Annotated in this window: 51 protein-coding genes and 1 pseudogene (2 of these 52 cut by a window edge); 50 read left to right on the top strand and 2 right to left on the bottom strand. The window is 26.7% G+C overall.

What is annotated here, in order from left to right; translation table 4 throughout:
• From AAHM99_RS03630 to AAHM99_RS03495, 29 genes and pseudogenes are all read left to right on the top strand, one after another.
• On the top strand, window positions 1-932 hold the 3' portion of the coding sequence (locus AAHM99_RS03630; RefSeq protein ID WP_342275360.1) for an amino acid permease. 655 nt of this gene lie to the left of the window's left edge; only the last 932 of its 1587 coding nucleotides appear in the window; its start codon lies beyond the left edge, outside the window; the stop codon is at window positions 930-932.
• On the top strand, window positions 895-2472 hold the full coding sequence (locus AAHM99_RS03625) for an APC family permease (protein ID WP_342275359.1): 1578 nt from the start codon (window positions 895-897) through the stop codon (window positions 2470-2472). The genes AAHM99_RS03630 and AAHM99_RS03625 overlap by 38 nt, the downstream gene beginning before the upstream one ends.
• Before the next feature lie 43 nt (window positions 2473-2515).
• Window positions 2516-3211, top strand: coding sequence for a 16S rRNA (guanine(527)-N(7))-methyltransferase RsmG (gene rsmG, locus AAHM99_RS03620; protein ID WP_342275358.1), 696 nt, complete (start codon window positions 2516-2518; stop codon window positions 3209-3211).
• A gap of 40 nt (window positions 3212-3251) precedes the next feature.
• On the top strand, window positions 3252-4025 hold the full coding sequence (locus AAHM99_RS03615) for a ParA family protein (protein WP_339030015.1): 774 nt from the start codon (window positions 3252-3254) through the stop codon (window positions 4023-4025).
• Window positions 4012-4884, top strand: a complete 873-nt coding sequence (locus AAHM99_RS03610; RefSeq protein WP_342275357.1) for a ParB/RepB/Spo0J family partition protein — start codon at window positions 4012-4014, stop codon at window positions 4882-4884. The genes AAHM99_RS03615 and AAHM99_RS03610 overlap by 14 nt, the downstream gene beginning before the upstream one ends.
• Window positions 4874-5059, top strand: coding sequence for a DUF951 family protein (locus AAHM99_RS03605; RefSeq protein WP_342275356.1), 186 nt, complete (start codon window positions 4874-4876; stop codon window positions 5057-5059). Before AAHM99_RS03610 ends, AAHM99_RS03605 begins: the two co-directional genes overlap by 11 nt.
• A gap of 1 nt (window position 5060) precedes the next feature.
• A complete protein-coding gene (gene ychF, locus AAHM99_RS03600; RefSeq protein ID WP_342275355.1) occupies window positions 5061-6158 on the top strand; it encodes a redox-regulated ATPase YchF in 1098 nt (365 codons plus the stop codon).
• Window positions 6159-6232: 74 nt separating this feature from the next.
• The gene (ispF, locus tag AAHM99_RS03595) at window positions 6233-6721 is read left to right on the top strand and encodes a 2-C-methyl-D-erythritol 2,4-cyclodiphosphate synthase (RefSeq protein ID WP_342275354.1); all 489 of its coding nucleotides are present in this window, start codon (window positions 6233-6235) and stop codon (window positions 6719-6721) included.
• Window positions 6708-8135 (top strand): glutamate--tRNA ligase, encoded by a 1428-nt coding sequence (gltX, locus tag AAHM99_RS03590; RefSeq protein ID WP_342275353.1) that lies wholly within the window; start codon window positions 6708-6710, stop codon window positions 8133-8135. The genes ispF and gltX overlap by 14 nt, the downstream gene beginning before the upstream one ends.
• A 10-nt stretch (window positions 8136-8145) precedes the next feature.
• A complete protein-coding gene (locus tag AAHM99_RS03585) occupies window positions 8146-9336 on the top strand; it encodes an HD domain-containing protein (RefSeq protein WP_342275352.1) in 1191 nt (396 codons plus the stop codon).
• A 20-nt stretch (window positions 9337-9356) separates the two neighbouring features.
• Window positions 9357-9818 (top strand): DNA-directed RNA polymerase subunit delta, encoded by a 462-nt coding sequence (gene rpoE, locus AAHM99_RS03580; RefSeq protein WP_342275351.1) that lies wholly within the window; start codon window positions 9357-9359, stop codon window positions 9816-9818.
• Window positions 9819-9876: 58 nt separating this feature from the next.
• Window positions 9877-11472 (top strand): CTP synthase, encoded by a 1596-nt coding sequence (locus AAHM99_RS03575; RefSeq protein ID WP_342275350.1) that lies wholly within the window; start codon window positions 9877-9879, stop codon window positions 11470-11472.
• Between the two features lie 45 nt (window positions 11473-11517).
• Window positions 11518-11964, top strand: a pseudogene (locus AAHM99_RS05665) (ECF transporter S component family protein); the annotation flags it as partial.
• A 156-nt stretch (window positions 11965-12120) separates the two neighbouring features.
• Window positions 12121-13014, top strand: a complete 894-nt coding sequence (gene fba, locus AAHM99_RS05660; RefSeq protein ID WP_425288804.1) for a class II fructose-1,6-bisphosphate aldolase — start codon at window positions 12121-12123, stop codon at window positions 13012-13014.
• Between the two features lie 31 nt (window positions 13015-13045).
• Entirely contained in the window at window positions 13046-13219 is a 174-nt protein-coding gene (locus AAHM99_RS03565) for a helix-turn-helix domain-containing protein (protein ID WP_339030034.1), read from the top strand.
• 42 nt (window positions 13220-13261) lie between these two features.
• Window positions 13262-14098, top strand: a complete 837-nt coding sequence (locus AAHM99_RS03560) for an SPE_1075/MLC_0560 family membrane protein (protein ID WP_342275348.1) — start codon at window positions 13262-13264, stop codon at window positions 14096-14098.
• 203 nt (window positions 14099-14301) lie between these two features.
• A complete protein-coding gene (gene rpmE / locus AAHM99_RS03555; RefSeq protein WP_422397901.1) occupies window positions 14302-14592 on the top strand; it encodes a 50S ribosomal protein L31 in 291 nt (96 codons plus the stop codon).
• 90 nt (window positions 14593-14682) lie between these two features.
• Window positions 14683-16533, top strand: a complete 1851-nt coding sequence (locus AAHM99_RS03550) for a hypothetical protein (protein WP_342275347.1) — start codon at window positions 14683-14685, stop codon at window positions 16531-16533.
• A gap of 8 nt (window positions 16534-16541) precedes the next feature.
• Entirely contained in the window at window positions 16542-17486 is a 945-nt protein-coding gene (locus tag AAHM99_RS03545; protein ID WP_342275346.1) for a DHH family phosphoesterase, read from the top strand.
• Window positions 17487-17491: 5 nt separating this feature from the next.
• Window positions 17492-18094: a thymidine kinase gene (locus AAHM99_RS03540; RefSeq protein ID WP_342275345.1), complete on the top strand. Its 603-nt coding sequence runs from the start codon at window positions 17492-17494 to the stop codon at window positions 18092-18094.
• 9 nt (window positions 18095-18103) lie between these two features.
• Window positions 18104-19189: a peptide chain release factor 1 gene (gene prfA / locus AAHM99_RS03535; protein ID WP_342275344.1), complete on the top strand. Its 1086-nt coding sequence runs from the start codon at window positions 18104-18106 to the stop codon at window positions 19187-19189.
• A 2-nt stretch (window positions 19190-19191) separates the two neighbouring features.
• Window positions 19192-20031, top strand: a complete 840-nt coding sequence (gene prmC, locus AAHM99_RS03530) for a peptide chain release factor N(5)-glutamine methyltransferase (protein WP_342275343.1) — start codon at window positions 19192-19194, stop codon at window positions 20029-20031.
• Entirely contained in the window at window positions 20021-21337 is a 1317-nt protein-coding gene (locus AAHM99_RS03525; RefSeq protein WP_342275342.1) for a hypothetical protein, read from the top strand. The genes prmC and AAHM99_RS03525 overlap by 11 nt, the downstream gene beginning before the upstream one ends.
• A 265-nt stretch (window positions 21338-21602) precedes the next feature.
• Entirely contained in the window at window positions 21603-23285 is a 1683-nt protein-coding gene (locus AAHM99_RS03520; protein WP_342275341.1) for a hypothetical protein, read from the top strand.
• A 12-nt stretch (window positions 23286-23297) separates the two neighbouring features.
• Window positions 23298-25682 carry a hypothetical protein gene (locus AAHM99_RS03515; RefSeq protein ID WP_342275340.1) on the top strand — a complete coding sequence of 795 codons (2385 nt, stop codon included), beginning with the start codon at window positions 23298-23300 and terminating at the stop codon, window positions 25680-25682.
• A gap of 39 nt (window positions 25683-25721) precedes the next feature.
• Entirely contained in the window at window positions 25722-26405 is a 684-nt protein-coding gene (locus tag AAHM99_RS03510; RefSeq protein ID WP_342275339.1) for a hypothetical protein, read from the top strand.
• A 69-nt stretch (window positions 26406-26474) separates the two neighbouring features.
• The gene (locus AAHM99_RS03505; protein WP_339030050.1) at window positions 26475-27083 is read left to right on the top strand and encodes a LemA family protein; all 609 of its coding nucleotides are present in this window, start codon (window positions 26475-26477) and stop codon (window positions 27081-27083) included.
• Window positions 27084-27089: 6 nt separating this feature from the next.
• On the top strand, window positions 27090-28115 hold the full coding sequence (locus AAHM99_RS03500) for a hypothetical protein (protein ID WP_342275338.1): 1026 nt from the start codon (window positions 27090-27092) through the stop codon (window positions 28113-28115).
• A 130-nt stretch (window positions 28116-28245) separates the two neighbouring features.
• Window positions 28246-28440, top strand: a complete 195-nt coding sequence (locus tag AAHM99_RS03495) for a hypothetical protein (protein WP_339030054.1) — start codon at window positions 28246-28248, stop codon at window positions 28438-28440.
• Window positions 28441-28471: 31 nt separating this feature from the next.
• On the opposite strand, the gene AAHM99_RS03490 is transcribed toward AAHM99_RS03495, so the two are convergent.
• Entirely contained in the window at window positions 28472-29584 is a 1113-nt protein-coding gene (locus AAHM99_RS03490) for a hypothetical protein (RefSeq protein ID WP_342275337.1), read from the bottom strand.
• Window positions 29585-29660: 76 nt separating this feature from the next.
• Here AAHM99_RS03490 and AAHM99_RS03485 point away from each other — a divergent pair, with 76 nt between their 5' ends.
• The 8 genes from AAHM99_RS03485 (at window position 29661) to pepF (ending at window position 38788) form a co-directional block, all read left to right on the top strand.
• Window positions 29661-30416: a hypothetical protein gene (locus AAHM99_RS03485; protein WP_342275336.1), complete on the top strand. Its 756-nt coding sequence runs from the start codon at window positions 29661-29663 to the stop codon at window positions 30414-30416.
• Window positions 30417-30530: 114 nt separating this feature from the next.
• Window positions 30531-30950, top strand: coding sequence for a 30S ribosomal protein S12 (gene rpsL, locus AAHM99_RS03480; RefSeq protein ID WP_020836733.1), 420 nt, complete (start codon window positions 30531-30533; stop codon window positions 30948-30950).
• Window positions 30951-30999: 49 nt separating this feature from the next.
• The gene (gene rpsG / locus AAHM99_RS03475; protein ID WP_053946608.1) at window positions 31000-31467 is read left to right on the top strand and encodes a 30S ribosomal protein S7; all 468 of its coding nucleotides are present in this window, start codon (window positions 31000-31002) and stop codon (window positions 31465-31467) included.
• 22 nt (window positions 31468-31489) lie between these two features.
• The gene (fusA, locus tag AAHM99_RS03470; RefSeq protein ID WP_342275335.1) at window positions 31490-33559 is read left to right on the top strand and encodes an elongation factor G; all 2070 of its coding nucleotides are present in this window, start codon (window positions 31490-31492) and stop codon (window positions 33557-33559) included.
• Window positions 33560-33674: 115 nt separating this feature from the next.
• Entirely contained in the window at window positions 33675-34862 is a 1188-nt protein-coding gene (gene tuf / locus AAHM99_RS03465; protein ID WP_342258788.1) for an elongation factor Tu, read from the top strand.
• Window positions 34863-34933: 71 nt separating this feature from the next.
• Window positions 34934-35521: a GIY-YIG nuclease family protein gene (locus tag AAHM99_RS03460; protein ID WP_342275334.1), complete on the top strand. Its 588-nt coding sequence runs from the start codon at window positions 34934-34936 to the stop codon at window positions 35519-35521.
• 46 nt (window positions 35522-35567) lie between these two features.
• The gene (locus tag AAHM99_RS03455; protein ID WP_342275333.1) at window positions 35568-36905 is read left to right on the top strand and encodes a M17 family metallopeptidase; all 1338 of its coding nucleotides are present in this window, start codon (window positions 35568-35570) and stop codon (window positions 36903-36905) included.
• 104 nt (window positions 36906-37009) lie between these two features.
• Window positions 37010-38788, top strand: a complete 1779-nt coding sequence (gene pepF, locus AAHM99_RS03450; protein WP_342275332.1) for an oligoendopeptidase F — start codon at window positions 37010-37012, stop codon at window positions 38786-38788.
• Between the two features lie 21 nt (window positions 38789-38809).
• Here the strand turns inward: pepF and AAHM99_RS03445 are convergent, their stop codons facing one another.
• The gene (locus tag AAHM99_RS03445) at window positions 38810-39682 is read right to left on the bottom strand and encodes an HAD-IIB family hydrolase (RefSeq protein WP_342275331.1); all 873 of its coding nucleotides are present in this window, start codon (window positions 39680-39682) and stop codon (window positions 38810-38812) included.
• 168 nt (window positions 39683-39850) lie between these two features.
• On the opposite strand from AAHM99_RS03445, the gene lplA reads away from it, so the two are divergent.
• From lplA to AAHM99_RS03380, 13 genes are all read left to right on the top strand, one after another.
• Window positions 39851-40846: a lipoate--protein ligase gene (gene lplA, locus AAHM99_RS03440; protein WP_342275330.1), complete on the top strand. Its 996-nt coding sequence runs from the start codon at window positions 39851-39853 to the stop codon at window positions 40844-40846.
• Window positions 40847-40855: 9 nt separating this feature from the next.
• Window positions 40856-41968: a pyruvate dehydrogenase (acetyl-transferring) E1 component subunit alpha gene (gene pdhA / locus AAHM99_RS03435; RefSeq protein ID WP_342275329.1), complete on the top strand. Its 1113-nt coding sequence runs from the start codon at window positions 40856-40858 to the stop codon at window positions 41966-41968.
• On the top strand, window positions 41968-42957 hold the full coding sequence (locus AAHM99_RS03430; RefSeq protein WP_339030078.1) for an alpha-ketoacid dehydrogenase subunit beta: 990 nt from the start codon (window positions 41968-41970) through the stop codon (window positions 42955-42957). The genes pdhA and AAHM99_RS03430 overlap by 1 nt, the downstream gene beginning before the upstream one ends.
• A gap of 23 nt (window positions 42958-42980) precedes the next feature.
• The gene (locus AAHM99_RS03425; RefSeq protein ID WP_342275328.1) at window positions 42981-44315 is read left to right on the top strand and encodes a dihydrolipoamide acetyltransferase family protein; all 1335 of its coding nucleotides are present in this window, start codon (window positions 42981-42983) and stop codon (window positions 44313-44315) included.
• Between the two features lie 13 nt (window positions 44316-44328).
• The gene (lpdA, locus tag AAHM99_RS03420) at window positions 44329-46215 is read left to right on the top strand and encodes a dihydrolipoyl dehydrogenase (RefSeq protein WP_342275327.1); all 1887 of its coding nucleotides are present in this window, start codon (window positions 44329-44331) and stop codon (window positions 46213-46215) included.
• A gap of 124 nt (window positions 46216-46339) precedes the next feature.
• On the top strand, window positions 46340-47881 hold the full coding sequence (gene guaA / locus AAHM99_RS03415; RefSeq protein ID WP_342275326.1) for a glutamine-hydrolyzing GMP synthase: 1542 nt from the start codon (window positions 46340-46342) through the stop codon (window positions 47879-47881).
• Between the two features lie 12 nt (window positions 47882-47893).
• On the top strand, window positions 47894-49363 hold the full coding sequence (gene guaB, locus AAHM99_RS03410; protein ID WP_342275325.1) for an IMP dehydrogenase: 1470 nt from the start codon (window positions 47894-47896) through the stop codon (window positions 49361-49363).
• Between the two features lie 15 nt (window positions 49364-49378).
• Window positions 49379-49684 carry a hypothetical protein gene (locus tag AAHM99_RS03405; RefSeq protein ID WP_342275324.1) on the top strand — a complete coding sequence of 102 codons (306 nt, stop codon included), beginning with the start codon at window positions 49379-49381 and terminating at the stop codon, window positions 49682-49684.
• A gap of 53 nt (window positions 49685-49737) precedes the next feature.
• Window positions 49738-52413, top strand: coding sequence for an alanine--tRNA ligase (alaS, locus tag AAHM99_RS03400; protein WP_342275323.1), 2676 nt, complete (start codon window positions 49738-49740; stop codon window positions 52411-52413).
• Between the two features lie 123 nt (window positions 52414-52536).
• Window positions 52537-53859: a DDE-type integrase/transposase/recombinase gene (locus tag AAHM99_RS03395; protein ID WP_342275141.1), complete on the top strand. Its 1323-nt coding sequence runs from the start codon at window positions 52537-52539 to the stop codon at window positions 53857-53859.
• Between the two features lie 383 nt (window positions 53860-54242).
• Window positions 54243-54707 carry a hypothetical protein gene (locus tag AAHM99_RS03390; protein WP_342275322.1) on the top strand — a complete coding sequence of 155 codons (465 nt, stop codon included), beginning with the start codon at window positions 54243-54245 and terminating at the stop codon, window positions 54705-54707.
• Between the two features lie 260 nt (window positions 54708-54967).
• On the top strand, window positions 54968-57244 hold the full coding sequence (locus AAHM99_RS03385; protein ID WP_342275321.1) for a lipoprotein: 2277 nt from the start codon (window positions 54968-54970) through the stop codon (window positions 57242-57244).
• 6 nt (window positions 57245-57250) lie between these two features.
• On the top strand, window positions 57251-57671 hold the 5' end (the start) of the coding sequence (locus tag AAHM99_RS03380; RefSeq protein WP_342275320.1) for an FtsX-like permease family protein. 3842 nt of this gene lie beyond the right edge of the window; the window shows 421 of its 4263 coding nt (coding positions 1-421); its start codon is at window positions 57251-57253; the stop codon falls past the right edge of the window.

Below are 57671 nucleotides of genomic sequence, written 5' to 3'. Positions count from 1 at the left end.
AAATTAATAATATATTTTTGACCATGGTTCCAATTATGTTTGCTTTTGATGGCTTTCTAGACTCAGCTGCAATACAAAAGGATTGTGAACATAAAGAAGTCGTAGCTCCAGCTATGATGACTGGAATTGTTGCGGTTTCTATATTTTATATAATAATTAGTGTTGCAATTTTTATGGGAGCTTCTGATGGGAATATATTAAATATTTTTAAAAGAGAGGGTATAGATCCAAGAATTCATTTTACTTTTAATTTAATAATTACTTTAACTTTATTGACAATGGTAAATGCATATAGTGTTATTTATCCAATAGTTATAAGAGCTTCAATTGAAGAGAAATTTGTTTATTCCAAAAAAAATGGAGTAGAATTGTCTAAAATAAAATCAAGTTGAATCTCAATATTAATTGTTTTTATATTTTTTATTGCCTTTGTTGGTTCAAGTTTATTACTACCAAAAAGTATAACTGGAGATGACTCTTACTTATATACAGCATATTTATCTTCTGACTCAACAATAATAATTGTTTACTTATTTCACATTCCTTTGTTAGTGCAAATGCTTATAAATAGAAAAACCAAAAAAATTGAAGTTAGAAAAGTCAGAGGGGCCTATTGTGCGGCAATATTTTCTTCTTCAATGTTAATTTTGACTTTGGGTTACATTTATTATTTAAATATTATAAAATCATTAATAGATGGACAGCTGGTATCTCCAATAATGTGATTTGTATTTATAATAATATTAGTAGTTTTTTGGATTATTAATGAAATGATTATTTCAAAAAATAATATTGAAATAAATGATTTTCATTTTAGAATAAATCCAAAAAATTGATTTAACTATGATAAGCAAAAATGTTTAGATATTTTTAATGCTAGAAAGGTTTTAAAAAATGATAAAGGTAAACAAAGTAAACAAGGCAAAAAATAAGTCATTTGAATTTTTAACTATATTTTCAATGGTTTTTGGAATTGTAGTTGGTAGTGGAATCTATTTAAAAAACAAGGTAGAGGCTGGTGGAGTATTACATGAAGCTGGAAGGAACCCTTGATTAGCACTAACTGTTTGATTATTTATAGGAGTTTTATGCTCACTTATAATGTTAACTTTCATTGAAGCAGCATCTGCAACAAAAAATGATGGCCATTCTACAGCTCAAAGTTGAGCAAATAAATTTATTAATAGAAGAACGGCTTCTTTATTTTCTATTTTATATATTTGTATGTATCTTCCGATTTTAGCTGGTTTGGGAGCGCTATTTACAGTTAAAACGGTCTTTAGTGGAATTAACTCATTTTATTTTATTGTAAATGAAGAAAGTCTAATTTTAAAAATTGGAAAAGTACAATGGATGTCGTTGGAGTTATTTTTCTCAACATTAGTATTAATTGGTTTTTCATTAATGAATATTTTTACCCATAAACCAAGTAAACTTATTCAGAGTATTTTTACTATTGTTAAGTTTTTACCTTTAATAACTATTGTAATTGGTGGGTTTACACTCTTTGCAATTAACTCAGATGGCAATAATTCATTTAATCCTCCATCAGACTTTGAATCGTGACAAGTAAATACTTTTTTTGGAACAATGATCCCAATACTATTTGCATTTGATGGATTTATTTATGCAGCAACTTTACAAAAGGATTGTGAACATAAAGAAGTTGTAGCTCCAGCAATGCTTTCTGCAATTATTGCAGTGACATTGTTTTATATAATAATTACTATTTCAATTTTTTTTGGAGCAAATGATGGAGATGTATTTAAGTTATTTGATAATATGTTTAGTAAATCTCCTTGAGTATCTTTATTATTCAAAATTGTAATTGCTTGTACAATTTTGACAACTGTAAATGGTTATACAACTTTAATCCCTAAAACAGTTCAATCTGGTGTTCAAGAAAAATTTATTTATTCAAAAAATGGGAAAGATAATATTAGCTATGTAAAATCTGGTTTTATTGGAATGGCAATAACAATGTCAATTTATGTATTATTTATTACAATATCAATTTTAATTGACTGAAATAGTGCAGAAATTAATTACTTCTTAGTTGCAGACTATTCCTCAAATAGTACAGTAATGTTTGGTTTTGTAGTCTATTTAATATTAATGATTTTTGTATTACATAATAGAAAAACCAAAAAAGTAGAGACTTTAAAAATCAAGGGTGGTTTTGTAATTGGAATAATAACATCAACAATATTATCTATTATAATGGCATATGCATATTATGACTTTTTAATTGGCAAGTTTATGTCAAATGATTTAAAGACAATGATTGATCCTATTTTATTAATATTTTTTGCTATGATACTCGCGATAGCTTGAATAATTAATGAAAGTTTAATTTCAAAAAATAATATTGATGTTAATGATTTTGTTTTAAGAATTAAACCTAAAAATTGATTTAATTATAATAAAGAGTTAGAAATTGAAAAATTTAAAAGTAAAAGTAATGTAAAATAAAAAAGAAATTAATCTTTTTTATTTTTTTTAGAGGAGTGATTAAATGGATTGAAATAGATTTGAAGAATTAAATATTGAGCTAACTGATTATCAAAAAAATTTATTATTAAACTATAAAAATATTTTGCAAAAAGAGAATGAAATTCATAATCTTACTGCAATTGTTGAAGATCAAGAAATATTGGATAAGCATTTTTTTGATAGCTTATTATTTACAAAAGTTTTTAATCCAGATAATTTAGAAATACTTGACATAGGAACAGGTGCTGGCTTTCCAGGAATTGTAATAAAAATATTCTATCCAAATACAAAAGTATTTCTTTTAGAATCAAACTCTAAAAAAATAAATTTTTTAAAGAAAGTAATTTTAGAATTGGATTTAAAAAATATTTCAACTATAAATGCTAGAGCAGAAGAGTACACAATAGAAAATAAAGAAAAATTTGATGTAATTATTTCAAGAGCAATGGCACCGCTTAATATTTTGTTAGAAGTGGGTGTACAGGGTTTAAAAATAAATGGAACTTTTATATGCTTAAAGTCTAAAAATGTAAATGTAGAATTAAATGATTTGAATAATCAAGAAAAAAAATTAGGATTAAATTTATTTTTAAAACAAGAATTAAAAGATGAAGTTTTAGGAGAAAGAAATAATTTGTTCTATTCAAAATATAAAGAAACACCCTTAGAATATCCAAGACAATATAGTCAAATTAGAAAAAGACCTTTGGGAAAATAATAAATATTTAATATATAATAATGATTATGAGAGGTATTTTATGGCAAAAGTAATTTCAGTTTCGAATCAAAAGGGTGGTGTTGGTAAAACTACAACCTCAGTAAACTTAGCATGTGGCCTTGCTCTGGCAAATAAAAGGGTACTACTTATAGATATGGACCCTCAGTTCAATGCAACAACAGGAGTGGGCTTTGAAATAGATAGTAATACCTTAAGTATGTATCATGTCTTTGTGGGAGAAAAAACTCTTGGTGAAGTAGTTATCAAAAATATTAAAAAAAATATAGACTTGGCACCAAGTTCAATTGATGTGGCAGCAGTTGACCTTATTCTTTTAGAACAAAAAAATAATAATCAAAATGTTTTAAGAGAAGAAATTAATAAAATTGGGCATAATTATGATTTTGTTATTATTGATTGCCCACCAAGTTTAGGATTAATTAATAGAAATGGACTTGCAATTTCTGATACAGTATTAATTCCCATACAAGCAGAGCATTATGCAATGCACGGAGTGGCGCAATTATTAAGAACTATTAAAAAAGTAAAAGAGACATTAAATCCAAATCTTACTATTGAAGGTGTATTAGTAACAATGTTTGATTCAAGAACAAAACTAGCACACGATGTTTTAGAAGAAATAATGAAAACGTTTGGACCAAAGGTTTACAAATCAGTTATTCCTAGAAATGTTAGAATATCTGAATCTTCAATGGAAGGTAAATCAATATATGAATATGATAAAAATGGAGCTGGCTCAATTGCTTATATTGAGTTTGTAAAAGAGGTGTTAAAAGAAAATGGCCAAAGCTAAAGGAAAATATAATTTTAAAGGATTAGATGATATTTTTGGAGAATCAGTTTCAGATATTATTGGTGTTATTGAAAACGATAAAAACAAAGTTGAAGATAATAAGACAATGATAGATATAAAAGTTCTTGTGGCAAATCCATATCAACCAAGAAAGAACTTTGAAAAAGAGGAATTAAACGAACTGGCAAGTTCAATTAAAACACATGGGATAATTCAACCAATTATAATTAATAGTAAGAATCAAATTATTGCAGGTGAAAGAAGAACTAGAGCTGCTAAGTTGGCAGGACTTAAGAAAATTCCTGCAATAGTTTTAGAACTAAGTGAAAGTCAAATGGAAGAGTTTGCGATAATTGAAAATATTCAAAGAGTTGATTTATTGGATATTGAAGAAGCAGTTGCATACAAAAAGCTTTCAGATAATTTAAAACTAAAACAAGAAGATATTGCAACAAGAGTTGGTAAATCAAGATCACATATAGCAAATATTATGAGACTTTTAAATCTGCCTGAAAAAGTACAAGATGCTATGTTACAAAAGAAAGTATCAATGGGTCAGGCAAAACCTTTATTAGCAATTGTTAATAATGAAAAATTATTAGATTCTATATTTAAACAAATTTTAGAAAAAGATTTAACTTCAAGAGAAGTAGAAAATTTAATTAAAAAAAGTAATTTAGCAAAAAATGAAAAAAAACAAGATTCTAAAAATAACTCAATAGTTCATATGGAAAATAAGATGATGAGAAAACTTGGAACAAAAGTAAGTATTGAAAATGGTAAGTTAACTATTAGATATTCAGACGAATCTGATTTAAATAGAGTTTTAGAGATTTTAGGATTAACTAATGAAGATTAATTTAGGAGATAAAGTATTTTTAAAAAAACCTCATCCAAGTAAAACCATATTTTGAATTGTTTTAAGGATTGGTACTATTTATAAATTGCAATCTAATATAGATGAAAAAATAATATTAGAATTTCAAAAAGATGATCTTTTAAAAAAAATTAAAAAAGTAGAAAGTGGAGAATAATATGGGATTACAAGTAGGGATAGTTGGTTTACCAAATGTTGGGAAATCCACTTTATTTAATGCAATTACAAATTCAAAAGTTGAAGCAGCAAATTATCCATTTGCAACAATTGAACCAAATGTTGGGGTAGTAGAAGTACCAGATTGAAGATTAGATAAATTAGCTGATATATTCAAATCAAAAAAAACTATTTATACAACAATTGAATTTGTTGATATTGCTGGTTTAATTGCAGGAGCAAGCAAAGGTGAAGGATTAGGTAATGCCTTTTTAGCAAACATTAGAGAAACAGATGCTATCTGTGAAGTTATTAGATGCTTTGATTCAAAGGAAATAACTCATGTTGAGGGAAGCGTTGATCCGATAAGAGATATTGAAATAATAGAGCTAGAATTAATTTTATCTGATGAAGCAACTGTTAAAAAAAGACTTGCAAAAGTTGAACCAAAATTTAAGTCAACAAAAGATAAAGAAATCATCTTTGAGTATACTTTACTTAAAAAACTGGCAACTCAACTTTCTGATGGTAAGTTATTAAATAAACTTGATTTTAGTGAAGAAGAAAAAATTGCTTTAAAATTATTTCAACTTTTAACAACAAAAAAATTTATTTATGTTGCTAATGTTGGTGAAGACGAAGTTAGAGAAGATAATAATTATGTAAAGCTTGTTAGAGAATATGCTAAATCATGTAATTCACAAGTTGTTAAAATTTCTGCAAAAATTGAAGAGGATTTAAGTGAACTTGAAAAAAATGACAAAGAGGTTTTCTTACAAGAAGCTGGAATTGAAGCGTCAGGACTTGAACAATTAATCAAAGCTGCATATTCAACACTGGGGTTAAAGACATATTTTACTTGTGGTCCTCAAGAAGCAAGAGGATGACAGTTCAAAGATGGTTTTAATGCTCCACAATGTGCTGGAATTATTCATACAGACTTTGAAAAAGGTTTTATTAAAGCTGATGTTTATAAGTGTGAAGATATTTTTGAACTTGGAGATGAACAAAGTTTAAAGAATAGCGGAAAAATAAAACTTGAAGGAAAAAACTATATCGTTCAAGATGGAGATGTTTGTTTTTTTAAATTTAATAAATAGCATTAAGGATTTATAACTTTAATTAGTTATAAATCATTTTTTATTTTATAATCATTTTGTTAAGAGGAATAAGTATGAAATTTAAAGTTGGATTTTCTAAAGATATGCATAATTTAATAATTGGAGATTATATTTTACTTGGTGGAATTAATATACCTTCAAAAACTAAGGTTGATGCATATAGTGATGGAGATGTTTTATTTCATAGTTTAGCAGAAGCTATCTTTGGATCACTTGGAGAAGAAGATTTAGGTCAAAATTATAATTCAAAAAATATGAAAGAAAATTTCGAATCAATTATTATGGTTAAAGATTCTTTAATTCTTTTAAAGAAAAAAGAATATAAAATATCTAACATAGATATTTTAATAGAGCTTGATGCACCAAATCTTAGAAATTTTAAAGCAGCTATTAAAAAAAATCTTTCAGAGATTTTAAACATTGGATTGGATCAAATATCAATAAAAGCTACTACGACAGAAGGAAACTTTAAAAATATAATTACAAGTTATTGTAATATATTAATTTATAAAAGTGAGGAAAATGAAAATGGGAAAATTTAGATTAAGATACGCACCATCACCAACTGGTTACTTACATATAGGAAATACAAGAACAGCTTTAATGAATTATCTTTTTGCAAAACACTATAATGGAGATTTTATTTTGAGAATTGAAGATACAGATATCGAGAGAAATGTTGATGGAGCAATAGACTCTCAATTTGATAATATGAAATGATTGGGTATTCTACCAGATGAATCATTTAGAAATCCAAAAAAAGATTTTGGAAAATATATGCAGTCTGAAAAGTTTGAAGTATATCAAAATTATGCAAATATTTTATTAAAGCAAGGAAAAGCATATAAATGTTATTGTACTTCAGAAGAACTGGAAAAGGATAGAGAAATGCAATTAGCAAAAGGCATTATTGCTCCTCAGTATAATAGAAAATGTTTATCTAATAAAAATAATGATGAGACAAAACCATTTAATATTAGATTTAAAGTTCCAGATAATAAATTATATAGAATTAATGATTTAGTTCGTGGTAATGTTGAGTTTAATTCAAAAGAAATTGGAGATTTTGTAATTCTAAAATCAAATGGAATTGCAACATATAATTTTGCTGTTGTAATTGATGATTATGATATGAAAATAACTCATGTTGCTAGAGGTGAAGAGCATATCTCAAATACTCCAAGACAATGTATGATATATGAAGCTTTTGGTTGACAAGAACCTCTATTTTGTCACTTAACATTAATAGTTGATGAAACAAAGAAAAAACTTTCTAAAAGAAGTGGAAACGCAATGTTTTTTATCTCACAATATAAAGAACAAGGTTATTTACCTGAAGCAATTTTTAACTATATTTCTTTACTTGGTTGAAGTCCAAATAGCGAGCAAGAAATTTTTTCTAAAGAAGAACTAATAAAAGTTTTTGATGAAAAAAGATTTTCTAAATCTCCTAGTACTTTCGACATGATAAAAATGAAGTGAATTAATAGTCAATGAATAAAAAAAATTAGTGATGATGATTACATAAAATTTGTGATTAATTTTATTGATGAGAATAAGTTTGAAATTAAAAATAAAAAGGATAATTGAATCAGATCTGTTTTACTTTTATTTAAAAAAGAATTAGAGTTCGCATCTCAAATTAATGATCATTTAGATATTTTCTTTAATAAGAAAATAGATGATAAAACAAAAAATATTTTGGCAGAGTTTAATATTAAAAAAGATTTAATAGTTTTTTTAGAAGATGAATTAAAAAAAATAGTTGAATTCAATGAAGAAAACATTAAGGCTTTGATAAATAGTATTGGTAAAAAATTTGAATTAAAAGGTAGAGATTTATTTATGCCTGTAAGAATATTTACAACTTTAAGTGAACATGGTCCAGAGTTGGCAAAAACAATTTCACTGATAGGAAAAGAACAAGTTATACTTAATATAAATAGTATTAAATAAGAGGTTGATTATGGAAAAGTTTATAAGAGATAATGTTCATGGAGAAATTTATTTTGAGGATAAAGTGTTTTCAGAATTAATTGATACAGATGAATTTCAAAGATTAAGAAGAATTATTCAACTAGGAGGAGGACAATTTGTTTTCCCAAGTGCCAATCATACAAGGTTTTCTCATTGTATAGGCGTTTATCATGTTATTTGTAAGTTTTTAGAAAATGAGATTATTAATAAAAATATCTCAGCAAAAGATAAAAAGATTTTAAAAATAGCAGGTTTACTTCATGATGTGGGGCATGGTCCATTTTCACATACTTTTGAGTTGATATCTGCTGTATCTCATGAGCAATATACTGTAGAAATTATAAGAGGAAATACTCAAATTAATAAAGTACTAATTAATAATGGAATTAATCCTAAAGAGGTTGTTTCTGTAATTGAAGGTAAACATAAAAATAAAATAGTTAATTTTCTAGTTTCAAGTCAGTTGGATGCAGATAGGTTAGATTACTTATTAAGAGATTCAAAAGGTGCTGGAGTTAACTATTCTAAACCTGATATTGATTGAATAATAAGAAATGCTAGAATTTATGAAGGTCAAATTGTATTTACAAATAAAGCCATAAATGCAATTGAGAATTTTTTATTAGGAAGATATCATATGTTTAAACAAGTGTATGAACACAAAATTTCTATTGCTTTTGATAATACATTTAAAATGTGGTTTAAAAGATTAAAAGACTTATATATTGATAAATATCAATTTAGAGCATCAAAGACAATTGAGATTTTTAAAGAAGTATTTGAAAACAAAATTATGCCTTTAGAAAAGTATACTAATTTAGATGATTATACAATGTTTGAAATATTTAAAGTATTAAGAGATGAAGATGATATTATCTTAAAGGATTTATCAAATAGATTAATAAATCGAAAATTATTAAAAGTATCTTCAGATCTTTCTCGAGAGACAATTGAAAAAATGAAAACTGAATTTCAAGGTGATAGTAAATATTACTTTGATATTGCTACAATAAGAGATATCTCGATTTATAAACGCAGTTCTGAAAAAAAAGATGAAAATATATACATATTAAATAAGGATAAATTAACTAATATAAAGGACTTGTCAGAAATAATAAATGTTGATTGAAATAATAAAATAAAAAAAATATATATTTTTCCAATGTATAATGTAGAATAGAAATTATGGGGGAAAATCTTATGAGTAAACTATCACCAATTAATTTGGCCTATGATTACCTAAGTCAATGTAAAGATGACGCTTCATTTGAAGATATTTGAAATACAATTTCAAAAGAAATACATGGAGATAATGATAGCAAAAATGAAATTATAGCTGAACTATACAGTGATTTGGTTCTTGACAATAGATTTGCACTGACTTCAGATGGTAAATGAGGTTTAAGAGAATATCTAAAATTTGATGATGTTAAAAAACAATATGAATATGTTGATAAATTTGAAACAACAGAAGAGTTTGAAGATTTTGATACTGATTCAATTCTTGGTATTGATACTTTTGATGATGATACTGGAGAAAATGTTGGTAAAATTAAAAAATTATTAAATCATAAAGGAAATGATGATTCTATAGATATAAATTTAGATGAAGATCTCGACGATGATGACTTCGATGATGACGATGATGACGATGATTATTAGTAGAATTTAATCACAAGTAGTTTAACTAACTACTTTTTATTTTTGGGGGAATTAGATTATGGTAAAACACATATTTATTACTGGTGGAGTTGTTTCTGGTTTGGGAAAAGGAATTACTGGAAGCTCACTGGGAGTACTTTTAAAAAATAGTGGATTGAAAATATTTATGCAAAAATTTGATCCATATTTAAATATAGATCCAGGAACTATTAATCCAATTGAACATGGGGAAGTTTATGTTACAGATGATGGGGGAGAAACTGATCTAGATTTAGGTCATTATGAGAGATTTATTGATGTAAACCTTTCTAAAATATCTTCAACTTCAGCTGGAAGAATATATTATGAGGCATTAGAAAAAGAAAGAAATGGTAAGTATGAAGGTAAAACTGTTCAAGTTATCCCTCATATTACTAACGAAATTAAGCAAAGAATTTATGCTGCAGAGGTTGAAAGCAAAGCGGATGTAGTTATTACTGAAATTGGTGGTACAGTAGGAGATATTGAATCTCAACCATTTTTAGAAGCATTAAGACAAATTAGAATGGAAAAAGGTAAGGAAAATGTAATGTTTATTCATGTGGCATTATTACCTTATTTAAAAGTATCTGGAGAATTTAAAACAAAGCCAATTCAACATTCAGTTAAGGAATTACTAAATTTAGGAATTCAACCCGATGTAATTGTTGCAAGAAGTGAATTAGAATTTGATAAAAAACTTAAAGATAAAATCTCTTTATTATGTAGTATTCCAGTAGAGAATGTTATCGCTTGTCCAGATAGTGATTCAATTTATAAAGTACCTTTAGTTGTTGAAGAAGGTAATCTGCATAAAATTACAGCAAAACAGTTAGGTTTAAAATTAAAAGCAACTAATTTAAAAGATTGAAAAAAATTTGTTAATAATATTGAAAAATCAAAAGAAATTTTAACAATTCATATAGTTGGGAAATATGTTGAATTAAGCGATGCATATTTATCAGTTATGGAATCTTTAAAATTTTCTGGTTATGAGATTAGTAAAAAAATTAAATTCAATTGAGTAAATGCCAGAACATTAAATCAAGAAAATATAGCAATGGAATTAAAAGATGCAAAAGGTATTTTAGTGCCAGGTGGTTTTGGTGAAGATGGTGTTGAAGGAAAAATCCTGGCAGCTAAATTTGCAAGGGAGAATAACATTCCCTATTTAGGTATTTGCCTTGGTATGCAAGTAGCTTGTATTGAATTTGCAAGAAATGTTTTAAACTTAAAAGACGCTAATACAACAGAATTAAAACCAAATACAAAATATCCAATAATAGATATTTTAGAAGGCAAAAATAGAGAAAATATTGGTGGAACTTTAAGATTAGGAAGATATGTAACTTCTCTAAAAGAAAATACATTAGCGTATGAACTTTATAAATCAAATGAAGTTATTGAAAGACATAGACATAGATATGAATTTAATAACACTTTCAGAAGTGACTTTGAAAAAAATGGAATGGTTTTTTCAGGATTGTATTTAGAAAAAGATTTAGTAGAAATAATAGAATATCCTAAAAATGATTTCTTTATTGCAGCTCAATATCATCCTGAATTTACTTCAAGACCAAATAAACCAAATCCTTTATTTATGGGATTTGTAAATGCAGTGAACAAAAAGTATTAGTATATTTTTTGTTTTTTTTATCTAAAATTAATTTAAGGTGAGATTATGAAAAAGATTAATTCAAAACAAATAGCAATTTGTGGCTTATTAACATCTGTTATGTTTATTATTGGATTAGTAACTAATCTAATTTCAGTTGGAACTGGTAAAGGTATTTTTCAAGTATCAGATTTTTTGTATATTGCTCTTTTAGACTTTCTTAATCCATTTATATCAATTTTATCTGCAATACTGGCAGGAGTTTTAACTGATTTATTTACAGGTGGGATAATTTATATCCCTATAACAATTATTGTAAAACTTTTAATTGGAATAAGTTTCATAGCTCTAAAAAATTTTATTTGATCCTATTTAAATATTTTTATTAGTTATTTATGAATTTTTATATATGTATTATACGCATATTTTTTATTTGATTCTTCTTTAGCTATTGTTGAATTATTAACAGATACAATACAATATTTTACTAATACATTACTTGCACTAGCTTTATATTTATATTTTAAAAAAATTGGGATAGAGCAAAAAATTATTAAGTCCACTAGTTCAAAAGTGAAAGCACCCACTCTAATATACTTAAAAAAATCTCGTCTATCAAAAATAAGGAGTATAATCATAAGGTATAATAAAAATTTAGGAGGAAAAAATATGTCAAGAATTTATCATTCAAAATTAGTTAATTCTACAAAAATGATTAAAGATGCACATGCAAAGAAATATGCAATTGGGCATTTTAACATCAATAATTTAGAGTGAACTAAAGCTATTTTAGAAGCTGCTCAAGAATCTAAAACACCAGTAATTATTGCTACATCAGAGGGAGCAATGAAATATATGGGTGGACCAAATGTTGTAGTAGGAATGGTTAATGGACTATTAGATTCATTAAATATTACTGTTCCTGTTGCTTTACATTTAGATCATGGTCAATCAATTGAAACTGCTAAAAAATGTATAGAAGCTGGATATTCATCAGTAATGTTTGATGGTTCTCATTTACCATATGAAGAAAATATTTCAAAAGTTAGGGAATTAATGAATTTTGCAAATAAACATGAAATTTCAGTTGAAGCAGAAATTGGTTCAATTGGTGGAGAAGAAGATGGTGTAGTTGGTGAGGGTGAATTAGGAGATCCTAAACAAGCTGCTGAAATGTCTACTACAGGGATTTCTATGCTAGCAGCTGGTATTGGAAATATTCATGGAAAATACCCAGAATGATGAAAATCATTATCTTTTGATACATTACAAGAATTACAGTCAGCATGTAAGTTACCTATGGTATTACATGGAGGTTCAGGAATTCCTCAAGACCAAGTAGAAAAAGCAATTAAATTAGGAATTTCAAAAATTAATGTTAATACAGAATTGCAATTAGCTTTTAGAGATGCAACAAGAGAATATATTGAAGCTAAAAAAGATTTAGATGATGAAGCTAAGGGATTTGATCCACGTAAATTATTAGCTCCAGGATTTAAAGCAATAAAACAAACATTCTTAGATTTAACAAAAGTGTTTGGTTGTCAAGGAAAAGCTAAATAATATTAATAATGAAATAATGGAGGATTACATTATGCATTTAACAGTTGAAGAGAAAATTAAGATTATTAGAGATTTTAAAAATAGTGGTGTTACAGCTACTCAGTTTGCGCCAACAAGAAATGTTAGTGTAGTTTCTTTAAGAAATTGAGTTAAAAGATATGAACAAGGTGGAGAAGAAGCTTTAAAAACAAAATATGAAAAGTAGGTTTTTTTAGCCTATTTTTTTATTAAAGAGGAAATTTAAAATATGAAAAATTTATTTAATGAAAATATGAAGAGTTTTTCAAAAAATTGAAAAATAATTATGGTTAAATTTATATTACTTATATTAGGTATCCTATTAACTTCATTTGGATTGGCTTTATATCAGCAACCATCTGTTGGAGGAAGTCAAATTGACTGACTTATTTATAATGTACTTTCCATCTCAATACCTTTTGTAAAAGAGGGAAAAGTTGGACAAGGAGTCTATGATAATTACGCTATAAGTTTAACAACTCTTTATATTGTTTTAATATTGTTTGCCATTTGTTTTTCAATTAAGCCAACTATTGATGAATATAAAAAAACAAAAAGTAAAAGTGCCTGATTTAAATTCTCATGATTTATTTTGGCAGATATAATTATAACTTTTATAGTACCCCAAATTGTAGGTTTATTTATAACTCCTTTAAGTCAAATGGGTATTAGAGAGTTAATCCCAGGAGCTAGAAATTTAATTTTTATAGCAGGTTTTTTATGTTTTGTATTAGGTATAGCTTTTTGAGTCAAATCAGGCTGATTATTAGGACCATTTAATAATATCTGTGAACAATTTTTAAGATTAACAAAAATGAATTATTCTAAGGGTAGATTAATAATAGATATTGCAATATTGATAATAGCCTTTGCCTTTTTCCCATTCGTTAAAGGAGAAGGAGCAAGTAAAACTGATTTTCTATTAACAAACTTTGGATTAGGAACAATATGCTTTACTTTTTTGGTGGGACCTTTAGTCAATCAAATTTTAATTATTTTAGATAAGGTCTTTGATTATAAAAAAATGAATAATAAGGAAGATATTGTAGTAAATAAAGAATTATAAGAGTAGTAAAAAGTAATTTATAGACTCTTTAATATAAGGGAAATAAACTAAACTGTTTCTTTTTATACACAGTATTATTAGAAGTATTTTTAATAAAAATTCGATTATTTATATAAGAAATACTTAAAAAAGAAAAGTTTTATTAAAAATATGGTATTATTTAATTTGTATTAGAAAGACTTTAAATAAAGGACGGTGAAAACATGCCAAAAGCAAACATACATCCACAATATTTTGAAGCTAAAATTGTTTGTACAACTTGTAGCAATGAATTCATGTCAGGATCAACAAAAGGAGAAGAAGTAAGAATAGATACTTGTTCAAATTGTCATCCTTTTTACACTGGAAAACAAAACTTTGCAAACGCAGAGGGACGTGTTGAAAAATTCAAAGAAAAATTTGTTAAAAAAGATGCTAAATTAGCTGAAGCAGAAAAAGCTTCAGCAGCTCAAAAAGCAGAAAATGAAAAAAAAGCAAAAGAAGCTAAAAAATAATTTAATACAAAAAACTAGACTATCAATTAGTCTAGTTTTATTATTTTTATTGAAAATGTTATACAATTATAAAGTTATGGGGGTCTTTATATGAGTTTTACAATTTCAAATGTTAAATTTTTTAACAGAAAATTATTGCCTAAAACAATTAATTTTAAATGTGAAGATTCTCAGATGGTAGCAGTGATTTCTCAAGATAGATATTTAAGAAAAAATTTTAGAAATGTATTGCAAGGTAAGCACCTTGTTAGATCCGGGGTTTTTAAAATTAATCAGTATGATATGGTTAATAAACAATGAACTAAAAGGAAAGTTTCAGTTATAGGAGTTAATAAGTTATTAAAAAAATGACCTGAAAAGTTTTGACTATATACATCTTTATTATTAAATAAAAATTTTCTTAGCAAGGCTAAAATAAATTACATCGATAAAAAGTATTCATATTTATCTTTTTCTACATCAAAAAATAATAAAACAGATTTAGAAATGAGAGATAAGGTTGAAAGTATGATATCTAAATTTATTAATAATTCATTAGATATTGAAGAACAATGATTGTCTGAATTTTTGGAACAAATTATTGATTTTAATAATAAAAATTTAGAAAAAAACTTTGGGACCCTAGAAGACCATATAAAAATTATTGTTAAGGATTATTATTATTTAATTGAGAAAGGTCAAAATCTTGAGTTAATGCAAACTTTTTTGCAAACTTTATGAGATAAGGTTTATTCTTTTATGGAATTATCTTCATTATGTACTTGTGAATATAATACAAAAAAGTCAAAAGATAGACAAAAAAGAAAATTAGCAAAAGAGTTAAACTTTAATCAAACAAATTTTGTTACAAGAAAACAATTAAAAATTATTGATTTAAAAGTAAATGATATTAAAAGAAAATTAGCAAAAACTAATTTCATAATCAAAAACTTAAAAAAACAAATCCTTTTTGAATTGGATAAATCTGAAACTCAAACTAAAAAAACTAAAAACTTAGAAGAACTATTTTCTTGAAGAAAGGCATCTGAAGACCAAAGATTTGAATTTAAAATTAAGCAAGAAAAAATGTTTTTTGAGGGTCTATCAGATGAGGCTAATACTTTAAGAGGTAAAATAGTTGAAGTAATGCATAGGTATCATAAAAAAGTATTAAATGATGAATGTGAAAAGGGAAATATTGAAGAGTTTAGAGAAAAAAAACAGATGTTGAAAAGTGAGATAGTAACTATATATAAACAGTCACTTTTATTTATTGATGAAACTGCAAAAGAACTTGGATTTGAATTTAATATTCTTTCATTAAAATTCAATAGAATGGAAGAAATATGATTTCAACTTTTAACTGCTATTTATTTAAAGCAATATAATATTATCTTTTATAATGTCTTTTCAAAAATAAATCAAGTTGAGAGAGAAGAATTATTAAAAGTAATAAATAATTTATTAACTATTAATCCTAAATTCTCAATAGTTTTTATTGAAGAGAGTATTTATGAAATACCTGAATTAAATAAAAATATTTATTTAATTAATGAAAATGAAATAGCTGAAACAAGTTTTGAAAAAGTTCTACAAAAAAATTGAACTACTTATGGAGGAGAATTCTTTGCAAAAAATAATAGATTCAATTATAAGTATGATGGTAAAAAATTAGAAACTATGAATGAGTCTTTAAAAATTCAAAGTTCGAAATTTAAAGAATCGGGTCAGATAATAATTAATCCAATGAAGGTATCAACCAATAAAAAAGAGAATGGAAATATTATTTTAGAGATAACTGGAATAATTAACTATAACAAAGAGTTTTTAGATACAAATATGTATGAAGTTATAACCAAAGAAAATGATTTAAAATTATATTTTTACTCAATAAAAAAATATAATAATAATGAAAAAGTTAAATTATATTTAACAGAAGAGTCAATATTAAAAGTGCTATAAGGAGAAAAATGAAAGATACTCTAATTAAAAAAATAAAAGATTATAAAAATATAATAATTGCTAAGCATGTATCTCCTGATTGAGACACTCAGGGTAGCGCGTATGGGCTTAAAGAAATTATTTTAGATAATTTTAAAAATAAAAATGTTTATGTTGTAGGAGAAAAACTTAATTTGGGTTTAAGAGAAGAATCTGAAGATATTTTAACTGAGGAAGTAATAAGCGATTCTATTTTAATAACAGTGGATGTTGCAAATTTTGAAAGAGTAGATTTTTTATTTAAAAATATTGTCAAGGAAGTTTTTAAAATAGATCACCATTTAGAAGATGATAAATTTGGAGAAAATAAAATTGTTGATTCAAGTGCAATTGCTTGTACTCAAGTTATAACTCTTTGGGCTTATAAAAATAAATTAAATATTTCAAAAAAAGCAGCTAGTTTTTTATACTATGGTTTAGTAACTGACTCTGGAAGATTTCTTTTTGACAAAACAAATGGAGAAACTTTTCAAGCGGCAAAGATACTTTCTGAAACTGGAATAAGAATTACTGATATTTATTCTGACTTATTTTTAAAAAAATTTGAGTTAGCAAAGTGACACAATCAAGCTTTTGGAATGGCCAAATTTTTAGAAAACAACTCTATTGGAATTATTAAAGTGGAGGAAAGAGTTTTTAAAAAAATAAATCTTGGAGATGAGGAAATAAAAAGTGCTTTAAGCGTTTTAGGAGGGATTGAGGAAGTCAAAATTTGACTTATGGCTTATCAAACTCCTGGAAGCGATAAAATTAAAATCTCTATTAGAAGTAGAGATTTTGATATAAACTCAGTGGCAAAAAAATATAATGGTGGTGGCCATAAGCTAGCGTCAGGAGCTAAGATTAGCAGTTGGAAGGAATTAGATAAATTAATTGATGATTTATCTAACTTAATTAAATTAAAGGGGAAATAAATATTATGAATTACAGAATGAACTTGAATAGTAAAAGAGGTTGAATTGAGTTAATAACTGGTTGTATGTTTGCTGGTAAAACTGAAGAATTTATTAAAAGGTTAAATAGATATAAACATGCTCAACAAAATGTTTTAGTATTTAAACCTTTAATAGATACAAGATACTCAAAAGAAGATGTATTTTCACACTCTGGAATGAGAATTGAATCAGTTACTGTTAAAGATAGTGAAGAAATTTATAAAATTTTTAAAGAGCAAAATGCAAAGCAAAAAATTGATATAATAGGTATTGATGAAGTTCAATTTTTAGATGATAATGTTGTTGATGTTATATCTAAAATTGCTGATGAGGGTGTCATTGCAATTGTTAATGGTTTAGACAAAGATTTTAAAAATAATCCATTTAAAAATGTGGACAAATTGCTTGTTGAAGCTGAATATGTTGATAAGTTAAGTGCCATATGTCATTCATGTGGTGGTAATGCTAGTAGAACTCAAAGAATAATTGATGGTAAACCAGCAAAGGCAAATGAACCAATAATTGTAATTTCGGCAAATGAAAAATATGAGGCTAGATGTAGACATTGTTACATTAAGCCAGAATAGGAGAATATGATGAATAAGAAAACCTTAGAAGCTTTAGACGTAATGGAAAATAGAGTTAACTCAATTGATGAAACAATTCAAAAAGAAGAAACTTTAAAAGATATTAAACTTTTAACAGAATTAAATAAAGAGAGATCAAATTTAGAAGAAATTGTTCAAAAATATCAAGAGTATAAAAAAGTGAATAAGGATATTGATGAAGCAAAACTAATTTTAGAAACTGAAAAAGAAGAAGAAATGAGAGGTCTTGCTAAACTTCAATTAGAAGAAGAACAAATAGCTATTGAAATTATTGAAAAAGATTTAGAACTTCTATTACTGCCCAAAGATCCTAATGATGATAAAAATGTTATTTTTGAAATTAGAGGTGCTGCAGGTGGAGATGAAGCAAATATTTTTGCAGGAGATTTATTTAGACTATATACAAAATATGCTGAAAAAAATAACTGAAAAATTGATGTAATTGATGCTAATGAATCAACAGCTGGTGGATTTAGTCAAATCTCTTTTATGTTAAAAGGAGATAAGGTTTATTCAAAAATGAAATTTGAGTCTGGAAGTCACAGAGTTCAAAGAGTTCCTAAAACTGAATCAAAAGGTAGAATTCAAACTTCAACTGCAACTGTTGCAGTTCTTCCAGAGGTTAGTGATGTCGAAGTTGATATTAAAACAGCGGATTTAAGAATTGATACTTATAGAGCATCTGGTGCAGGTGGACAACATATTAATACAACTGACTCAGCTGTAAGAATTACACATATTCCAACTGGGATAGTTGCAGCATCACAAGATGGAAGAAGTCAACATGATAATAAAGATAAAGCAATGACTTTATTAAGAGCAAGAATTTATGAAGCAGAGCTTGAAAAACAACAAAGTGAAGCTGCAAGTATGAGAAAAAATGCTGTTGGTACAGGAGCAAGAAGTGAAAAAATTAGAACTTATAATTATGCTCAAAATAGAGTTACAGACCATAGAGTAAATTTAACTTTAAATAAGTTGGACCAGGTAATGGAAGGTAATTTGGATGAAATTATTGTTGAATTAATTAATGATGAACAAAAAAATATGATTACTCAACATATACAAGGTTAAATATGAATATTTATAAACTAAAACAAAAATATGTACCATTAGTATTTACATCAAATGACTTTAAAGAAATAATAATTCATGTAACAAATAAATCTGATTTTAACTTTTTAGCTGATATATCTTTATCAAAAAGTGAATTAGATTTATTTTTAAAAATAGCTGAAATATTTTTAGAAACTAAAAAACCTCTTTCTTATATCTTAAACAATAAATATTTTTATAAATATGATTTTTTTGTAAATGAAGATGTATTGATACCAAGACAAGAAACAGAGTGTATAGTTGAAGAAGTTATAAAATATGATCTTCAAAATAAGAATCTATTTGATATATGTTGTGGAAGTGGATGCATAGGTATAACTTTAAAAAACTTACAGCCTGAAGTTAATTTACATTTAACTGACATTTCACCACAAGCTATTAAAGTTGCAAAGTTAAATTTGGCGAAACATAATAAAAATGCTAAAACTTTTATATCTGATTTTCTAAATATTTTTGAGGAGACTAAGATAATTCCTGATTTTATTACAATTAATCCTCCATATATTAAATTATCAGATTTACATATTCAAAATAGTGTTAAAAACTTTGAACCTCATTTAGCTCTTTTTGCAAAAGAAGATGGTCTAGAATTTTATAAAATATTAGTAAATAAATTAGATTTCCTATTTCAATTAAATAGTAAATTAGTTATTTTTTGTGAGTTTGGCTTTGAGCAAAAGGAAGAATTAGAAAATATTTTCTCTGGAAAGATAGTAAAATATAATATAGATTTCAAAAAAGATTATTCAAATAATTGAAGAATGTTTATAATTACTTCTAAGGAGATTTATGGAAAATAATAGGGATAAATTTAAAATAGATAAATTTAAAGTTAACAATAATTTAGTATTTAAATTTTTATTGCTTTTTTTAATTTTATCTATTCAATCAATAACTTTTCTTGTTATTATCAATATTAATGATTCTCTTAAATATTATTTAAATCATTTAGATGTTGTTAAAAATAACTTTGGTAAAAATCTAGTAGTTAGTCAATTTGAAATTGAAACTTTGATGTGAGTATCAATATCTTTTTTAATTATTGGTTTTGTATTAATTGGGTTTTTAAAGCTATTTTTAAGGCAACAATTTTCAAATTATTATAAGGCTTTGTATATTATGATAATAGCAATGTTTGCAGTTCTATCAATTGTTCTAGAAGCAATTTCTGAGTATTCTTATTCAAAATTTTATAATCTTTTTGATTTTTTATCTCAAAAGGATAACTCAATTTTTGAATCAGAAGCAATAAAAGAAATGCAAGATGTTTTTTATAATATGTCCATAAAGAGTACTGGTAATAAGTATAAGTGAGCATCTGATAGTACTACATGGTGATTAGCTGTTATTAAAATTATAGCAGTAATACTTTTTTTAACTATTTGATTTAAAAATCAACAATATAATAAAGTAGCAATAAAACGTAGTAATTTTAAAGAAAATAGTGGTTCTAAATTTAAAGAGTTAGTAAAGAAATTTTCTTTAAATAATAGTAAAAATATTTCATTTTGATTGATTATAGCAACAGCCTTAGTTTTTCTTCCTCCACTAGCATATATAATTAATATGACTATTTTTGGAACAAAAATGAACTCAATGCTTAATTGAACTTTTATTGTTAAAGATTTATATAAGTCAGTTACATATAATGGTATTTCTATAGAAGAAGTAAATATCACTAATTCCTATTTTGCAATTAAATTTCTACCTATTATAATTTCTGGCTTTTTAATGGCAAGTATTTTTATTTTTATTACTGCTTATGTTAAAGACTGAAATACTTCAAAATCAACGTTTACTTTTCAGTTTATTATTTTACTAATTGAAATATTGTCTGTTTTAGTTGCAATTACATATTCAAGTCATGAATCACAAAGAATAACTAACTTATGAAACAATGGGACTTTTAAAGTTAATCCAAATGCACTATCTTTTAATTATTTAAAAAATACATATGGATTTCCATTTGATAGTGATAATTTAATTTCAGAACCTTGAATGAGTGGTTTGAAGTATATATCACAAACAATAATAAGCCTTAGTTTTTTATCAACTATTTATACAATTCTATTCATAAAATATAAGAAAATTCAAAATAGTATTTAGATTTTATCTTTACTAGATCAACTAGTTCTAGAGATAAAAGTGCAGTATTTTGTGTTATAATAACTTTATAAAATAAATAAACAAAAAAAAGATGGGGTTTTTAAATTATATTTAGCAGCTTTTATTAACTTCTTCTTTTTAATTTTGCAAAATTACTAATAAAAAAAGTAATATATCATATCAAACTATCTATTACATTGCAATAAAAGAGGTAAAAAACTTTAAAAAATATGGTATAATAATTTTGGCATTAGGAGGTTATAATATGTATTTAAATCCATTTGAAAGGATGAAAAAACAACGGGAGTACGATGAAAAAAGAGCCTTGGAAGAAAGAAAAGAGCAGGAACGATTAACAAGATTAGGAGCTCAAATGGGCTTTATAGATTATAATGATTATCCCGAACCATCTTTTAAAAATAATATAAATCCTTCAAAAAATAATTATAGTAATAAATATACAAATATAGAATCTCAAGAAAATAATTATTTATATAATAAAGCCGAATCTGATAAGTACTTTGAAAATAATTTTGAAGATTTTGAAGAAAAACATTTTACAAATTCGATATCTCCTGAAATGGGTTTAAAAAGAGAAAATCCTTATTTAGAGCCTCAAGTGTATAATCAGTCAAAACAAAATTATTTTAATGAAAATTTTGCAAAAGTTAATGATCAAAGCAATCACAAGGTTTTAAAACTAAATGAGATTTTTGAAAATGAAAATAGTGGATTAATAAAATCAAACACAAAAAGTAAAAATTTAATTCTAGAATCAAAAAATTTAAATAATAAAATAATATCAAAAGATAAATATATTTCTTTGAAAAATAAAAAAGAATTATTTTCAAAAAATACATTAATGGTAAATCATCCTGAATTATTAAATGATATGAATAATGAGAATTTGATTTATATAGATTTGCAAAAAATTGTTATATATTCTTCACCTTGCTTATTCTTTTTAAAAAAATTTATAAATAATTTACCTGAAAAGATTAGTTTAGAAGATAAGAAGATTTTGTGAGAAAGAACTTCTGTATTACTAGCAGCAACAGATTGAGGTAAGACTACATCTGAAATAGATGATATTTTAGACGACTTAAATATTACAAACGATCCAGAAAAAATGTTTATTAATGAGTTTATTAACTTATTGGATTCATATAACTTTAATGAAAAAATGAATATAGTAATAACTAATACAGATGGAATTGACCTAAATAAGATTTTATTAATTAATGAGTTTATAGCAAAATCTTTAATTAAAATACCTGGTTTATCTTGTAGAATGAATCTTGATTCAAAAGTTATTGATATTAATAGAATTGATGAAATAGCTGAAAACTTTGATTATGTTATATTAGATGAGATAAATTTTAATCAGGAATTTAGTCTAATTAAAAATGATTTAGACGAGGATTTTAATGATTTTAAATTAAACCAATATAATAATGAATATTCTGATTTCGAAAAAATTAATATCCAAAATCAGGAATATAACAAATCAAATTTTTTAATGGAGAGTGAAACTATTCAACAACAAGAGGAAGATTATGACCCGGGAATAGATTCAATTTTAAGAATTAATATTGATGAATTTATTGAAAAACAAAGAAATGAAATGTTAGATCAAAAAAAATTGGAAGAACATGAAATTCTAAAAAGAAAAGTTAATACTGAATTCAATCCCTCAATTCTTTCAAACAAAGAAGTTGTCATTGATAGTTCAATTACTCCTTCTGAAGGAAGAAGAAGATTTCAGGCTCCTTCTTACAGAAAAGAGGGTGTTGAAATACAAGAGTCCTATAAAGAAATAGATAAGAATTTAAATTTATTAAGAAGAGCTCCAATTAGTATTGAAAACACATTTAACAATAAAGTAAATCAAGATAAAAATACAAAACAGATTTCAGTTCCTGGTAACTGGAATCAATTAAAAAAATAGGAGGAAAACAATATGTTCGCTATATTTATTATATTTGCATGGTCATTAACTCTAGTAGCGTCTGTATCATTAATAGTATTTGCTACTTCTGCAATTATGTTATTATTGACATCAGCAAATCCACCAGCAATTATTACAAAAATTTTAAATATTTTCACAGAGCCATTATTTGGTTCAATATTTGGTTCAAATGGGAAAGCCGATATTTCAAATATTGGAAAGCCTGAATTTAATGAAAAACCAATCTTAATTTGAATTGTAGTGTCAATGGCAATAGCAATAGTTTTAATTGTTTTATCAATTATAGAACTTGTTAGGTTAAGAAAACATCAAAAACTTTCAAAACCATTTGTTAAAATAACTTTATTAGCTAGTGCAGTTGTTATTTTATTAACAGGGCAGTTAGTATTCTTTATTGCTTCAATGTTAATTTTTGCAGCAGTTGTATTATTAGAAGTAGTGCTATTTGACTCAGTTGCTTTAAATAATTATGCTGAAGAAAGAAATTTAATTTCAATTTATAGAGAAGAAAGAAAATTTGAAAAAGAGGTAACAAAAGAGGGAAAGTTAATTGGCAACGTAGAATTGAGAAACCAAAAAAAGGTTTCCCAAAAAGAAAACGAACAAAACAAAAGAAATGATAACTCTGCGTTGCCTATTTTAAATGAAACTCAATTAGATAACTTCTTTAAAGAAACAAAAAATAAAAAATACTATTTAAAATGAAAAGAGTACAAAACAAAATTAGAAATTAAAAGAATTGAAATTGAAGAAAACTTTTATTCATTTGAAGAAGATAAAAAATCTGAAATTGTTGGAAAATTTAATTTTAATGTAATCAGACTGAATAAACTAGGTAAAAAAATAAAAATTCCTGACGAGTATCAAGTAATGCACTTGGATCTAAATAAGCTAGTAGATGATAATTATCCACAAACTTCAGTTATTTTTAAAGATAATATTAATGAAAAAATAGAAGCTAGTTTGAATGAAATTGAATTTGATGAAGATTTCATAGAAGGACAAAAAGCTAATGCCATTAATATGTCTGTTGAACAACTTGAAGAAATAGATTTACCATCTAATGTAACAAGTGATTTAATATATCAAGATTTCAATTTACAGCAACCAAAAAGTAATGAAGGAATTATTGTTGAAGATATAGAATCTTCAAATAATAATCAAATAATTATTTCTGATATTAAAGAATTTTCTGATACTACAAAAGATTCTTCAAGTAGTTCTGAAATTATTAGCGATAAAATTGAAACTAAAAAAGAAGAAGATTTAGATATGATAGATCTTCCTAAACTAGAGTTTAGTGAATTTAACCAAAATTTTGATGGTCCTTCAGCAAAAGCAATTAATATGTCTATGGATGAGATTATAGAAACTAATTTACCAGTAAAATCAAAAGAAGATAACAATTCTCCTAATTTTGAATTTAATGATTTAGAATTAAATAAAGATGAGAATTTAGAAGGAAATGTTTTGAAATCTGATATTTTGGAACAATCATCAATTAGTGAGAAATTAGCTAGAGCTGTTAACATGGATATAAATCAATTATTTGAATCTTCAAATACTAATATAGATTCCATATACTCTGATTTTAATTTTAAACAATCAGATTTAAGCCAAAAAATAGTAAAAAGTGATTCTAATAATATTGAGAATTCACCTAAGTCTTACATTACTTTACCTCCAAAAATGAGTTTGGAAGTAGATAATCAAGTTGAAGATGCAGAAGAGACATTTATATTTGAAAATATTGAAGAAAAAGAATCTAATAAGTTGGCAGAAGAGAACATATTAAAAACAAATATTAACCAATCTGATTTTGAGGAAAGCGTTTATGCAAATCAAAACACTTTTAATGAAGATTTAATTACAAAAAATGAAGACACTAATGAGTTAACTCCAGATAACTATATACAAGAAAATTTATTTAGTAAAAATCAATTAATAACAAAAGAAGTTAATAAAAGTCATGAATTAAATTCAGATGATGAAACTAATAGATTTAACATCTCTATGAATCAACAAGATGAAAAACACTTATCTGATAATCATGATAATAATTATGAAATTAATAAAATTAGAGAACAGTTAGCATTAGAACAACAAAATTTAGCTGCAAGTTATAGTTCAAAAATTTTAGAGTTTGAAAAGAAAAAGATAAGTTCTATTGAAGAAAGAATATTCAAACTTGAAAATTTATTAGAGAGATTAGAAACTAAAATTATTAAAGAAAATAGGGTTTCTTATGACTTTAGAAGTGTTTCAAATCAATTGGAATCTATTTCAAAAGTTGTTAGTGAGTTAAGCAATAGCAATCCAAGGAATATTATTAATTCTTTAACAACAAGATATGAATATAATAAAAGTAATGGTTAGCCATTATTTTTTTGTTATTGTATATATAGGAGAAACAAAATGATATATGATTTAACAGATTTAATTTTTAGAGATGATAATTTTAATTATATAATTCAAAATGATATTGAAATACCGTTATACTTGCAAAATTTTATAGGAAAAGATAATAAAATTGACTTACCTTTTGTCAGTCTAATATTAGAAAAAAACTTTCCTTACATTCATAATAAATTTATAAAAAAGGATTTAGTGGATAATTCAATTAGGCAGGGAATATGTGTTCACAATATGATTTCACATTCCATTAAAGAGAGGAAAGATTTTAAATTAAATTTGAACATATTAGATTGTAAAAATTCAAATCATATAAATATTGCAAAAAGAATAATTACTGAACTAAATTCATTTATATATAAATATAATATTGATCAAATTTATTCTGAAAAAACTTATTTATATTTGGGCTATGATTGTAATTATCTTGGAACTATTGATATAATTTTGAAATCGAAAGAAACTTATTACATAATGGATATAAAAACTAGTAGAACTAATTTTATTGATAAATATAATGCACAATTATTTCTATATAAAAAAATGTTTGAAAATGCTACCAAAAAAATTGTTGAGAATTGCTTCATACTTAATCCAAGAGAAGATAGAATTTTTATGGAGTATGAGCCAATTTCAAAAACTGAACAAGCTAAAATAATTTCTTCAATAAAAAATATAAAACTTTAAATCAGAATAGTTTAAAGTGCTAAAATTTTAATATACACGTATGTGTAAAAAGAAGGGGACAATAAAATTATGATAGCACCAAATAAAAAGCAAGATTTAAATAGGGATGCAGATACTTCACCAAAAGTTTCGGCTTTTGGGAAGTTTTTTTGATATTTAACATTTATATTAATTATTCCTTTATTTATTCATATTGGAAATGTAAATAAATTAAAGAAAATGGATACAAAAGTACTAGAGTCAGAATCAGGTATAGATGTTCAATTAAAAAGAAGAAGAGATACTTTAATTAAATTAATGGATACTGTTAAAGGAAGCATTGATTTTGAAAAAAGCACTTTAGAAAAAGTTACTAATATGAGAATGGGTGGAGGAGCAAAAGAAATGATGGAAAATAATAGAGTTCTTGACCAAGTTTCAAGAAACATTATGATCCAAGTTGAAAATTATCCAAATCTAAAATCAACAGAATTATTTCAATCTATGTCTAATTCAATAAATGAGATTGAAGAAGATATTGCAGCTTCAAGAAGAATTTACAATGGAAATGTAAGTACTTTTAATCAAGCAATTAAAGTATGACCAACAAATGTAGCAGGATCATCAATAAAAGCTAAAAATAAATATTTCTTTGAAATAACTGAAGAAGATAGAGCTGACGTTAAGATTGGATTTTAATAAAAAATGCAAGACTATAATTACTTAGTAGAAAATATTACAAGCTTTATTGAGGGTTGTTTAGATAAATCAAAATTAGACTCAGCTATTGGTAAGAGAAAGAAATTTTTAATTATAAGTCTTTTATCTTGAATACTTGCAATTATATCTATGTGCTTAACATTAGTTTTAGCAAATTCAATGGTATTTGTGACTTTATTTTTAATCGCATTAGATATAACTTTTGTCGTTTTGGGAATAGTTTATTTAACTAAATCTAGTTACTCAAGAGTTGAAGCCTTTAATTATGTAAATAAGATAGAATGAAAAGACATTTATAATAAGTCATTTGATTTAGTAGTAGAATCTACTTCAAATTCACTTATTAAAAAAACAAAATTTATAGATTTAGAAAGAAAAATTATTAGGGCTCCAATAAAAGACTATAATGGAAGTCCAAAAAGCTGATTATCAAGATATAGTTTTTTTAAAGGAAATGACAAAAGAAATTGTTTAGTTTTTTCTTTTGATGACAAATTGGTAAATTATCAAGTTAATCAAATTATTAGGACTGTAGAAAAAATTGTAGTACCTACAAAAAATGGTACACAAACTACTTATATTTATCATTATATTGCTACTACAGGTCTTACAGTTCAAAATACAAAATTTGATGAGAGTTACAATGGAATAGTTATATTTAGTGGAAAACCAAATAAAGATAGTTATCAGACAGAGTCAATAGAATTTAATAAGAGATTTGGTATAAATGTATCAAATACAGATTTAAGGGGCCCTAAATTGCTTAGACCTAAATATATTGATAGTCTAACTATGAAAAATTCAAAAAGCTTAAGTGGTATTGCAATATTTAATGACTTTATAATAGGCCATCAATATGTTAATAGTACTAATGTTAGAAACGAAGTAGCTATATTTCATAGAATAAAGAGTTTCTCAAAAGAAAAAATTTTAGAAAGCTTTGCAAATAAAGTTAAACAAGATATTGAGAGTGCCATGTTTGCTTTATCTTTTATAGAGGGTATTTATTAGTATAAGGTATTAAAACTTTTACTTGATGTTTTATTGCTTATTTATATATTATTAAGTAATTTGACAATAAGACTTTTTTAAACTATGATTATATCTATTAGTAGATCATATCTATAAGGAGAAAATAAAAATGACAAAAGAAGCACTAAAAGAAAAATTAGCAGCGTTTAAAGTTCAAAAAGAAAATAAAGAAACTGAAATTGAAAAATGTAAAGAAACTATGAAACAAGCAAACTTAGCTATAAAAATCAAAAAAAGAGAATTGAAAAATATTAAAAGTGAAGCAAAAATATTAAAAAGTAGTTATAAAAAACAAGAAATGTAAAAAGAGTCCTTATTTAAATAAGGACTCTTTTTTAAAACTCAATAATTTTTGGATGTTGTGATTTTAATTCATTTTTTAAATTTTCATAGCCTCTACTTTTTAAATTTTCCTTATATATTTTTCCTGCTTTTTTTCTAATTTTATTAGAGTTCGCAGCTATCACAAATGGTATACCAACTATTGTTAAACACCCAATAAAACCAAAAATATTCTTTAAAGCAGAAGAATTTTTTTCTTCAGCATATTTAATATCTCCTCTAACTTTTAAAATATCTTTTGTTATTTTAATCTGGCTCTTTTTGCCATTTTCCTTTATTGCAGCATCACCTAAAAATGCCTCCAAGTAATATAAATCAAAAGTTGATAAACCATGAAAAACTTTATCTTCAATAATCACTTCTTTTTTATTTGGCATTGGTCTATATTCAAGGTTTACTTTTACTGCTGGAATAACATCCTCTTTTATTATTTTTGGTTCTGGTTTAGGTATTTGGATATATGTTATATTTGAGTTTTTTGGCTCTGGCATTTCTTTTTTAGGAACTGCTCTCACTATTTCTTTTGGCATTTCTTTTTCTTTTATTAAATCCCTAACATCAATATTTGGTTTTTCAGCAGGCTTACTAATTGGTGTTGGTGTTGTTCTTTTTAAGTTTATATTTAATTTACTTTTATCCTCACGTTGAATTTTTTCAAAGTCTAATTTTCTTCCTGATGCTTGTCAAGTATTATCAATTAGTTCTTCAATATTTGATTGTTGTTTTTCTGTTTTAACCACAGTTTTTGGAAGGGGTTTTTTAACAAAAACTAAAATAAAATTTGACTCTCTATCATCATTATTTTTTTGTTGTCCTTGTATTTTTAAGTTATCTTCAAAATATAATTGTAAGAGAACATTTTTAATTGTTGGATTTGCTAAAAGATCATTAGGTAAAATATTATATAGTTCTTGTACACTAATACTTCTATTACTTTGAATAAGGTTAATTAGTGTATTTTTAACAGTGTCATAACTTGCAGAACTTTTATCACTTGCAAAATTTGGCCCACTTGTTGTATTTATTCCTTTTTGCTTAATAACATTATTTCTACAAAAATCAGCTCAATCTAAAAAGTCTCTCGAATTTGATTCTCCTCATACCATTATTGTATTCTCCTTATTATTAATAATATCAAATGTAGTATGATTATCTTATATATAAATATAGAAAAGGATTTTTATGAAAACAATTAAACCTATTAATTATGAAAGAATTATTATAAAAAGAGTTAATACTGTATATGAAAATTTAAAACAAAATATCTCTAATGAGTTTAAGATTCCTAAAAATATTGAAGAATTTTTAAAGAATAATAGTCAGCTTCATACAAGAGAAGAAGCGGAACTGTTTGGTCAAGAATTCGATAAAACTTTTGGAGAGTGGAAACCTTTAGATAATAATTCAGATAAATTAATTATTTTAAATCACTTAATGTCTATTTTTCAAAATGCTATTATTGTTTTAATCTCTCTTGATGTTAATTTAGAAAAAGAGAAATTAGAAAAAGAGATTGTAAAAGACTCTAAAGGAATTGATATAATAGTTGCAACTGCAGTTCAAACTTTTGGAGTTAAAACAAAGGAACTACTTGAAAAATATAAAGAATTAAATTTAAAAGAAGATACTAATAATACTTTTAAACCCATGGATGATTTTTTAAAAAAAGTTTCTGAATTAGATGCCCAGTCAGCTTTTTCAAAACTAATGGAGAACATTTTAGAATTTAATCAAAATTATACAAATACATATAAAAGATTATCTACAATTGAAGAGGATCAATTATCAACAAAAAGAATTGAGATATTTATGGAGTATATGAATTTCTATTATTTAATGGTTTACTTATTAGAACTTATTTTAATTTATCCTTTACAAGAAGGAATGATGAATCAAACAGTATTTGATAATATAATGCCAAATATAGGCTTATTTTAACTATTAAAAAATCAAAAAAAGAGCTAAAAATATTAATAATTAGCTCTTTTTTAATATATAATATATTTTGTGTGATTACAATACACTCGGTATTGTGGAAAGGAGGAACCTTAAATGGCAACAATCAATCAATTAGTTAGAAAACCAAGAAAAGCAAAAACATGAAAAACTAAAGCTCCTGCTTTAAACAGAGGAGTTAATACTTTATTAAAAAAAGTTACTAGAGTTTCAGCACCACAAAAAAGAGGTGTTTGTACAAGGGTTGCAACTATGACTCCTAAAAAACCTAACTCGGCATTACGTAAGTATGCAAGGGTTAGATTAACTAACGGTATGGAGGTAACAGCTTATATTCCAGGAGAAGGACACAACTTACAAGAACATAGTGTTGTGCTTATTCGTGGGGGAAGGGTAAAAGACTTACCTGGGGTTCGTTATCATATTATTCGTGGTACTTTAGATACAACTGGAGTTAACGGAAGAATGCAATCTCGTTCTTTATATGGAACAAAAAGACCTAAAGAGAAAAAATAAAGGAGTGTAATTCACATTTTATAAATAAAAAAAGAAAGGAGAATATAATATGCGTAAACATCAAGCAGAAAAGAGAGACGTATTACCAGATCCAATTTATAACTCAAAACTAGTTAGTAGAGCAGTTAATAAAATTATGTTAGATGGTAAAAGAGGAACAGCTCAACACATCTTATACAAGGCTTTTGAAAAAATAAAAGAAAAGACTGGAACTACTCCAATCGAAGTTTTTGATAAAGCTATTGAAAATATTAAACCTCATTTAGAATTAAAAGTTCGTCGTATTGGGGGAGCAAACTATCAAGTTCCTGTTGAAGTATCAACAGAAAGAAAAGTTACTTTAGCTTTAAGATGATTAATTAATTATTCAAGATTAAGAAATGAAAAAGAAATGATTGATAGATTAGCAAACGAAATTATTGATGCATCAAATGGTGTTGGTGGATCAGTTAAAAAACGTGAAGATACTCACAAAATGGCTGAAGCTAATAAAGCATTTGCACATTATCGTTGATAATAGAAAATAAGGAGAAAAGAATATGCCAAGAGAATATAGTTTAAATATGACTCGTAACTTTGGTATTATGGCTCACATTGATGCTGGTAAGACTACAACTACAGAACGTATTTTATTCCATACAGGTAGAATTCATAAAATTGGTGAAACTCACGAAGGTGAATCACAAATGGACTGAATGGCTCAAGAGCAAGAACGTGGTATTACAATCACATCTGCAGCTACAACAGCATTTTGAGCAGATCATAGATTTAATATCATTGATACTCCTGGTCACGTTGACTTCACAGTTGAAGTTGAAAGATCATTAAGAGTTCTTGATGGAGCTGTAGCTGTTTTAGACGGTCAAAGTGGTGTAGAACCACAAACAGAGACTGTTTGAAGACAAGCTACAACATATAGAGTACCAAGAGTTGTTTTTGTTAATAAAATGGATAAAACTGGAGCTGATTTTTTATACTCAGTAAAAACAATTGGAGATAGATTGGGAGCAAAAGCTGCTCCAATTCAATTACCAATTGGAGCAGAAGATCAATTTAACGGAATTATTGATTTAGTAGAAATGAAAGCTTGAGGTTTTGATGGAGCTGCTGAAGAAGTTGCTAAGGAAATTGAAATTCCTGCAGATTTAAAAGATAGTGCAGTTCAATTAAGAGCACAACTTGTTGAAATGGCTGTTGAATATGATGAAGATTTGATGGTTAAATTTTTGGATGGAGAAGAAATTACAATTCCTGAATTAAAATCAGCAATTCGTAAAGGTGTAATATCAGCTGAATTTTTCCCAGTACTAGCTGGGTCAGCATTTAAAAACAAAGGTGTTAAATTATTATTAGACGCTGTTGTTGATTATTTACCATCACCATTAGATGTTCCTTCAATTAAAGGAATCTTACCAAATGGAACAGAAGCTGAAAGAAAAGCTGCAGATGACCAACCATTTGCTGCATTAGCTTTTAAAATTATGACTGATCCATTTGTTGGAAAACTAACATTCTTCAGAGTTTACTCAGGAGTTTTAGCAAAAGGTAGTTATGTATTAAATGCAACCAAAGATAAAAAAGAGCGTGTAGGACGTTTATTAAAAATGCATGCAAATAACCGTGAAGAAATCGATGAAGTTTATGCTGGAGATATTGCTGCAGCTGTTGGATTGAAAGATACAACAACTGGAGATACATTAACAGATGAAAAAAATGAAATTATTTTAGAATCAATGGTATTCCCAGAACCAGTTATTCATTTAGCATTAGAACCAAAAACTAAAGCAGATCAAGAAAAACTAGGATTATCATTAAACAAATTATCAGAAGAAGATCCAACTTTTAGAACTTTTACTGATGAAGAAACTGGACAAACAATTATTGCTGGAATGGGTGAACTACACCTTGATATTATTGTTGACCGTTTAAAAAGAGAATTTAAAGTAGAAACAAATGTTGGAGCACCTCAAGTTTCATATCGTGAAACAATTAAGGGCTCAGCAAAAGTTGAAGGAAAATATGTTAAACAATCAGGAGGACGTGGACAATATGGACACGTTGTGATTGAGTTTGAACCAAATCATGATAAAGGATTTGAATGAATTGATAAAATTGTTGGGGGTAAAATCTCAAAAGAATATATCAATGCTGCAAGAGTAGGACTAGAAAACGCTTTACAAAATGGAATAATTGCTGGATTCCCAATGATAGACGTAAAAGCAACAATAGTTGATGGATCATATCATGATGTCGATTCAAATGAGATGGCATATAAAATTGCTGCATCATTAGCACTAAAGGAAGCTGCTAAAAAAGTTAATCCAGTTCTTTTAGAACCAATTATGTCAGTTGAAGTAACTGTACCAGATGAATACTATGGAGATGTAATGGGTAACATTTCATCAAAACGTGGTTTAATTGAAGGTTCAGAACAAAGAGGAAATGCACAAACAATTAAATCAAAAGTTCCTCTTTCAGAAATGTTTGGTTATGCAACTGAACTTCGTTCATTTACACAAGGTCGTGGAAATTATACAATGATTTTTAGTCACTATAATGAAGCACCAAAAAACATTGCTGAAGATATTATTAAAAAACAAGGTAAATAGTACCTTATTATCAAATAAAAAAAGTATTGTACTTTAAACAAAATGTATTTATAATTATTAGGACACTTGGTCAAAATAATTATAAATTAGAACCAAATGGAAGGAATGAAAAAACATGGCAAAAGAAGCATTTGACCGTAGTTTACCTCACGTTAACATTGGAACAATCGGACACGTTGACCACGGTAAAACTACTTTAACAGCTGCAATTACAAAAGTATTAGCAGCAAAAGGTGGAGCAGAATTCAAAGATTATGCAAATATTGATAATGCACCCGAAGAAAGAGAAAGAGGTATTACAATTAATACTTCTCACGTTGAATATAAAACAGAAAAAAGACACTACGCTCACGTAGACTGTCCTGGCCACGCCGATTATGTTAAAAACATGATTACAGGAGCTGCACAAATGGATGGTGGAATCCTTGTTGTTGCTGCAACTGATGGACCAATGCCTCAAACAAGAGAGCATATCTTATTGTCAAGACAAGTTGGAGTACCAGCTATCGCAGTATTTTTAAATAAATGTGATATGGTAGATGACGAAGAATTAATAGATTTAGTTGAAATGGAAGTTAGAGATTTATTATCTGCATATGACTTTGATGGAGATGGAGCACCTGTTATTCGTGGATCAGCTTTAGGAGCATTAAATGGTGATGCAAAATGAGTTACTAAAGTTGAAGAATTAATGGATGCTGTTGATGCATACATCCCAACACCAACTCGTGATAAAGAAAAAACTTTCTTAATGCCTGTAGAAGATGTATTTACAATTACAGGTCGTGGAACAGTTGCAACTGGAAGAGTTGAAAGAGGAGTTGTTAAAGTAAACGACGAAATCGAAATTGTTGGATTAGTTGAAGATAGTAAAAAAGTTGTTGTTACAGGATTAGAAATGTTTAGAAAATTACTAGACTTTGCTGAAGCTGGAGATAATGTTGGAGCACTATTAAGAGGTGTTGATAGAGATAATATTGAACGTGGACAAGTTCTTGCAAAACCAGGAACAATTAAACCACATACAAAATTGAACGCATCAGTTTATGCTTTAACACAAGAAGAAGGTGGAAGACACAAACCATTCTTCAACAAATACCGTCCTCAATTCTACTTTAGAACTACAGACGTTACTGGAGAAGTTCACTTACCAAGTGGAACAGACATGGTTATGCCTGGAGATAATGTTGAATTAGTTATTGAATTAATTAAACCAATTGCTGTTGAACAAGGTACAAAATTCTCAATCCGTGAAGGTGGAAGAACTATTGGTGCTGGAACAGTTGTTTCAATTGTTAAATAATTTAATAAATAATAAAAAATTCCATAAGGGAATTTTTTTTAATTTATAATAGTAAGTAAGGGTGATTTTTTATGGACTTAAAAGAACAATTTAAAGCAATAACTAATATTAAAAATTCTAGTGATTTAAAATATAAATCTTTATCAGAAAATTATTTATTACATTTTATTAATAATTTATTGATAACTAGATCAAGTTTTAATAGTTTGGAATTAGGTCAAATTAATTATAAGGTTTCGGGAACATATCTGGTGTATTCAATAGTTAATAATAAATTAAATTTTTGTTACATTGGTGAATCTAGGAATTTAATTAGTAGATTTAAACAACATGTTAATGGTTTTAAAACTAGCAAGGAAAGATTTTATTCTAAAATGAGATCAAAAGTAGATGATATTGCAGACATTAACTTCTTAATTTTGGATGAAATAGATAATCAAAATGACAGATTAATGAAGGAAACATATTATATTTACTCAACAAAATCAAAATTTTATTCTTTAAATACTAAATTGGTTAATAGAAAATTAAAATGTCCTAACGGCCATGGTATGGTTAAAAGTTTTTTAAATTATGAAAAAGACACTGAGAAACTAAAGTTAATAATTTATGGTAAATGTACAAATAAAAAATGCAAGGAAACCTTTGTAATAAAGTAGTGTTAAAAATGATATTATAATCTTGTAAATTAAAAGGAGAAATAAAATGATAATAAACAATAAAAAAGAATTTACATTAACTTTAAAAGCAGTTGGCTCAAAGGATAAATTAAATGATTTAGTTGTTAAAGAAAATGGAGTTACTTCATTAATTAGTGAAGATAAAACTTTATATTATTTTTTAAATGATAAACCTTGTCTTAGAGAACTAGGTGATTCTCTAGAAGCAATAATTAAATCAAATAAATATGATTTAAATGTTAACGTAGAGTCATTTGCGTCAAAGTTTAAAAATGAAGAAGAAGCTTTTCAAAAAGTTGTAGAAACAATTATGTTTGCTGCACATAAAGAGTTTGAAATGAAAGAAAAACAAGCACAACCAAAATCAATTAATTTTTCATTTGATAAAAAATTCAATGCAATTTATGAAGAATCAGCAATTAAAATGGAATACTTAAATTTTGCAAGAGACTTACAAGATTTACCACCAAACATTGGTACATCTGTTGAAATTGCAAATAGAATTGTTGCAAAAGCAAAAGAAATAAAAGATTTAAAAGTAACAGTTTATGATAAAAAACAAATTGAATCAATGGGTATGGGATTATTACTTTCAGTTAATGCAGGAAGTAATATTGACCCAAGAGTTGTTGTAATGGAATATAAGTCAGATCCTTCTCAAAAAAGAACAGCTTTAGTTGGTAAAGGAATTACTTTTGATACAGGAGGGTATAACTTAAAACCTTCAAATTTTCTAGATAATATGAAATTTGATATGTCAGGTGCAGCTATAGTTTCTTCAACTATTATGGCTCTTGCAAAAGCAAAAGCAAAATGTAATGTTGTATCTATTGCAATGTTAACTGATAATAGAATTGGTGGAAAAGCAACTTTAACAGAATCTGTAATAAAATCTATGAATGGAAAAACTGTTGAAATAACTAATACAGATGCAGAAGGTAGATTAGTATTAGCTGATGGAATTACTTATGCAGTAAGAGAAGCAAAAGCTGATAGAGCAATTACTGTAGCAACTTTAACAGGAGCAATTGCAATTGCACTTGGAAGATGATTTACTGGAACATTTTCAAAATATGATGAATTCCATAAAGAATTTGAAAATGCTTCAAAAAAAGGTCAAGAACCAATTTGAAGACAACCAATAATTGGAGATCATTTAAAAGCAATGCAATGTTCAAAAATAGCAGATCTAGCAAACTCTGAACCTGGTAGAGAAGCTGGTTCATCAACAGCTGCAGCCTTTTTAGATTCTTTTGCTGAAGGAAAAGAATATATTCATTTGGATATAGCTGCAACAGCAGATGCAAATAAACGTGGTAGAGCACCAATGTTAAAAACTATGTTTGAATTATTAAAAAAATAAAATAAATAAAAGAGGGATTTTAATTTAATTAGAATCCTTTTTTATTTAAAAATATTATTGCTAATATGAAATATAAATTTTCTTTTATTCTATATAATAAAAATATGAAAAGAAATGAAATAAATAAGAAATATAAATGAGACTTTTCTCATTTATACAAAGACTTTAAAAGTTGAAAACTAGATCTAAATGAGGCTAAATTATTTGTTGAAGAGATCTCAAAGTTAAATGGTAAATTAGATAATAAAGAGAATTTTTTACATTATTTAGAGCTTGAAAAAAGTATTGATTTTATTTTATCTAGACTAAATCAATATGCTCATTTAATTGATATTGATCAAACAAATAATGAGAATCAAGAGTTAAACTCGCTACTAGATAATTTTTATCAAGATTTTAATATTAAAAAAGCTTTTGTATTAAATGAATTAAAGGAAATAGGAGATAAGAAAATTTTTCAATGATTAGAAGAAAATAATATGCATGAATATGAATATTATTTTAAAACTTTTTTTAAATCTTCTAAATTTATTCTTTCAAAAACAGATGAAGAGCTAATGAGTAAAGTTTCAAGAAGCAGAAATGCAGTTGGAAATTTATATGACTCATTATCTTATGCAGATAAACAAAACTCTATAATTGAATGAAATAATCAGGAGGTAGAATTAAATTTATCTTTATATAGAGAAATTATGGAAAATTCTGATCCAATAAAAGATCAAGAAAAGCGAAGAGAAGCAAACGAATTATATTTTAAAAATTATAGTTCAAGAAAACATAGCTATGCAAAAATATATGAATCTATTATACAAGTTCAAAATGAAGATAAAGATGTTAGAAATTATAAATCAATTCTGGAAATGAATTTATTCGATGACCAAGTAAGTGAGGAAATTTATTTAAATCTAATTAAATTTGGAAAAGATACAATAATAAATTTTAAAAAGTATAATAGATTGATAAAAAGTATATATAACTTTAAGAAATTTTATTCAACTGATAGACTTTTAAAAGTCTCTAAGAATTATAAAAAAAATTTTAGTGTAGAAGAAGGTAAAGATATTGTTAAGAACTGTTTAAGTGTTTTAGGAAATGAATATCAAGTAAAATTAAAAACTGCTTTAAAAGACTCATTAATTGATTATTATGAAGATGAAAATAAATCTGATGGAGCATACTCATCTGGTGGTAATGGTGTGGAACCAATAATTTTAATGAATTGAGATGAGCAATTAGGATCGGTGACTACTTTAGCTCATGAGGTTGGTCATTCTGTTCATACTTTATTTGCAGATGAATCTCAAAAATACCCTTTGAATAATTATCCAATTATATTAGCAGAAGTTGCATCAACATTTAATGAGCATTTATTATTTGATTATTTATATTTATCTACAGAAGATGTTGAAGAAAAAAAATATTTACTACAACAAAGAATATTTGATTTAATTTCAACATTTTATAGACAAATTCAATTTGCAGATTTTGAGTATAGTGCCCATAAATTAATTGAAGATGGAGAGGCCATTACTACTGATAGTTTAAATGATTTATTTATAGAGAAACAAAAAGAATTTGGATATGATGAGTTTGATGATAAAGATGAACCAAATTACTCATGACCTTATATCTCTCATTTTTTTCAATCTCCATTTTATGTTTATAAGTATGCTATTGATTTAGTAGCTAGCTTTAAATTATATAGGGATTTTAAAAAAGGTAATAAGAATACAATAATTAATTTCTTAAAGTTAGGAGGTTCAAAACCTCCATTAGAAATCTTAAAAGAGGTTGGTGTAGACTTTTTAAGTGCAGAAACATATAAACCTTTAGTAGATGAGATTAATGATCTTATAAATCAATTAGAGGAAATTACAAAATAAAAAACTGGATAACCAGTTTTTTTAAACTTCCATTCCTCTTAAAAGTTTTTCAAGATATTCACCAAGACCACCCTCATCATTACTAAGGTTTGTTATTCCTGCTGCAATATTTTTTAGAGCTGTACTTCCATTTTTCATAGCTACTCCATAGCCTACTTTTTGAACCATCTCATAATCATTCATTTGGTCCCCAAAAGCAATAACATCTCTAATATCTTTATTATAGTATTGTGCTAATATGTCTGCCACAAAACCTTTATTTACAATTTTATTAGTTAAAGTAACCATTAACTTTGAAGATTCACTTAAATTTCCATAGACATTTCCAGATTGTATTTTAATTGTATTTTTAAATTTTTCTAATACTCTTAAGACATTATCCTTATTATCTTCAGTATCTATAAATAAAACCACGTTAGTTGCAGCACCTTCTCAATGCTTATATGGGTCAATAATTTTATATTCATCATCAGCTACATCATCAAGATGAAAAAAGTTTTCTATGAACTCATTTTTTTCCTTAACCATTGCTTTATTATATGATTCAATAAGTATATTTGAAATACTTGATTTAATAACGGGATGTAACATTATTTCCTTAACTACTTCTTCACTTATAGGAAAAACTATTCTTTTAAATTTCATTGATACAGGATCATGTATATGTGCTCCATCAAAATTTGTTAAAAGTGTAGTTAATCCAAGTTCATTAAAAAATCTAATACTTGCTCTATGAGGTCTTCCTGTTATTATACAAACTTCATGACCATTTTTAGTAGCATTAATTAAAGCTTGTTTTGTAGTTTCATGAATTTCTTCTCCATTAGACATTAAAGTTGTACCGTCTAAATCTATTAAAATTAATCTCTTTTTTGATAAATGTTGTAATTGCATAATTGCCTCCTTTACTAATAATTATATCTTTTTTTAGTTCATTTCTTTTGATAAAAAAAGGTAATAGAGCTTGGAAAAATTTAGAAAATAATTTTCTTTATTTAAAAAATTTCCTCAAATTTGACATAAATACCTTAGAATATAGTTGTATAGAAGGGAAGTATCTAAATGTTTATATATAAAACTTCTTGTGTTGACCCATCTTTTAACTTAGCAACAGAAGAATATTTTGTAAAGAATAAAAAATATGCAGAACCAATTCTTTTTTTATGACAAAATGATAACACAATTGTGGTTGGAAGAAATCAAAATGCGGCTTGAGAAATAAATCTTCAAAATGCTCAAAAAGATTCTGTTAACATTGTCAGAAGAAATAGTGGTGGTGGAACAGTGTTTCATGATTTAGGAAATATGAATTTCAGCATTATTTATACAGATTTAGAAAATAAAGGAGTTTCTTTATTTTCAACAATGTTGGATCCTGTTATTAAAACTCTTAATGAGTTAAATGTTCCTGCAAAATTTTCTGGAAGAAATGACATTGAATTAAATGGCAAAAAGATTTCTGGAAATGCTATGTGAAAATATGAAGACAGATTTTTACAACATGGAACAATATTATTCAATGCCAATTTGGATAAATTAACTAATTATTTAACTGTTGATAGAGCAAAAATTCTTTCAAAAAATATTAAATCTATTGCGGCTAGGGTTACAAACATAAATTCAGAAGTAAAAAATAAAATTGATATTGAAGCTTTTATGAATAAATTAATTGAAACATATAAAAAATCAGACGAAATAAAAACAATTAATTTAAGCGAAGATGAAATAAAAGAAATAAAAGATCTTAGCGAGAAGAAATTTAGGAACTCAGATTGGAATTATGCAAAAAATGCAGATTTTGATTATAGAAATAAACAAAGGTTGGAAGGCAAAGGATCAATTGAAGCTCTTTTAAAAATTGAAAAAGGAGTTATCAAAGATGCCAAATTCTATGGAGACTTTTTAGGTTTCCAAGGAACAGAAGACCTTGAAAATAAATTAGTAAATTTAAAATATGAGACATTTGTTTTAGAAGATGTTTTAAATAAGTCAGATATTAAAAATATATTTGGTGAAAACTTCACAAGTAAGGATATACTAGACTTATTGATACAATAGGAGGTAAAAATGAAATTTATAGGAAAATTTGATCCATTAAAGGACGAAATAGTTCGTGTTATGGATAAAGATGGTAAAATTGTTGATGAAAAATTAATGCCTGAAATGACAGATAAAGAATTAATTGATGCATATTGATTAATGAATCTTTCAAGAAGACAAGATGATTTTCAAAATAAAGCACAAAGACAAGGAAGATTATTATCATTTCTTTCTTCAACAGGACAAGAGGCATCTGAAATCGGATATACAATGCCTTTAATAAAGGGAAAAGATTGATTCTCATCTGGTTATAGAAATAATGCTGCTTGATTAAGCGTTGGTATGCCAATGAGAAATATAATGCTTTATTGAATGGGAAATGAATATGGTGGTCAATCACCAGAGGGTGTTAACTCTTTACCACCAAATATTATTATTGGTTCTCAATATTCACATGCAACAGGAATTGCTTTTGCAGAAAAATATAGAGGAACAGGTGGAGTTGCAGTAACTACAACAGGAGATGGAGGAATGAGTGAAGGTGAAACTTATGAAGCAATGAACTTTGCAAAAATTCATGAACTACCAGTTGTTTTCATTTGTGAAAATAATAAATGAGCTATTTCAACACCTTATAAAAAATCTACAAAATCAATAAATATTGCTGTAAAAGGTATTGCATCAGGAATGCCTTCAATTAAAGTTGATGGAAATGACTTGCTTGCAGTTTATGCAGTTGCACAAGAAGCAATTGAACATGCAAGAAGTGGTAAAGGTCCAGTTTTCATTGAATGTGATACATATAGATTAGGAGCCCATTCATCATCAGATAACCCAGATATTTATAGACCAAAATCTGAATTTGAAGAAGCACTTAAATCAGATCCATTAATAAGAATGAAAAAATATTTAGTTAGCAAAAAAATATGAAATGATAAAATGCAAGAGGAATTAGATAAAACTCAAGATGAACTTATTAGAACTGAATTTGACTGAGCTGAAGCAAATAAATCATATGAATTAGAAGATATCTTTAACTTCCAATTTGCTGAAAAAACTCCAGATTTAGAAAAACAATATAAGGAAGCAAAAGAGTTTTTCACTAAATATCCAGAAGTAGCTAAAGGAGGACACCATTAATGAAAGTTTTAAATAATGTTAAAGCAGTTTCAGAAGCATTAGAAGTTGCTATGGAAAAATGAGATGACGTTGTTGTTTATGGAGAAGATGCTGGTTATGAAGGTGGAGTGTTTAGAGCAACAGAAGGATTGCAAGCCAAGTTTGGTGAAAAAAGATGTTTTGATGCTCCAATCTCAGAAGCTGTATTTGCTGGTGTAGCTATTGGTATGGCAGTAAATAAAATGAAACCAGTTGTAGAATTACAATTTGAAGGTTTAGGATGACCATCATTACAAAATATTTTAGGACATATGGGTAGAATGAGAAACAGAACAAGAGGGAAGTATCCAACACCAGTTGTTATAAGAATGCCAATGGGTGGTGGAATTAGAGCTCTTGAATTACACTCTGAAGCTATGGAAGCAATGTATGCTCATACTCCAGGTATTAAAGTAGTTTGTCCTTCAACACCTTATGATACAAAAGGTTTAATTTTAGCAGCAATTGAATCACCAGATCCAGTTATTGTTTTTGAACCAACAAAATTATATAGAGCATTTAAACAAGAAGTTCCTGAAGGATTTTATACTGTTGAAATAGGAAAAGCATTTAAAATCCAAGAGGGAAATGACTTAACAGTTGTTACTTATGGAGCTCAAACAGTTGATTGTCAAAAAGCAATTGATGAGTTAGAAGAAAAAAATCCAGATGTTACAATTGAATTAATTGATTTACGTTCAATTCAACCATGAGATAAAGAAATGATTTTTGAATCTGTTAAAAAAACAGGAAGATTATTAGTTGTTCATGAAGCAATTAGATCATTTTCAGTATCATCTGAAATTATTGCTTCAGTAAATGAAGAATGTTTTGAATATTTAAAAGCTCCATCAATGAGATGTACAGGATATGATATTGTTATACCTTTCGACTCAGGTGAAGCTTACCACCAACCTCATCCAAAAAAAATACTAGTTAAAATGGAAGAAATCTTAAATTATAAATTTTAGATACTAAGAGGAGAATTAGAAATATGTTTAAAGTAAAATTCGCAGATATTGGAGAAGGTTTAACAGAAGGTACAGTTACTGAAGTTCTTGTAAAAGTTGGAGATCAAGTTAAAATGGGAGATGCTCTTTTTAATGTTGAAACTGATAAAGTTACTTCAGATATTTATGCACCAGTTGATGGTAAAGTAGCAACAATTTTAATTTCAGCAAATCAAGAAATTAAAGTTGGTCAAGTTGTTGTTGAAATTGATGATGGTAAAGGTGATGCTCCAAAAGAAGAAGCAACATCTAAATCAGAACCAGTGGAGGAAAATGCATCAGTTGTTGGTGCAACACCAGTTTCAAATGAAGTTATTTCAAGAAAAGCAAGAGAAGTTGCACCTAAAGCAAATATTGCTTCTCAAATAAGTATTATTGATAATAGCAATGTTGATGTTAAAGCATCTCCATTAGCAAGAAAAGTTGCAGCAGTTATGGGAGTAGATCTTTCAAAAGTTAGTCCTACTGGTCCAAATAATAGAATATTAGTTTCTGATGTTGAAGGGTATGCAGCAAATCCACAAAGCGCTGCACCGTCAATAAAAGCATCAGCACCTGGACCAAAAGCAGCAGCAATTGATTACTCAAATCCATTAATCTCAGTTCCTGAAATTAATGAACCTCTAACATTTGAATCAAAACCTTGAAATCCAATTAGAAAAGCAACTGTTAAAGCAATGACAACAGCTCATGAAAAAGTTGCTGGATTTACAGGATTAAGAAATTTAGATGTTACTGAGTTAGTAAATATTAGAAAACAACTTAAAGGGCATGCAGATTCATTGAGAGTTAAATTAACTTATTTAGCATTTATTATTAAAGCAAGTGCTAATGCATTAAAAGATATGCCAAATTTAAATGTAAGAATTGATGAAGAAAATAAAGCAACAAAATTTGCTCAACAAATCAATATTGGTATGGCTTGTGATACACCTGATGGTTTAATGGTTCCAGTTATTAGAGGAGCTGATAAATTAAGTGTTTTACAAATTGCTGTAAAAATAAATGATTTAGCAACTAAGGCAAGAAATAAAAAACTTTCAGCCACAGAAATGAGTGGAGCAACATTTACAGTAACTAACTTTGGAGCTGTAGGATTAGATTATGCAACACCAATTGTTAACTTTCCAGAAGCAGCTATTTTAGGTGTTGGAACAATTACAAGAGCGCCTGGGGTAATTAAAGAAGAAATCGAAATTAGAGACTATATGCCATTTTCAATAACTGCAGATCATAAAGTAATTGATGGAGCAGATGCAGGAAGATTTTTAACAAGAGTAGCATACTACTTACGAAATCCTGCAACTCTGTTAGTTTAGGAGAATTAGAAATATGTTTAAAGTAAAATTCGCAGATATTGGAGAAGGTTTAACAGAAGGTACAGTTACTGAAGTTCTTGTAAAAGTTGGAGATCAAGTTAAAATGGGAGATGCTCTTTTTAATGTTGAAACTGATAAAGTTACTTCAGATATTTATGCACCAGTTGATGGTAAAGTAGCAACAATTTTAATTTCAGCAAATCAAGAAATTAAAGTTGGTCAAGTTGTTGTTGAAATTGATGATGGTAAAGGTGATGCTCCAAAAGAAGAAGCAACATCTAAATCAGAACCAGTGGAGGAAAATGCATCAGTTGTTGGTGCAACACCAGTTTCAAATGATCTTCTTTCAAGAGGAAGAACAAGAGCTGTTCCTCCAAAAAGATCAGCAGTAGAAACTATTGTAAATGCAGTAAATAATGTTAACATGTCAGGTCTTACACAAGGTAAAGGTGGACAATTAAAACCAGCACCTAAATTTAATTCAACAAACCCAGAAAATCACTATGAAGTAATAGTAATTGGAGCTGGAGTTGGAGGTTATGTTTCAGCTATTAAATGTGCTCAACTTGGATTGAAAACATTAATAATTGAAAAAGGTAATTATGGTGGAGTTTGTTTAAATATTGGTTGTATACCAACTAAGACATTATTAAAGTCAGCATATTTATATGAACAAATTACAAAACGTGCAGATAAGTATGGAATCAAAGTTGATGTAACAGGAGTAAAAGCTGATTGAAAAGCAATTCAAGCAAGAAAAGATGATGTTGTAAATAAACTAACAACTGGTGTAAAAGGTCTTTTGAAAAAAAACAAGGTTACAGCAATTGAAGGTCATGCAAAAGCAATTGATAAAAATACTGTAAGTGTAAATGGTAAAAAATATACTTGTGATAATTTGATTGTGGCTACTGGAAGTGTACCAAATCATTTCAATTTACCAGGAGCAAAAGAAGCCATTGAATCAGGTTGATTAATCGATTCAACAGGAGCATTGGCACTTCCTAAAATTCCAAAGGAATTAGTTATTATTGGTGGAGGAGTTATAGGAATTGAATTTGCTTGTGTTTATAAGAGATTAGGAACAAAAGTTACAGTATTACAATTCTTACCAACAATCTTAGAAATGTTAGACAGTGATGTTTCAAAAGAGATGACAAAAGAATTATTATCTAGAGGAAATTTAGAAATAATTTATGGAGTTAATACAAAGTCTTTTGGTAAAAAAGAAGTAGTTTATGAAAAAGATGGTAAAGAATATAAAATTAAAGCCGATTATTGTTTACAATCAGTTGGACGTAAAGTTATAACTGAAGGATTTGATAAAATTGGTTTAGAAATGAATGAACGAGGTCACATCAATGTAAATGAATATTGTGAAACAAATATTGATGGAGTTTATTCAATTGGTGATGTTACAGGAAAAATGATGTTAGCCCATGTTGCTTCTCACCAAGGTATTATTGCAGCAAATAGAATCGCAAAAAGATTAGGTAATGAACATGCTGAAGATTTAACTATGAACTTTGATAGAGTTCCAAGCTGTATTTATACTTATCCAGAAGTTGCTTGTGTTGGAAAAACAGAAGATGAATTGAAAAAATCTGGAACAGATTACAAAGTATACAAATTCCCATTTGCAGCAATTGGTAAAGCACTTGCAGATGGAAATACAGGTGGATTTGTTAAATTAATTTGTGAACCAAAATATAAACAAGTATTAGGGTGTCATATAATTTCAAATACAGCAACAGATATGATTTCAGAAATTACAACTGTTATGGAATCTGAAGCTACAATTAGTGAGATTGCAAGAGCTATTCATCCTCACCCTTCATTGAGTGAAGCTATTGGTGAAGCAGCTGAAGCATTAGAATCAGGAAAACCAATTAACTTTTAAAAATTAATAATTAATAAAAACACCTTATAAACTAGGATTACTAGAAAATATAATGGTGTTTTTTTGATGTATAATAAAGAGAAAACTTGATGTGTTCTATTTAAAATAGTTAGAGGTTAGAAAAATGTTAAATACGCAAATACTTATTTTTGATTTTGGAAGTCAATATACTCAATTGTTAGCAAGAAGAGTAAGAAATTTAAATGTCTATGCTGAAGTTATACCCTTTGATAAAACAAAAGAGGATTTAAAAAAATATAAAGATTTAAAAGCAATAATTCTATCTGGTGGACCAAATAGTGTCTATTTAAATGAAGCTTATAAAATTGATAAGGAAATATTTAATCTTGGTGTTCCAATATTAGGTGTTTGTTATGGTATGCAATTAATTACTGAAATGTTTGGGGGTAAAGTTGAACTAGCTGACTCTCAAGAATTTGGTAAAGCTAAATTATATATTGATGATGAAAAAAGTCTATTATTTAAAAAGGTTAGTCAAAATTCACAAGTATGAATGAGTCATGCAGACCACTTAACAAAAATGCCTGCTGGTTTCAAACAAATCGCTCATTCAGATTCATCAGTTGCAGGTATTGAAAATGAAAAAATGAATATCTATGGAATTCAATTTCATGCTGAAGTTACTCACTCTGAAAAAGGAATTCAAATTTTAAAAAACTTTATTTTTGATATTTCAAAATGTAAAAAAGATTGAGAAATGAAACAATTTATTGAAAATAAAATAAAAGAGATAAAAGAAGTTGTTGGAAATGAGCAAGTCATTTTAGGTCTTTCTGGAGGAGTGGATTCATCAGTAGCTGCTGCTTTAATTTCAAAAGCTATTGGTAAGCAACTAAAATGTATTTTAGTAGATACTGGTTTATTAAGAAAAGATGAAGCTAAGAAAGTAATGGATTTATATAATAAAGAATTTGATATGAATATTAAGTTAGTTGACGCTAGTAAAGAATTTTATAAAAAATTAAAGGGGCAAATTGATCCAGAAGACAAAAGAAAAATTATTGGTAAAAAGTTTATTGAAGTTTTTAGTGAAGAGGCAAGAAAAATGCAAGGGGCTAAATTTTTGGCTCAGGGAACAATTTATCCAGATGTAATTGAATCATCAAGTAATGGTCATGTTTCAAAAACAATTAAATCACATCATAATGTTGGTGGCTTACCTAAGGATTTAAAATTTGATTTATTAGAACCATTAAGAGAATTATTTAAAGATGAAGTAAGAGCTGTGGGAAGAGAACTGGGAATTCCAGCTTTAATGATTGATCGTCATCCTTTCCCAGGGCCTGGTCTTGGAGTAAGAGTTATTGGTGAAGTTACAAAAGAAAAATGTGAAATTTTAAAAGAAGCAGATGATATTTTTATTAGTAATTTAATTGAAGCAAATTTATATAATGAAGTATCTCAAGCATTTGTTACACTATTGCCTGTAAAAACAGTTGGTGTTATGGGAGATAATAGAACTTATGATTATGTAGTTGCATTGCGAAGTGTAAATACAATTGACTTTATGACGGCTTCAAGTACACACTTACCTTGAGAGTTTTTAGATAAAGTTGTTAATGAAATTATTAATAAGGTGGATGGAGTTAATAGAGTAGTTTATGATATAACTTCAAAACCGCCAGGAACAATAGAATGAGAATAGAGGAGAACTTGTATGAATAAAAATGATTTAAATGGGAAAATAATTAGTGAAGGTATTACTTTTGATGATGTTTTATTAGTACCAAGATATTCTGAAATATTACCCAATGATGTTTCTTTAAAAACAAAGTTAACAAAAAATATAGAACTTAATATCCCAATAATAAGTTCTGCTATGGATACTGTAACTGAATCTAAACTTGCTATTGAAATGGCAAGATGTGGTGGCATTGGAATTATTCATAAAAACTTATCAATTGAAGAACAATCTTTAGAAGTTCAAAAAGTTAAAAGAAATGAATCAGGGTTTATAACAGACCCTATTACAATTACAAAAGATACAATCGTTGAACAAGCAAACGAAATTATGGCAACCTATAAAATATCAGGATTACCTGTTGTTGATGATAGTGGTAAATTAATTGGAATTCTTACAAATAGAGATCTAAAATACTTTGAAGATTTTCAAGCAAAAGTAGAAGTGATTATGACTAAAGAAAATTTAATTACAGGTAATCCATCAACAACATTAGAGCAAGCAAAGGCAATTCTATTAAAAAATAGAATTGAAAAATTACCAATTGTTGATGCTAAAAATACTTTGGTTGGTTTAATCACAACAAAAGATATTGATAAAGCAATTGATCATCCAAATGCTTGTAAAGATGAAAAAGGAAGATTAAGAGTTGGTGCTGCTGTTGGAGTGGGTGAAGACTTTATGCAAAGAGTTGATGAGCTTGTAAAAGCTCAAGCAGATGTTATTGTAATTGATTCAGCTCATGGTCACAGTAAAGGTATTATTGATGTAATTAAAGCAATTAGAAGTAAATATAAGAACTTAGAAATAATTGCAGGAAATATTTGTACTGCTCAAGGAGCAGAGGCTTTATACAAAGCTGGTGCTAACGGAGTAAAAGTTGGAGTTGGTCCTGGAAGTATTTGTACAACAAGAGTTGTTGCTGGAGTTGGAGTTCCTCAAATAACTGCAATCAATGATGTCTTTAACTGAGCCAAAGATAAAGAAATAACTATTATTGCTGATGGGGGAATAAAATACTCAGGTGATATTGTTAAAGCTCTTGCAGCAGGTGCTCACAGTGTTATGATGGGAAGTATTTTTGCAGGAACTGAAGAATCACCTGGAGAAGAAATAATTGCCAACGGTAAAAAATATAAAACCTATGTTGGAATGGGTTCACTTGTTGCTATGAAAAGAGGAAGTAGTGATCGTTATTTCCAAAAAGGTGCTAAAAAATTAGTACCCGAAGGTATTGAAGCAAGAGTGCCATTTAAAGGAAAAATGAGAGAAGTAGTTTTCCAATTAATGGGTGGTTTAAAAAGTGGAATGGGTTATACTGGAAGTGAAACTATTGAACAACTACGCTTTGACACTCAATTTGTAAAAATCACAAATGCTAGTTTAAAAGAAAGTCACCCTCATGATGTGGAACTTACAAAAGAAGCTCCAAACTATAATAAATAAATTTGGGTTCAGTGTATGAACCTTTTGTTTTCTAAACAAAATGGAAATGAGAGAATAGCTATGAAAAAAATTGATTTAGATGATATTGCAAAAAATGCCTGAAGTAATGCTTTACTTTGTCAATGTGGAGATGAAAAAGACAATCTGGATATTCACAGAATTTGTTTAGTTTGTTTAAAAATTATGGACTACAATGAGCATTATTCACAAATAAATGTAAAAAACCCATGAAATATTAAATTTTATAATAATGATAATTATAACTTAGTTGAATTTAGTGGTATCACAATGGCAGTTCATAAGGAATGCTTTATAAAATAAATATAAGTACTTATATGCTAAAATTATTTTGTTATCTTTAAGGAGAGAAAAAAATGAAGAAACTTTCTGCAAATGAAATTAGAAAAATGTGACTAGATTTTTTTAAATCAAAAGATCATTATTTTTTAGAACCTGTTAGTTTAGTACCTGTAGAAGATCCAAGTTTATTATGAATAAACTCTGGAGTCGCTACTTTAAAACCATATTTTGATGGAAGAATGAACCCTCCATCACCTAGATTAACAAATTCACAAAAATCTATTAGAACAAATGATATTGAAAATGTAGGAGTTACAGCACGACATCAAACAATGTTTGAGATGTTAGGTAATTTCTCAATTGGGGATTATTTTAAGAAAGAAGCAATAGAATTTGCATGAGAACTTTTAACTTCTCCAAAGTGATTTGATATTAATCCAAATCTTTTATACATAACTGTCTTTAATGAAGATAAAGAAGCCTATGATGTTTGAGCTAAAGTTATTAAAATTAAAGAAGATCACATTTTTAAAGGAACAAGAGATACTAACTTTTGAGATGTAGGACAAGGACCATGTGGACCTAATACAGAGATATTTTTTGATCGTGGTGAAAAATGAGATCCTAAAAAAATTGGATCAAAACTTTTAAAAGATGATATTGAAAATGATCGATACATTGAAATTTGAAATATTGTTTTTTCACAATTTAATAATGATGGTAATAATAATTACACAGAGTTACCAAGAAAAAACATTGATACAGGTGCTGGTTTTGAAAGATTAGTTTCAATTTTTCAAGAAGCTCCAACTAACTTTGAAACTGATATATTTTTCCCAACAATACAAGAAGTTGAAAAAATGTGTAATAAAGAGTTTAGATACTCAATTGAAAATTATTATAATGAAAATAAGGAACAAACTAAAATTAACACAGCTTTTAAAGTAATTGCTGATCATGTAAGAGCAGCTGTTTTTGCTATCAGTGATGGAGTGTTTCCTGGAAACAAAGATAGAGGCTATATTATTAGAAGACTTATTAGAAGAAGTTCTGTCTATGGAAGAAAATTAGGAATTAAAGAGTCATTCTTATATAAACTAGTAGATAAAGTAATACAAGCAATGAAGGACTTTTATCCATACTTAATTGAAAAAAAAGATATGGTTAAAGAAGTTATTAAGCAAGAAGAATTAAGATTTTTAAAAACACTTTCAAAAGGTTATGAACATTTAGAATCTATTATTAAAGCAGAAAAAAAAGTAACTGGTAAAAATGCATTATTGCTTTTTGAATCTTTTGGATTTCCAATTGAATTAACCACAGAAATAGCAAATGAAGCCAATGTAAAAATTGACTTAAAAAGTTATGAAAAACTTTTGGAAGATGCAAAACAATTAGCAAGAAACTCAAGAAAAGATGACAAGGCTTGAAATAAACAATCAGCAATTCTGACAGGGTTAAAAGTTGAAAGCGAATTTGTTGGCTATGATTTAGAGGAATGTGATTCAAAAGTTAATTTCATTTTTGAAGATGAAAAAAAATTGGAATCTGTAACAAATAAAGTAGTATTTATAACTTTAACAAAAACTCCTTTTTATGCTGAAAAAGGTGGGCAAGCTGCTGATAATGGTTACTTAATTGATTCACAAGATAATCGCCACTTAGTAATGGATGTTAAAACGGGTCCAAATGGCCAACACATTCATAAAGTTCAAGTTAATGGAACTTTAAAAAATGGTGATATTGTTAAAGCAATAATTGATAGTGAAAAGCGATTCTATACAATGAAAAATCACTCAGGTACACATATTTTACAAGCAGCTCTTCAAGAGGTTCTTGGAAAAGATGCTTTACAAAATGGTAGTTATAATGATGAGAATGGTTTAAGAATTGATATTTCATATAATAGATTACCAACTCCAGAAGAAGTTGCAAAAATTCACTCAGTTATAGCAAGAGAAATTAAGAGAGAGATTCCTAGAGAAATTATTCACTGTTCATTAAAAGAAGCTATTGAAAAACATAATGCCCTAGCACTATTTACAGAAAAGTATGGTAAAAATGTTAGAGTAATTAAATTTGGATCATTTTCTTGTGAGCTTTGTGGGGGAACTCATGTTGCTAATACAAAAGATATTGAAGACTTACTAATTACCAATGTTGAGTCAAAGGGTAGTGGAGTATTTAGATATCATGCAGTAACTAGTCATAAGGAATTAAGTAGTTATTTAGAACAGTTGTTTAATAAGCAAAAACTAGAAATCCAAGTTTTAATAGATAAATTTAATAGACTTAAATTGAAAGTTAAAAATGATTTAATTGAAAAAGAAATTAATAAAATAATGTCTCTAAAGGCAAGTAAGGAAAATTTAGTAATTATAAAACAAAAAGTAAATGACTTAAAAAACTCATTTAAGATATATCAAAAGGAAATTGAAGAGATATTAATTGAAGAGAAATTACTAAAATATTCTGATGTTATTCCAGTTAAAAAAGAGGATAAAAATCTAATTGAATTGGAAACTAATAATCTAGAAATGAAAGAAATGAAATTTCTTTCAGATAAATTACAAAATAAGTTTGAAAACTTAATTATTATGCTTTGAAATACAAATGAAAAAATTTTTATTGTATCAGTCAATGATAAAATTGCAAAAGATAATAAAGCAATTGATCTCTTTAATAATAATAAGAAATTTAAAGTTAAAGGCGGAGGAAATGATACATTTGCTCAAGGTAAGATAATTTAATTCTTTTATATATAAACATTAATTTTAGGTATTAGGGGGTCTAAGTACATAGGTATCCCAATTTTTTCGTTTTATAATTCCGAACAAGATTATAATTGTATTAGCAAGAAAGGTTGTATCTAAATGAAATACTCAAATGAGTTAAAAATTCAAGCTGTTAATGATTATATTAATGGAATTAAATTAAAAGATATTGCAATTAAATATAATATAAAAGCTAATTCAAGTATTTTGGATTGATATCAAAAATATCATGAGTCATCTGATATTAAAGTATTTGATAGGAAAAAACGTAATAAAACCAATGAAGTTAGACTTAAAAATAAAGTTAACAAATATAGTGAAGAGAATAAAGAATTGAAAAAGAGGCTTTTTGAATTAGAAGAACAAATTAAGCGAAGTGCTTATTTAATAGAACTTAAGAAGGAAAAGAAGAAAAGAAAACAAGCAGAGAAGGAAGTTGAGTTATTAAAAAAGTCCATAGCATCATTTCTAATAGGTTATCAAAAGGTTAATAAAAAGACATATACAAAAAAAGATATAATTCAGATATATCAAACAGTATATGAATTATCATTAATGGGAAATGATGCAAAACAAACTATTCTAATTTATGGTGTTGGTTATCGTAGTTATACTAATTGAATTAAAAGAGGAAAACCCGAATATAAAAGACAATATCATCTTCATGCCAAAGAGGCTGTAGAAAGTATTTATTCAAGGAAGGACGGTATATTTGGTGCTGAAAAAGCTAGATTAAAGATATTAAAAGACTTCAATATAAATCTTTCTAGAGAGACAATTATTGAACTTAGAACAGATGTTTTATTAAAATTAAAAAAAGAAATAGCATCTTCTAAATCAAAAACAAGAATGGGAATAAGTACTCATAAGAAATATACCTCATTAGATCTTATAAAAGGAGATTATAGCTCTAATAAATATTTAGAAAAGATTGGAATTGATGGTACATGATTTAAAAATATTTATATTGGAGGAGTTAAAACAAAACGCTTATTTTTACCTGCATATGACTTTTACTCTAATGAAATTAGTTCATATTCAGTTGGCAACTCTGAAAATATACTAGTAACTCTTGAAATGCTAGAAGGTTTAGTAAGAAAAATGGATTTAGTTAGAATAAAGAAAATTATTATGCATAGTGATTTAGGTTCTGCATTTACAAGTAAAGAAACAGAAAAATTTTGTAAGCAGCATAATATAATTAGATCAAATTCAGCATCAGGATTTAAAGGTAATCAATTTGTAGAACAAACACATAGATGAGTCAAAAAGTATTTTTATTTAATATTTGGTAATAAATTTAATAATGATCAACATTTTAGAAGTTGTATATATAAATTTGTTAAAATTTTTAATAGTACAAATATAATCTTAAAAAATGGATGTACACCAAACGAAATGATCCAAAATTTTAGGAAATAATGTTACTTAGCCTCCCCAATACCTTACTTATGAAAAATAATTTTTTTAAAAATATTTTTTAAAATTAATGTTTTTTTTTTTTTTTTATCGACTATAATTAAAAAAAGGTGAGGATTATAATGAAGAAAGTCAGAAATAATATAAACTTAATAGTTATTTTTATTCTTCTTTTTTTAACATTTCCTATTCAAAATATCTTAAATCGAAAAACTAATATACTTATATTATCAATATTAGTTAATCTGACTTTAATCATAATTTCTTTGTATTTCATCTCTAAATTTATTGCAAATTTACTAAAATTTATCGAAAAATATAATGATGAAATATCAAGAAAAAACTTAATAAGTCTAAGTTTGTTAAATAATAATTCCAAATTTTATATGACAATGTTGGTTACATTTTTATTTTTCATTTTTTCAATAACTCAAACCTATATTTCAATCGAAAGAACAACAGTAATGTCAATGGAAATATATTGATGAACAAATTATAAATTTGATAGAGTAATTAATTTAGATTATATAAATATATTATTTTTTGCACAATTTATTTTAGTAAGTTCACTTTTACTATACTCATTCTTTTATCTTATATTTTTCTACTTTATATACTCTGTGATAAAAACTGTTTCAAAATCTAATGAAAACTTAAACCACCTTATTTATAAAAAATCTACTAAATTAAATTTATTTTTAAAAATGTTTATTAAGTATTTAAACAATATTAAATTACAAGATAAAAAAATTGAAAATAGTTGAAAAGAAATAATAATTTTAATTAGCAATATTAAATCAGAAGAATTGAAAAGCTTTAAAAAGGCAACAACTCCTCCGTTATTTTTCTAATTAAAAATTTTTTAGCGTTGTTTAAGTTAATCACTTAGATTTATTAAAATGGACAAAAATTTAAGTGTGGAAAAATACAGAGTATAAAGAAAAACAAAATTATTTTAAATAATTTTTAATAACACAAGAATTTAAAAAGTTAAAGGGTAAATAATAAAAAAAGATAGACTATTGAGTTTTAAATAGATGAGTATAAAAACAAAAAATACTTAATAAAAATTAAGTACTTATTGAATGAAAGAAAAAGGAGAATTTTAATTATGAAAAAATTACTAAATATATTAACATCTGTAACCTTAATTGGTTCAGCTGCAACATCAGTGGCAGCTTGTGGAAATGGTGGGGGTAAAACTGATCCGGTAATTTCCGATTTACAGAAAGAAATGTTAAAGGGAGCAGAATTTATTTCAAGACTTATTGTTGCTGGTAGACATGAAAATTTAAATTACAATGTCAATGAAATATTGTCAATCTTCTTAACACCAACACCAACAGCTATGAACATGCCTGTTTCTTATAGATATAATGATCAGAGTATAAATATGGCAACTAATATAAATAGATTTAGAAACTATTTAGCACCTTCTTTAAATTACTATAACGGTGATAACTATGCGGGAATGTTTGCTAGTTATGTTATGGGAATGTATGATGACGAGTTTTATGATGAAATTATAAATGGAGATGAAGATTCTTATTATTTTAGAGATACATTCTCAAAAGTTGGTAATCAAGGTTATAACAAAAAGGGTAACAATGCAATGGGGTATGCTGCAGGATTAGGGAAAGATATTAACTTATCAAAAAATGAAGAAAGAAGAAATTTAGCATGAGGAATTCAAGACACAGGGGCATTATCAAACTATTTATTAAATTTAGGATTTGATGGAGCAAACCCTACAGATACTAATGGGACATCTTCACCAAAGACAAATGCTAAACCTATGTTTGGAGATTCTGATGCTGTTGGTACAAATGGCTCAGGTTATGCTTGATATAACTCAATATTAATGAAGGGGTCAGCTACTAGAAGTTTAGATTATGGAAATCCAGCATTGAAACCATCACTAAAAACAGGAATCAATATAAAGAAGGGAAAAATGAAAAATAATGAAAGTTATAAACCTGCTAACGAAGATTTAAAGTCATTTATAAACGATATGGAATTTAATTCAACAGGAGCCCTAATTACAAAAGTAGCAGGAGAACAAAATATAAATGGTTTTATAAGTTTATTTGGATCTATGTTAGAAAATATTTCAGAAACAAAAAATGGAGCCCTTATATTATCAGAATTCATGAATGTATTATTTCCAATGATTACAGGGGGAGGTGTTAGTTCAACTCAATCAATTATGCAGAAAGTTGGAATGTCACTGATCACTAATGTTTGAGATGGGATTAAAAAAATAGATAAGTCTCTAGTTACAGAAGAAATTTTTGAAAAAATAGAAAATAATATAGATGAGGTACCTGGTGGTCTTTTCAGTATTTCGAAAGTGGAAAACTTTTATAAGGTTGCTCCCAAAGATGCAATAAAACAAGGAACAAATGCAAAAAATATAATTGAAATAATTGAAAGTTTGACTGATATGTATAAAAATGCGGAAAATAAAGAAGCTTTTAATAATAAATTCTTTATTGAAAATAATTCTCCTTTTTATAAGTCATATAGTTCAATAATGGAGTATATTGGAGAGGAGAATTGAATTAAATCTATTAAAGGTGAAAATCAAAATGGGGGTATTAATTTATTAAATTTTGCAAAAGGTGCATTTACAATGTTTACAAATACAGATATTATAGAAAAATTTGAACTTATTATAAATGAATTTTCAGATGTAGATACTTTTAGAGATTTAACAAATTTACAAAAAAATAAATTTTTAGAACTTATTGGATGATCTGAAAAGGGATATGAAGATGGGTCGTTAGGAGCAAGATTATATAATGCTTTTACTAATAAACAAGTTTTAGGACAAAAAGATTTTGCAGATTTTTTTGCAGCGTTTAAAGACTCTGTAGCAGTGGCAATGAGAGCTGTGCATGAGCCAGTACTACAATATATTGTTGATGATAAATACTGGAGAGTTAATAATTTTAAAATAAGTACTACAAGCAATACACAATTATCAGGAAAAATGGAATTTAATCTTGATTATAGTGGTAATGGTGACGTAACGTCTAATGCAAGTCAACAAACTAAAAAAGTGGAGGTAGGAGAAAAATTTAATCCATATCAAACTCTTGAAATACATCAAAAAGATGAGATTAAAAAACTTAAAGAGTTAGATAAATTAGATGAAGAAAAAATTAACAACTCAGGAAAAATTTTAGGTTTAGAACAAAAAATAATTGATGAGAAAAATTTAGCTAGTTATGACGGTCGTGGTAATTGACAAGATTATAAACCAGTTAAAAATTCATATAAAATAGTTTGAGAAAATATTTCTAAAAATCAAGAATCACCATATTGAGTTATTACTTCACTAAGATCATTTAATGCTAACGGAGAAGAATTCTATAATATTTATTAATAAATAATGCTTTTATTTAAAAATGGTTTAAGAAAATTATTAAAAGATTATATCCAGTTTGGGATATATTTAGTACTTATTACAATCGCTGTTATATTTACGTCCACTTTTGGTATTGTTTCTTCAAATTTAATTGGTACAAATAATAATATAAATAGAAATTTTGAAAAGTTTGATTATTCTTTTAGATACACATCTAGTGCTTATAAATCTAATGATACACAAACTTTTACTCCGTGATTTGCATTTAATACAGAATTAGTTGAAGATAAAAGTGGTAACTTTTTTCCAACACTTCGTTTTGGAGAAAATGAAATATTAAAGAGATATGAATTTATTGAAGGCTGTGATAATTATCAAAATCAATGTTATGAATCTTCTATTTTTGAAGATAAGAATAAGAAACATATAAATTTTCACTTTGGTG

The sequence above is a fragment of the Spiroplasma endosymbiont of Cantharis lateralis genome (genome assembly GCF_964030855.1).
Taxonomy (GTDB): Bacteria; Bacillota_I; Bacilli_A; order Mycoplasmatales; family Mycoplasmataceae; genus Spiroplasma_A.
Note: the sequence above shows the minus strand (reverse complement) of the source record. Positions and strands in the feature narration are given on the sequence as shown.